The following is a 57458-nucleotide window of genomic DNA, read 5'->3' as shown; positions in this document are numbered from 1 at the left end:
TTGTTCTCGTCCAGCAGCGCGTAGCTCTTCTCCGACACAACCGGCTTGATCAGCAGGTCGCGCGGGTCGGTGAAGGTCTTGCTGGTAACGGTCGCCTCGGACATCAGGCGTCGCTCCCTTCGGTCTCATCGGCCTTGGGGCCAGACACGAAGGACTCGAAAGCGGCCTGGGTGAAGACCACGTCGTCAGAGACGATCACGTCGTACGTGTTCAGCTGGCCCGGCTCCAGGATGTGAACCTGGGGCAGGTTGCGGGCGGACAGCCACGCGGCCTCTTCGGCGCGGTCGACGACCAGGAGCAGGTTCTTGCGCTCCGAGATCTTGCCGAACAGCGTCTTGGCGGCCTTCGTGGAGGCGGCACCCTCGACCACGCCGGTGACGACGTGGATGCGGGAGTGACGCGCACGGTCCGAGAGGGCACCGCGGAGGGCGGCGGCCTTCATCTTCTTCGGGGTCCGCTGGGAGTAGTCACGCGGCTGAGGGCCGTGGACGACGCCACCGCCGACGAACTGCGGAGCGCGGGTGGAACCCTGGCGAGCGCGGCCGGTGCCCTTCTGGCGGTACGGCTTGCGGCCACCACCACGGACTTCGCCACGACGCTTGGTCTTGTGCGTGCCCTGACGGGCAGCAGCCAGCTGAGCGACAACGACCTGGTGGATCAGCGGAACGCTGGTCTTCGCGTCGAAGATCTCCGCGGGGAGCTCGACGGTACCGGCCTTGTCGCCTGCCGGCGAAAGGATGTCAATGGTGCTCATTACCTCAAGCCCCCTTGGCCGCGGTACGGACCAGGACGAGGCCGCCGTTCGGACCGGGGACCGCGCCCTTGATGAGGAGCAGACCCTTCTCCGCGTCAACCGCGTGGATGGTCAGGTTCTGGGTGGTGACGCGCTCGTTACCCATACGACCGGCCATGCGCATGCCCTTGAAGACACGCCCAGGGGTGGCGCAGCCACCGATCGAACCGGGGGAGCGGTGCTTGCGCTGGACGCCGTGACCGGCACCGAGGCCCTTGAAGTTGTGACGCTTCATGACACCGGCGAAGCCCTTGCCCTTGCTGTTGCCCGTGACGTCAACCTTGACGCCGGACTCGAACACCTCAGCAGTGATCTCCTGGCCGAGCGTGTACTCGCTGGCGTCGGAGGTGCGGAGCTCCACCAGGTGGCGGCGGGGGGTGACGTCGGCCTTGGCGAAGTGGCCCTTGAGGGGCTTGTTCACCTTGCGCGGGTCGATCTCGCCGAAGGCGATCTGGACCGACTCGTAGCCGTCGATGTCGTTCGTACGGACCTGGGTAACGACGCAGGGTCCGGCCTTGACCACGGTGACCGGGACGACACGGTTGTTCTCGTCCCAGACCTGGGTCATGCCGAGCTTCTCGCCCAGGACGCCCTTGATCTGCTTTGCCATCTTCTCGACGCCTCTCAGAGCTTGATCTCGATGTCAACGCCGGCCGGAAGGTCCAGGCGCATCAGCGAGTCAACGGTCTTGGGCGTCGGGTCGAGGATGTCGATCAGGCGCTTGTGCGTGCGCATCTCGAAGTGCTCGCGCGAGTCCTTGTACTTGTGCGGCGACTTGATGACGCAGTACACGTTCTTCTCAGTGGGCAGCGGCACCGGGCCTGCGACCGACGCACCAGTGCGGGTCACCGTCTCGACGATCTTCTTCGCCGAGGAGTCGATGACCTCGTGGTCGTAGGCCTTGAGCCGGATGCGGATCTTCTGTCCCGCCATGGCTACTCCGTAGTCCTGTCTGTATGTGGAACGCTCTGGCTCCCGATTGGCCGCGGGATGACTCCCGCAGTCTCTTCTCCGACCCACGCGGTCGGGCGTGTCGCACACCCTCTACAGAAAATTCCCATACGGAAATTCCCTCGTCCAAGGGGATGCGGTCCCTGACCGCGCATCGGGGGAAAGACACCCACCGAGTGCCTGGTAAGCACCTTGCTGACACTTCCCAGAAGATTCCCGTACGTCCGTCCCCATTGCTGCCCCGAAAGGCAGATTAAGGACGACGAGTACTGTGGGACTCGCTTCCGGTCCTCCCGGCGGGAGGCGCGCAGCATCGGCACTCAACCGAGCAACTTGAGTAGTCTGCCATACGAGACACGTACCTGGCCAATCGGGCGGAAGAGAATACCCCGCCGCGGGGACACGTCAAACTACGGCGCGCGTTTGCCCGACGGGGTCCCTGCCTGGTCAGGACCGGGAGAGCCGGCCGCACTCCTCCTGACCGGGGGTGTCGATGCCCCGGCTGCGGTCGTACGGATCCACCGGCACACCGGAAGGTTCAGGTCCGCTTTCCTCGGGGTCCGAGAAGAACGACGGGTGCAGGTAGCCGTCGTTCTTGTCGCAGGCGGTGTTGGCGACGTCCCGCAGGGTCTCCCGGAGCCACAACTTCCCCGGAGTCGAGTCCCACGCCTTCGCGTCGACGACGTGGAACGTGAGCTCCCGCCGCACGATGCTCCGGGCCACGTCCTCCGGGTTCCCCCGCACCTTCACGAAGGGGTGGACGAAGGAGTAGTCCAGCTTGATGGCGGCCTGTCCGCGCTCCGGCCCCGGCTCCAGCCACATGCGTCCGCGCACCTTGACCACGTCCCCCACCGGGCGCAGTTCGGCCGGGTCGTACCGGGTGAACAGCTCCAGCGGGTCCGCGTCCTCGGTCGGCCGCTCGTAGGCCGTACCCATCCGCCGGTGGAGCTCCTCGTCCTTGGGATCGAGGAGGGCCAGCGCGGCGACCGGACGCTCCCCCCGCAGCACCGCCGGGTCCAGGTTGGACGCCACCAGGAACTGCTTCGCCTTCGCGATCCCGTCCGCGACCCGCTCCTTGTCGACCCCGTTGACGGCCTCTGCCTGCGGAACCTCGATGCCGGCGGCGCCGTCCGCCCACTGGAGGGCCGGCGACCCCCGGAAGGGATCCTTCAGGGTGGGCCGGTCCGGGTACTGGCTCTCCGGAGCCGCGCTCGGGCGGACGGACTCCGCCGGCAGCGGACCGGCCTGCTCGGCCGCCCGGGAGTCGGCCTTGCCCGTGACCCGGTCGATCAGCAGCTCCGGCCGCAGCGCGATCAGCGCCAGTCCGGCCACGAGGACGATCGCCGCCGCGGCCTTCAACCGGCGCCTGCCCCTCCCCCGCCCTTCCATCTCCTGCCACGCCGGCCCGGTGCGCCAACCCGCGGGCTCGGCCGCGGCCGCCCGCCGCTTGCGCCCGAACCGACCGGCCGCCTTCCGGCGTTCCTCGTCCTCGCGCCGCAGCCGTTCGGTCACCATCCGCGCCCGCGCGGACGGCTCCTGGGGCGCGTCCGCGTTCCCCTGCCCCACCTGCTCGCCGAACCGCCGCCATTCCTCGTCGGATATGCCCGGTCGGTCGTCGTCCCGCTGTGCCATGCCTGTTCCCCACCCCGTGAAACGTTCCTGCTGCGCCCTTACGGCGCCCCCACACATCGGGAGCGTCTCATACGCCGCCGACAGCGCGTCCCCGGGCCCCTCTCAGGTCGCTCGGGGCACCCGGCACGCGAAAGGGCCCCTCCCCGCCGCCGGAGCGGTGGGAAGGGGCCCTTTCGTCAAACATGGTGTCCGCTCGCGCGGACGACCGGGTCAGAGCACGAAATTACTTCGTGATCTTGGTGACCTGGCCGGCGCCCACGGTACGACCACCCTCACGGATGGCGAACTTCAGGCCCTCTTCCATCGCGACGGGCTGGATGAGGTTGACCGTCATGTCGGTGTTGTCACCGGGCATGACCATCTCGGTGCCCTCGGGGAGGGTCACAACGCCCGTCACGTCCGTGGTACGGAAGTAGAACTGCGGGCGGTAGTTGTTGAAGAACGGGGTGTGACGGCCACCCTCGTCCTTCGACAGGATGTACGCGGCGGCCTCGAACTCGGTGTGCGGCGTGACCGAACCGGGCTTGATGATGACCTGGCCGCGCTCGACGTCCTCGCGCTTGATGCCACGGAGGAGCAGACCGACGTTCTCGCCCGCCTGGCCCTCGTCGAGCAGCTTGCGGAACATCTCGATGCCGGTGACCGTGGTGGTGGTCTTCTCCTGCTTGATGCCGATGATGTCAACGGTCTCGTTGACCTTCAGGACACCACGCTCGATGCGACCGGTGACGACGGTGCCACGACCGGTGATCGTGAAGACGTCCTCGACGGGCATGAGGAAGGGCTTCTCGGTGTCACGCGGCGGGGTCGGGATCGCCTCGTCGACGGCGTCCATCAGGCCGAGGAGCTTGTCGCCCCACTCCTTGTCGCCCTCGAGCGCCTTCAGCGCGGAGACCTGGACGACCGGAAGGTCGTCGCCCGGGAAGTCGTACTCGGAGAGCAGCTCGCGGACCTCGAGCTCGACGAGCTCCAGGATCTCCTCGTCGTCCACCATGTCGGCCTTGTTCAGGGCGACGACGATGTACGGAACGCCGACCTGGCGGGCCAGGAGCACGTGCTCCTTGGTCTGCGGCATCGGGCCGTCGGTGGCGGCGACCACGAGGATGGCACCGTCCATCTGCGCGGCACCGGTGATCATGTTCTTGATGTAGTCCGCGTGACCCGGGCAGTCGACGTGGGCGTAGTGACGCGCCTCGGTCTGGTACTCGACGTGCGCGATCGAGATGGTGATACCGCGCTGACGCTCCTCAGGAGCCTTGTCGATCTGATCGAAGGCCGAAGCCGCGTTCAGGTCCGGGTACTTGTCGTGCAGCACCTTGGTAATGGCGGCCGTGAGGGTCGTCTTACCGTGGTCAATGTGACCGATGGTGCCGATGTTGACGTGCGGCTTAGTCCGCTCGAACTTCGCCTTCGCCACGGGGGTCCTCCTGAGAGTGGTTCTGTACGCCTTGAATGGTCGGCGCCAGGTGATCTTTGCTGGATAGCCGGCTCCCCCGGGGCAGCGGGAGGGTTGCTCCTGTTGCCCCAGAGGCTCCGGTGACAAGCCTAAAGCGTGTACTCGGAAGAGTTACTCGCCCTTGGCCTTCGCGATGATCTCCTCAGCGACGTTCCGGGGAACCTCGGCGTAGGAGTCGAACTGCATCGAGTAGCTGGCGCGACCCGAGGTCTTGCTGCGGAGGTCTCCGACGTAGCCGAACATCTCCGAAAGCGGCACGAGGCCCTTCACGAGACGAGCGCCGTGACGCTCCTCCATGGCCTGGATCTGGCCACGGCGGGAGTTGATGTCACCGATCACGTCGCCCATGGACTCCTCGGGCGTGGTGACCTCAACGGACATCATCGGCTCGAGCAGGACGGGAGACGCCTTGCGAGCGGCCTCCTTGAATGCCTGCGAACCGGCGATCTTGAAGGCGAGCTCCGAGGAGTCCACCTCGTGGTAGCCACCGTCGAGAAGAATGACGCGAACGCCGGTCATCTCGTAGCCGGCCAGGATGCCGAACTGCATGGCTTCCTGCGCACCGGCGTCGACCGAGGGGATGTACTCCCTCGGGATGCGGCCACCGGTGACCTTGTTGACGAACTCGTACGCCGGACCGTCGGCCTCGAGGATGGGCTCGATCGCGATCTGCACCTTGGCGAACTGACCGGTACCACCGGTCTGCTTCTTGTGGGTGTAGTCGTGACGCTCGACGGTCTTGCGGATCGTCTCGCGGTAGGCCACCTGCGGCTTGCCGACGTTGGCCTCGACCTTGAACTCGCGCTTCATACGGTCGACCAGCACCTCGAGGTGCAGCTCGCCCATACCGCCGAGGATGGTCTGGCCGGTCTCCTCGTCCGAGTGAACGTGGAAGGAGGGGTCCTCCTCCGCGAGAGACTGGATGGCGACACCCAGCTTCTCCTGGTCACCCTTGGACTTGGGCTCGATGGCGACCTGGATGACCGGAGCCGGGAAGTCCATGGACTCCAGGATCACGGGGGCCTTGTCGTCACACAGCGTCTCACCGGTGGTGGTCTGCTTCAGACCCATGACGGCGACGATGTCACCGGCGCCCACCGCGACGATCTCCTCACGCTTGTTCGCGTGCATGCGGTAGATCTTGCCGATGCGCTCCTTCTTGCCCTTGACGGAGTTCAGCACCGCGGTGCCGGCCTCCAGGCGGCCCGAGTAAACCCGGACGAAGGTGAGCTTGCCGAGGTGCGGGTCGCGCATGATCTTGAACGCGAGCGCCGCGAGGGGCTCCTCGTCCGAGGGCTTGCGCTTCACGACGACCTCGGCGTCCCGGACGTCGTGGCCTTCGATGGCCTCGATGTCCAGGGGCGACGGGAGGTAGCGGATGACGGCGTCGAGCAGGGGCTGAACGCCCTTGTTCTTGAACGCCGTGCCACAGAACACCGCGGTGATCGTGGGCTCGCCCTTGCCCTTGCCGGAGCCGAGGATGATGCGACGGACGGCGGCGTGCAGCTGCTCGACGGAGGGCTCGTTGCCCTCCAGGAACAGCTCCATGATCTCGTCGTCGTTCTCGGCGACGGTCTCGACCAGCTTGCCGCGCCACTCTTCAGCAGCCTCGGTGTGCGTGGCCGGGATGTCGACGATGTCGTACATCTCGCCCTTGGTCGCCTCGGCGGACCAGACGAACGCCTTCATCGTGACGAGGTCGACGACACCCTGGAAGTCGGCCTCGGCACCGATGGGGAGCTGCATGACGATCGGAACCGCACCGAGGCGGTCCTTGATCATGTCGACGCAGCGGTGGAACTCGGCGCCGGTGCGGTCGAGCTTGTTGACGAAGCAGATGCGCGGGACGCCGTAGCGGTCCGCCTGACGCCAAACGGTCTCGGACTGCGGCTCAACACCGGCAACACCGTCGAACACGGTGACGGCACCGTCGAGGACGCGGAGCGAACGCTCCACCTCGACGGTGAAGTCGACGTGACCCGGGGTGTCGATGATGTTGATGGTGTGGTCGACGTCTTCGAGCGGCCAGTGACAGGTGGTGGCGGCAGACGTGATGGTGATACCACGCTCCTGCTCCTGCTCCATCCAGTCCATCGTGGCGGCGCCGTCGTGGACCTCACCGATCTTGTAAGACACACCGGTGTAGAACAGGATGCGCTCGGTGGTGGTCGTCTTGCCCGCGTCGATGTGGGCCATGATCCCGATGTTGCGGACCTTGGCCAGGTCAAGCGAAGTGGTAGCCATAAGGCTTCGGTCTTCTCTCGGTCTCGATGTGGGGTGGGACTACCAGCGGTAGTGCGCGAAGGCCTTGTTGGACTCGGCCATCTTGTGCGTGTCCTCACGCTTCTTGACGGCCGCACCGAGGCCGTTCGAGGCGTCGAGGAGCTCGTTCATGAGGCGCTCGGTCATGGTCTTCTCGCGACGGGCGCGGGAGTAACCCACGATCCAGCGCAGCGAGAGGGTGGACGCGCGACCGGGCTTGACCTCGATCGGCACCTGGTAGGTCGCGCCACCGACACGGCGGGACTTGACCTCGAGCGACGGCTTGACGTTCTCCAGCGCGCGCTTCAGCGTGATGACCGGGTCTGCGCCGGTCTTCTCGCGGAGGCCTTCCATGGCGCCGTAAACGATGCGCTCGGCGGTGGAGCGCTTGCCGTTCAGGAGGATCTTGTTGATGAGCGACGTCACCAGAGGAGATGCGTAGACCGGGTCGATGATGACCGGGCGCTTCGGGGCGGGGCCCTTACGAGGCATTCTTACTTCTCCTTCTTGGCGCCGTAGCGGCTGCGGGCCTGCTTGCGGTTCTTGACAGCCTGGGTGTCAAGCGCACCGCGGATGATCTTGTAACGAACACCCGGCAGGTCCTTCACACGGCCACCACGCACGAGCACGATCGAGTGCTCCTGCAGGTTGTGTCCCTCACCCGGAATGTAAGCGGTGACCTCGATGCCGGAGGTCAGACGCACACGCGCGACCTTACGGAGCGCCGAGTTCGGCTTCTTCGGGGTGGTCGTGAACACACGCGTGCAGACGCCGCGACGCTGGGGCGAAGCCTCAAGCGCGGGGGTCTTTGTCTTCTCGACCTTGTCCTGCCGGCCCTTACGGACCAGCTGCTGGATCGTAGGCACTACTTCTCCGGTTTCTGTGTGCCGTGTAGTGAAGCTAACCTGGAACTTTGCCGACCCACGCGGTCGGGTGTGTCGGATCCGGCGGACCTCCGCGCAAGCACGGAAACGCATGGATCGCGGTGGCCGATGCGGGCTCACGTGCGGTTGATGGACACGCACAGGAGCCCAGGCACACCCCAGGCACAAGGTCTGAGCGTACCTACCGCATCCACTCCGGTCAAAACATAAGCCGGGCCCCCGCTGCCGCCGAACCCCCACAGGTCAAGCGCCGCACGGGCGTACGCCCTCCGAGGCGGGCCGGCCGCGCGGAGTTCGAACCGGCGTGGTAGAGCGGGCCAACTACACTTCCAGCGAATCCCAGCGAGTCAGTCCAAAAAACGTACGAGCGCCAGGAGCAGGACATTGGGGACGGTCACCTCGGAGCCGAAGACGGCCGGAAGCCCGCCTCCCGACGACGGCCGGAGCCCCTCGCCACGCCGGCGCGGCCGCCCGACCGGCCTCCACGGTCCGCTCCTCGCGTTCCTGATCACCTCGGGCGCCTTCTGCGCGGCCTGGGTGGCCCGCGGCACCTTCCCCTTCGGCAACACCGGCCGGGCCCTCAACGACCAGGCCAACCAGTACGTCCCGTTCCACCGCGCGCTCTGGGACCTGGTCCACGGCCAGGCCGCCGGCGACGTCCTGTTCACCTGGCGCGGGGGCTTCGGCCAGCAGTTCCTGTCCGACTACTACACGTACCTCGGGAACCCGTTCTCCTGGCTGGCCGTACTCGTTCCGCGCGACCACGTGGACCTGGCCGTCTTCGCGATCACCCCGCTCACCATGGGCACCGCCGCCGCCCTGATGACCGTCTACCTCGGCAAGCTCCAACCGGGCCCGTGGTGGCAGCGGGGGGTGCTCGGGGCGACGTACGGGTTGTGCGGCTGGGCGCTGAGCGACGCCTCGTACATCCCGATGTGGCTGTGGGGCCTGGTGGCCCTGCCGCTGCTGGGGATCGCCGTCGAGTGGTGCCTGGAGGGACGCCGGTGGCCGGGGGTGGCGCTGTTCGTCGCCCTCGCCTGGTTCGGCAACTTCTACACCGCGATGATGGCCACGATGGCCGCCTGCGTACTGCTCGCCATCCGCCTGATCACCCTCGACATGACGGGCGCCCAACGGTTGCGGGCCCTGGCCCGGGCGGCGACCGCGGCGGCGACCGGCATCCTGCTGACGCTGCCCCTGCTGCTGCCGTCGTTCCTGTCCAGCGGGTCGGCGCAGCCCACGACGGCGGGCGCCTTCGACCCGGTGCGGATCGAGGTGTTCCTCGCCGGAATGCTGCCGGCCACGCACCTGTGGGGCGGCCGGCCCCGGCTCTACGTCGCCTCCCTGGGCCTGATCCTGGCCGCGACCTTCCTCTTCAACACGGCCATCGCGAAGCGGACCCGGCTGGTGTGGGCGGCCGCGACCCTGCTCGTGGTCGTCTCCTTCCAGTTCCCGCCGACGCAGTACCTGTGGCACGGGCTGGCCGTGCCCAACGGCAACCCGTACCGCGAGGCGTTCGTCTTCAGCGGCATGGTCGTGGTCCTGGCCTGGCTGGCGCTGGCCAACCGGCCCCGGCCGCTCCACCTGGCGCTCGCCGCCGCGCTGCTGGTCGTGGCCACCTTCGTCCTGCGCCGCACCGACGACTTCGGCGGCTGGACCTGGCCCGCCGTCCTCGGCGGCGGCGCGCTCTCGCTGCTGGCCCTGGTGCTGCTGGTACTGGGTGAGAAGCGCCGGTTCCTGGTCCCGGTGGCCGCCGCCCTGATGGTCGCCGTCGTCTTCGCCGAGTCCACGGCCGCCGCGGCGAACGCCGACGCCCGGCGCGCCCGCGAACGCTGGGCGAAGCCGGCCGCCACCTCCAGCCAGTCGATCACCAACCACTTCGACGCCGTCCGACGGGTGGACGGTTGGCCCGCCCACCGGACGGATTCGGGTGCGCCGCAGACCTCGTACAACGACGCCCTCGCCCTTCGGGCCGAGGGCCCGCAGTACTACAGCAGCTACCTCCCGGAGGCCACGTACCGGGCCCTGGAGCCGCTGGGCTACGGCTACAAGAACGACGGCCGGACGTTCTTCGGCGCCGACAACCCGGTGCTCGACGCGATCTTCTCGATCGGCGCCCGGGTCCGCCCCGGCGCCGCCCCCGACTCCTGGACGGGTACCACCTTCGCGGCGCCGCCCCTGGTCACGCTCCGCCCGACCCCGTACACCTCCCCCAACCCCGCGGACAGCGTCTGGGCCCACCAGGAGAACGTCCTGGGCGCCACGGTGTACCGCGTCCCCGACGTCCGCCGCGGCGGCACCGCCACCACTCAGACGTACGCCGCGCAGTGCGCCCCCGGCTCCGAGGCCTTCTGGTACTCCCCCGAGCTGTACGGGACCCTCGCGCACGGCTCCTCCCGCCGCCCCCTGGAGGACCGGATGAGCGGTGTCCTCCCCCTGGGTCCCGTCCCCGCCTCCGGCGCCGTCGAGGTCACCGTCGAAACCCGGACCGCGAACGCCACGGCCGGCCCCCACCCCGTCGGCTGCCTGGACCGGACCGCCCTGGACACCCGGATCCGCGACCTGACGGCCACCGGCGCCACCTCCGTCGAGGCGGGCGGCCACAGCATCGAGGCCACCCTCCCCCGCGGCGCCTCGGGCACCGCCGTCATCGCCATGACGAACGTCCCGGGCTGGCAGTGCTCGGCCCCGATCCGCCCCTTCCACGGCCTGGTGGCCCTGGACGTCGCGCCGGGCACCTCGAAGGTCTCCTGCACCTTCACCCCGAAGGGCCTCACCCCGGGCCTGGCAGCCGCCGCCCTGGCCCTCCTCACCCTCATCTCGGTCACCACCACCACGTACGTCCGCCGGCGGCACGAGAAGAACGCGTAGGCGCGACCCCCTCGGGTGAGCCCCCGGCCGTCGGGCCGGGGGCTCTTGCGTACCCGGGCAGGACGGGCACGGGAACGGGCACCACGGGACGGGCCCCGCCCGCGACGACCACGGACCCCGCCGGGCATCGCCGGACCCCCCGTACGTCGCCCCCGGGGAAACGCCGCAGGGCGGCCACCCTCTCGGGTGACCGCCCTGCGTTTACCGCTCTGTCGCGACTCAGCCGTTGTACGGGCCGTAGTCGTAGTCCTCCAGCGGGACCGCCTGGCCGGAGCCGGTGCCGAAGGGCGAGTAGTCGATGTCGTCGTAACCGACGGCCGAGTACATCGCTGCCTTGGCTTCCTCGGTCGGCTCCACCCGGATGTTGCGGTAGCGGGCAAGGCCCGTACCGGCCGGGATGAGCTTACCGATGATGACGTTCTCCTTGAGGCCGATGAGGCTGTCGGACTTGGCGTTGATCGCCGCATCCGTCAGGACTCGGGTCGTCTCCTGGAAGGAGGCGGCCGACAGCCAGGATTCCGTCGCCAGCGAGGCCTTGGTGATACCCATCAGCTGCGGACGACCGGAGGCGGGGTGACCGCCCTCGGTGACCACACGACGGTTCTCGGTCTCGAACTTCGAGCGCTCGACGAGCTCGCCCGGCAGGAGCTCCGCGTCGCCGGACTCGATGATCGTCACGCGGCGCAGCATCTGCCGGATGATGATCTCGATGTGCTTGTCGTGGATCGACACGCCCTGCGAGTTGTAGACCTTCTGGACTTCGCCGACCAGGTGGACCTGGACGGCACGCTGGCCGAGGATGCGCAGCACGTCGTGCGGGTTGGTCGCACCCATGGTGAGCTTCTGGCCCACCTCGACGTGGTCGCCCTCGTGCACGATGACCTTGGCGCGCTTGGAGATCGGGAACGCCGTCTCCTCGCTGCCGTCGTCGGGCGTGATGACGATCTTCTTCGTCTTCTCGGTCTCCTCGATCCGCACGCGGCCGGCGGCCTCGGAGATCGGGGCGACACCCTTCGGGGTACGGGCCTCGAAGAGCTCGACGACACGCGGCAGACCCTGCGTGATGTCGTCACCGGCCACACCACCGGTGTGGAAGGTACGCATCGTCAGCTGGGTACCGGGCTCACCGATGGACTGGGCGGCGATGATGCCGACCGCCTCACCGATGTCGACCAGCTTGCCGGTGGCCAGCGAGCGGCCGTAGCAGAAGGCACAGGTGCCGACCGCGGACTCGCAGGTCAGGACCGAGCGGGTCTTGACCTCCTCGACGCCGTTCGCGATGAGGGCGTCGATGAGCACGTCACCGAGGTCCACGTTCGCCGGCGCGATGACCTTGCCGTCGATGACGACGTCCTCGGCCAGCATGCGGGCGTACACGGAGGTCTCGACGTCGTCCGCCTTGCGGAGGACACCCGCCTCGTCCTTGACACCGATCTTGAGCTTGAGGCCGCGCTCGGTGCCGCAGTCCTCCTCGCGGATGATGACGTCCTGCGAGACGTCCACCAGACGACGGGTGAGGTAACCCGAGTCGGCGGTACGCAGGGCGGTGTCCGCCAGACCCTTACGGGCACCGTGCGTGGAGATGAAGTACTCCAGAACGGTGAGGCCCTCACGGAAGGACGCCTTGATCGGACGCGGGATGGTCTCGTTCTTCGCGTTCGACACCAGACCACGCATACCGGCGATCTGTCGCATCTGCATCATGTTTCCTCGGGCACCCGAGTCAACCATCATGAAGATGGGGTTCGTCTTGGGGAAGTTCGCGTTCATCGCCTCGGCGACCTCGTTGGTCGCCTGCGTCCAGATCTGGATGAGCTCCTGAGTGCGCTCCTCCTTGGTGATCAGACCGCGCTCGTACTGCTTCTGGACCTTCTCGTCCTTGGCCTCGTAGCCCGCGACGATTTCCTTCTTCGCCTCGGGAACGACGACGTCGGAGATGGCCACGGTGACGCCCGAACGGGTCGCCCAGTGGAAGCCGGCCGCCTTCAGGTTGTCGAGCGTCGCCGCCACGATGACCTTGGGGTAGCGCTCCGCCAGGTCGTTGACGATCTCGGAGAGCTGCTTCTTGCCCACCGAGTAGTCGACGAACGGGTAGTCCTCGGGCAGCAGCTCGTTGAAGAGCGCGCGACCCAGGGTCGTCTTCAGACGGAAGCTGTCGCCCGGCTGGAACTCCTGCTCGCCCTCCTCGGCGACCGGCGGCACCCAACCGCGCGGCGGGATGGTGCCCACCGGGAAGCGGATGTCGACGGCCGACTGGAGCGCCAGCTCGCCGTTGTCGAACGCCATGGTCGCCTCGGCGGAGGAGCCGAACGCGCGGCCCTCACCCTTGACGTCACGGAGCTCACCGTCGGTGGTCAGGAAGAACAGACCGAGGACCATGTCCTGGGTCGGCATCGTGACCGGACGGCCGTCGGCCGGCTTGAGGATGTTGTTCGAGGACAGCATCAGGATGCGGGCCTCGGCCTGCGCCTCCGCGGAGAGCGGCAGGTGCACGGCCATCTGGTCACCGTCGAAGTCCGCGTTGAACGCGGTGCAGACGAGCGGGTGGATCTGGATGGCCTTGCCTTCGACCAGCTGGGGCTCGAAGGCCTGGATGCCGAGGCGGTGCAGCGTGGGCGCACGGTTCAGGAGGACCGGGTGCTCGGCGATGACCTCTTCGAGGACGTCGTAGACGACCGTGCGGCCGCGCTCGACCATCCGCTTCGCCGACTTGATGTTCTGCGCGTGGTTCAGGTCGACCAGGCGCTTCATCACGAACGGCTTGAAGAGCTCCAGCGCCATGGCCTTGGGCAGACCACACTGGTGCAGCTTCAGCTGCGGACCGACGACGATCACGGAACGCGCGGAGTAGTCCACGCGCTTGCCGAGGAGGTTCTGACGGAATCGACCCTGCTTGCCCTTCAGCATGTCGCTGAGGGACTTCAGGGGACGGTTACCGGGACCGGTCACCGGACGACCACGACGACCGTTGTCGAAGAGGGCGTCGACGGCCTCCTGGAGCATGCGCTTCTCGTTGTTCACGATGATCTCGGGGGCACCGAGGTCGAGAAGGCGCTTCAGGCGGTTGTTGCGGTTGATCACGCGGCGGTACAGGTCGTTCAGGTCGGAGGTCGCGAAGCGGCCACCGTCCAGCTGCACCATCGGACGCAGGTCCGGCGGGATCACCGGCACGCAGTCCAGAACCATGCCCTTGGGGCTGTTGCTGGTCTGCAGGAACGCGGAGACGACCTTGAGGCGCTTGAGCGCACGGGTCTTCTTCTGGCCCTTGCCGGTACGGATGATCTCGCGGAGGCGCTCGGCCTCCTCCTCCAGGTCGAAGGACTCCAGGCGCTTCTGCAGCGCCGCGGCACCCATCGAACCGTCGAAGTACGTACCGAAGCGGTCGCGCAGCTCGCGGTAGAGCAGCTCGTCGCCCTCCAGGTCCTGGACCTTGAGGTTCTTGAAGCGGTTCCACACCTCGTCGAGGCGGTCGATCTCGCGCTGGGCGCGGTCACGGAGCTGCTTCATCTCGCGCTCGGCGCCTTCGCGCACCTTGCGGCGCACGTCGGCCTTGGCGCCCTCGGCCTCAAGCTCGGCCAGGTCGGTCTCGAGCTTCTTGGCGCGGCCTTCGAGGTCCGAGTCGCGACGGTTCTCGATCTGCTGGCGCTCGACGGAGACGTGGGCCTCCAGCGACGGGAGGTCGCGGGTGCGGCGCTCGTCGTCCACGAACGTGATCATGTACGCAGCGAAGTAGATGACCTTTTCGAGGTCCTTCGGCGCGAGGTCCAGCAGGTATCCGAGGCGCGACGGGACGCCCTTGAAGTACCAGATGTGGGTGACGGGAGCGGCAAGCTCGATGTGGCCCATCCGCTCACGACGCACCTTGGCGCGCGTGACCTCGACGCCACAGCGCTCACAGATGATGCCCTTGAAGCGGACACGCTTGTACTTGCCGCAGTAGCACTCCCAGTCCCGGGTAGGACCGAAGATCTTCTCGCAGAAGAGTCCGTCCTTCTCGGGCTTGAGCGTGCGGTAGTTGATGGTCTCCGGCTTCTTGACCTCGCCGTGGGACCAGGTTCGGATGTCGTCCGCGGTGGCAAGGCCGATCCGCAGCTCGTCGAAGAAGTTGACGTCGAGCACTGTGCGTCAATCCCTCTTTCGGGGTCGAGTCTCAATCATGGTCTGAACGGTCCCGGGGATGACGGGGGGCTCTTGAGCGAGCCCCCCGTCAGGCCCGTCAGACCTCTTCGACGCTGCTCGGCTCACGCCGGGACAGGTCGATACCGAGCTCCTCCGCCGCGCGGAAGACGTCCTCGTCGGTGTCGCGCATCTCGATGGACATGCCGTCCGAGGACAGCACCTCCACGTTGAGGCAGAGCGACTGCATTTCCTTGATGAGCACCTTGAAGGACTCGGGAATGCCCGGCTCGGGGATGTTCTCGCCCTTGACGATGGCCTCGTAGACCTTCACGCGGCCGGTGACGTCATCGGACTTGATGGTCAGCAGCTCCTGGAGGGCGTAAGCGGCGCCATAAGCCTCGAGCGCCCACACCTCCATCTCACCGAAGCGCTGGCCACCGAACTGCGCCTTACCACCCAGCGGCTGCTGCGTGATCATCGAGTACGGACCGGTCGACCGCGCGTGGAGCTTGTCGTCGACCAGGTGGTGGAGCTTGAGGATGTACATGTACCCGATGGAGATCGGGTCCGGGAACGGCTCACCGGAGCGGCCGTCGAACAGACGCGCCTTGCCGGACGGCAGGACCAGGCGGTCACCGTCGCGGTTCGGGATGGTGTGCTCGAACAGGCCTGTGAGCTCGTCCTCGCGGGCACCGTCGAACACCGGGGTGGCGACGTTGGTGCCGGGCTCGACGCGGTCGGCGCCGATGACCTTGAGGCGCTCGGCCCACTCCTCACCGAGACCGGAGACGTCCCAACCGCGGCTGGCGAGCCAGCCGAGGTGGATCTCCAGGACCTGGCCCGGGTTCATTCGGGACGGGACACCCAGCGGGTTCAGGATGATGTCGACCGGCGTGCCGTCCTCAAGGAAGGGCATGTCCTCGATCGGAAGGATCTTGGAGATGACACCCTTGTTGCCGTGACGGCCGGCGAGCTTGTCACCATCGGTGATCTTGCGCTTCTGGGCGACGTAGACGCGGACCAGCTGGTTCACGCCCGGAGGAAGCTCGTCGCCCTCCTCGCGGTCGAAGACGCGGACACCGATGACCTTGCCGATCTCACCGTGAGGGACCTTGAGCGAGGTGTCACGCACCTCGCGGGCCTTCTCACCGAAGATCGCGCGGAGCAGGCGCTCCTCGGGGGTCAGCTCGGTCTCGCCCTTGGGCGTGACCTTGCCGACCAGGATGTCGCCGGCGACGACGTCCGCACCGATGCGGATGATGCCGCGCTCGTCGAGGTCGGCGAGGACCTCCTCGGAGACGTTCGGGATGTCCCGGGTGATCTCCTCGGGGCCCAGCTTGGTGTCACGGGCGTCGACCTCGTGCTCCTCGATGTGGATCGAGGAGAGGACGTCGTCCTGCACGAGGCGCTGCGACAGGATGATCGCGTCCTCGTAGTTGTGACCTTCCCAGGGCATGAACGCCACGAGCAGGTTCTTGCCGAGGGCCATTTCGCCCTCTTCGGTCGCGGGACCGTCGGCGAGGACCTGGGACTCGATGATCCGGTCACCCTCGTTGACGATGACCTTCTGGTTGACCGAGGTGCCCTGGTTCGAGCGGGAGAACTTGGCGACGCGGTACGTGGTGTACGTGCCGTCGTCGTTGGCGACGGTGATGTAGTCGGCCGAGACCTCCTGGACGACACCGTCCTTCTCCGCACGGATCGAGTCACCGGCGTCGACCGCACAGCGGTACTCCATGCCGGTGCCGACGAGCGGCGCTTCCGCCTTGATGAGCGGAACGGCCTGGCGCATCATGTTCGCGCCCATGAGGGCGCGGTTGGCGTCGTCGTGCTCCAGGAAGGGGATCATCGCGGTCGCGACGGACACCATCTGGCGCGGGGAGACGTCCATGTAGTCGACGTCGTCGCCGGCGATGTAGTCGATCTCGCCGCCACGACGACGAACCAGCACGCGGTTCTCGGTGAAGCGCATCTCGTCGTTCAGGCCGGCGTTGGCCTGGGCGATGACGAAGCGGTCTTCCTCGTCGGCCGTCAGGTAGTCGACGTCGTCGGTGACGACACCCTCGATGACCTTGCGGTACGGGGTCTCGACGAAACCGAACGCGTTGACGCGGCCGTAGGACGCGAGCGAGCCGATCAGACCGATGTTCGGGCCTTCGGGGGTCTCGATCGGGCACATGCGGCCGTAGTGCGACGGGTGGACGTCTCGGACCTCGAAGCCGGCCCGCTCACGGGACAGACCACCGGGGCCCAGCGCCGACAGACGGCGCTTGTGGGTCAGGCCCGACAGCGGGTTGTTCTGGTCCATGAACTGCGACAGCTGGCTGGTGCCGAAGAACTCCTTGATGGAGGCGACGACCGGCCGGATGTTGATCAGGGTCTGCGGCGTGATCGCCTCGACGTCCTGGGTCGTCATCCGCTCGCGGACGACGCGCTCCATACGAGCCAGACCCGTGCGGACCTGGTTCTGGATGAGCTCGCCGACGTTGCGCAGACGACGGTTGCCGAAGTGGTCGATGTCGTCGGTCTCGACGACGATCGAACGGCCGGACTCACCGGTCGTCTCGGTCTCACCCGCGTGCAGCTTGACCAGGTACTTGATCGTCGCGATCACGTCGTCGGTGGTGAGCACACCGGCGTCGAGCGGCTCGTCGGCGCCGAGCTTCTTGTTCACCTTGTAGCGGCCGACCTTCGCGAGGTCGTAGCGCTTCGGGTTGAAGTAGAGGTTCTCGAGCAGCGTCTGAGCGGCCTCGCGGGTCGGCGGTTCGCCCGGGCGCAGCTTGCGGTAGATGTCGAGCAGCGCGTCGTCCTGGCCCTGGGTGTGGTCCTTCTCCAGGGTGGCGCGCATGGACTCGTACTCGCCGAACTCCTCAAGGATCTGCTCGGTGGTCCAGCCGAGAGCCTTCAGGAGGACGGTGACGGACTGCTTGCGCTTGCGGTCGATGCGGACACCGACCATGTCGCGCTTGTCGACCTCCATCTCCAGCCAGGCACCCCGGGAAGGGATGATCTTGGCGGAGAAGATGTCCTTGTCGGACGTCTTGTCGATGGAGGAGTCGAAGTAGACACCGGGGGAACGGACGAGCTGCGACACGACGACACGCTCGGTGCCGTTGATGACGAAGGTGCCCTTGTTGGTCATGAGCGGGAAGTCGCCCATGAAGACCGTCTGAGACTTGATCTCTCCGGTCTCGTTGTTCGTGAACTCGGCAGTGACGAACAGCGGAGCCGCGTACGTGAAGTCGCGCTCCTTGCACTCGTCGACAGAGTTCTTCGCCGGCTCGAAACGGTGGTCGCGGAAGGTCAGCGACATCGACCCGGAGAAGTCCTCGATCGGCGAGATCTCCTCGAAGATCTCTTCCAGACCGGACTTGGTGGGGACGTCCTGTCCACTCTCAAGCGCCGACTCGACGCGAGACTTCCAGGCGGCGTTGCCGAGCAGCCAGTCAAAGCTCTCGGTCTGCAGCGCCAGGAGGTTCGGAACCTCAAGAGGCTCCTTGATCTTTGCAAAGGAGATGCGCAGCGGGGCGGTGCTGGCACCGTTGTTCGTATTGGTCGAGGCGTTGCGCGAGGCGGCCAAGAGGGGGTCCTTCCGAGGGCTCGGACTCACTACGCGCGTACCGGTCCCAGCCGACACGGAAGACGGACGTTCTCGATCCGGCAGAAAAGACCAGGTCGGAGACGATCAATCAGTGTGCTCAAGCGTGGGCATGCCCCTGGCGACGGGCAGGGGGCAGCTAACAGGCAGCGCAAAGGGTCAGTGTAGCCACTCGGCTCACTGATGTCCAGACCAGGTTTCCGGAAACCGGCAACAGGCCTTCCCCATGTCGTTTGAACTACCCCTGCCAACGCTCGGCATCGCACACAGAGCGCGTATCAGTACTGCCCTCTTCGTAACCGATCCATGCCTGGTATCTCGAATCCCACCGGGCGGAGTCGGCGACGGGACTGAGAATTGCGCGCCGCCGGCCGTTCGTCAAGGCCCCGTGCTCCGAGCGGATCATCTTCGGACCCTGCTCCGGGGCAACGATGATCACCCTACTCCCCAACGAGACCAGGGCAAGTCAGGCACTGCGGGTACGCCAAAGGGCGACCACCCTTACGGGTGATCGCCCTTGGAAGAGGCCTCAGAGAGCCTCAGAGGTGTTACTTGACCTCGACGCCGGCGCCGGCAGCCTTGAGGGCCTCGGCGGCCTTGTCAGCGGCCTCCTTGGCGACCTTCTCGAGGACGGGCTTCGGGGCGCCGTCAACCAGGTCCTTGGCTTCCTTCAGACCCAGGGAGGTCAGCTCGCGCACGACCTTGATGACCTGGATCTTCTTGTCGCCGGCACCGGTGAGGATGACGTCGAACTCGTCCTGCTCCTCGGCGGCCTCAACGGCGGCCGGGGCGCCCGGACCGGCAACGGCGACGGCCGCGGCGGCGGTGACGTCGAACTTCTCCTCGAACGCCTTAACGAACTCGGAGAGCTCGATGAGGGTGAGCTCCTCGAACTGGGCGAGGAGTTCGTCCTGGGTGAGCTTCGCCATGATGGGCGATCCTTCCACTAAATCGGCAGGTGCCGGATGTATATAGAGGCGGGCGTAACGGCCCGCTACGACCCACGCACTAGGCGGCGTGGATCAGTGCGCGAGCCGAATTACTCGGCACCGCCCTGCTCGGCGAGCTTGACGCGAAGCGCTTCCGCGGTGCGGACGAACTTCGACGGCAGCGCCTGGAAGAGCGAGGCAGCCTGGGACTGCTTGCCCTTGAACGCGCCGGCCAGCTTGCTGAGCAGAACCTCGCGGGACTCGAGGTCCGCAAGCTTCTTGATCTCATCGGCGGTGAGCGCCTTACCATCAAGGACACCCGCCTTGATGATGAGGTTGGGGTTTTCCTTGGCGAAGTCACGCAGGCTCTTCGCCGACTCCACCGGGTCACCGGTGATGAAGGCGACCGCGGTCGGACCAGCGAAGTGCTCGTCCAGCGCGGTGATCCCGGCCTGGTTGGCCGCAATCTTGGTCAGCGTGTTCTTCACCACGGCGTACTGGGCGTTCTCACCGAGCGAACGACGCAGCGTCTTGAGCTGCGCGACGGTGAGACCCCGGTACTCGGTCAGCACGGCGGCGTTCGAGCTCTGGAACTGGTCCGTGAGCTCGGCTACCGCGGCAGCCTTGTCGGGCCTTGCCATAGAGCGTCGGCCTCCTTCCGGGTGATGAGGACCGCTCAGAAGGGGCTGAACAAAACGAAACGCCCCGGCGCATGCGCACGGGGCGTAAGCTCGACCGAATCGCTCCGGGAGCTTCTCCACGAACACCTGCGCAGGACGTCCGCACTCAGCGGATCCTTCGGTCGCCACACTCTTTCGAGCAGGGCAACGACCAGCGGTCTTTGGCTTCTGGTGAAGCGTACGTGAAGCGGTCCAGTCGAGGCAAATCGCCTCAGGAACGCTCGAGGCCGCCCAGTCCGGCCTCCCTCAGCGTCCGGTCCGCCTCCCCCAACGACTTGTCCGCGCCCTTCAGCATGTCCTCGTACGTCGTCACCTGGTCCGCGGGCGGCGCCACGACCGGTGCGACCGTGCCGTAGTCGGAGAACCTGGCGCTGACCTTCGTCGTCCCGCCCTCGGACTCGGTCCGCGTGCTCTCGACGCGGACCGGGTGGCCCTGCGCGTCGATCCACACGTCAAGTTCCTGGCTGGTGACGTCCTTCGTCGCCTCGTGGAGGTAGGTGCGGTTCGCCTCCTCCATCACCTTGCTCGACTCGTCGGCCTTGAGCAGGTCGGCATTGGTGAGGGAGGCCTTGTAGTGCCGCGTCCCGGCCCCGTCGGTCGGCTCCTCGCCCACGAACGTGAGCTTCTGCTGGCCCAGGAGGATCCCGAGGTATTCGGCCGGGTCGTCGTTGATGCGGCTGCGGCCCTTGCCCCCCTTGGCGAGGTCCAGCTTCATCCAGGTCTTGCCCGCGACGGGCTTTCCCGGTCGGGAGTAGACGACGTCACCGATCATCACCGTGGAGCCGACGCCCGAGCCGACCACCGTCATCTCGGTGGCGGCCGGGTACCAGCCCTTGGTCCCGACCATCCGCTGGGTCCTGCCTCCGTCGACGACGGTGACGTCCGCCTTCGCGAACTTGGCCGCCACCGTCTTCAAGTACGCGGCCTTCACCGCCTCGGCGGGGTTCGCGGCCGAGGCGGCCGGGGTGGCCGCGCCCTGCGACGCGCCCTTGTCGCCGCCCGCTCCGGTCTTCTGGCCGCCGCAGGCGGTCAGCCCGGCAACGAGCAGCGCGGCGGCGGCCGTTACCGTTCCGGCCCTGGTCAGGGTCCGGACAGCCTTGTTCATTCGTTCTCCCCCGTCATCGGAACCGGTACCGCAGTGCCGTCGAGGGCACTCAGGCGGTGCCGCCCGTGTCGCCCTTCATCATTTCCGCGAGGTCCATGACCTGGTCGGCCGGCGGCGCCGTGATCTCGACGGGCTTGTTCACGTCGTGGAACTTGACCGTGACGTCCATCGGGCCCTCGGTGCCCTGGCCGCGGGTGCGGAACTGCTTGGTCTGGTCGGACCCGTCGATCCAGATGTCCATCGTCAGTTCCTTGATGCCCTGGGCCTCCAGCATCTTCAGGTTCTTCTCCTGGCGGTCCTTGGCCTCGGGCGTGGTGGCCGCGTTCGGGTCCTTCAGCTGGTCCAGCCCGATCGTGCCCGTCAGGTGGGTGGTCTTCTGGCCGTCGATGGTCTCCTCGCCGACGGTCTTCAGGTCCTTGGACAGGCTCAGGTCGTTCGCCTTGTCGCCCGGGTTCTCGCCCTGCCGGCTGCCACCGAGGGCGTCCAGCTTCTTCGCCTGCTCCGGAGCCATCGTCTTCAGGTCGAACTTCATCCACTTGCCCTCGCTGCCCAGGTAGAGGGCGCCGTCGAGGAGGCGGATGCCGACGTCCTGCCCGGGCGTCTCGGGCGAGGCCATCGTCATGGACATCGCGACTTCGGGCTTGAGGCGCATGGCGGCCTCGCCGGAGATCGTGTTGCCCGCGGCGGTGCCGGACATGGTGTACCGCAGCGACGTGATCTCCGCGGACTTCTTCTTCGTCTTCTCCAGGAACGCGGCCGGCGCCATCGCGGGCGTCGTCGGGGCCGGCTTGGAGGCCGCCGGGGCGGCCGCGCCGTCCTTCTTCTCGCCCTTCCCGTCCTCGCACGCCGTGGCCCCGCCCACGAGCAGTACGGCGGTCAGCGCGGCGCCGATGGTCTTCTTGCGGTATGCAGACATGAAGGTCCCCACCCCTTGTGTGATCGTCATTTGGCTTCGACTTTACGTTCCCGTCACGTACGAACGCGCGGCCATTACGGGCTCCGGCCCCCTCCGTGACGCGAAACACGGAAAACGGGCCCCCCACCGCCCGCGAAGGGTGGTGGGGGGCCCGCTCAGCCGTGCAGTGAGCCGGTCAGGCTCGGTCCGATCAAACGGCAGCCGGGTCTTCCTCGACGAGGAGGTTCCGGGTGCGGTTCGAGTCCAGGGCGATGCCGGGACCCATCGTGGTGCTCAGGGCGGCCTTCTTGATGTAGCGGCCCTTCGCGGCGGACGGCTTCAGACGGATGATCTCGTCCAGGGCCGCCGCGTAGTTCTCGACCAGCTGCTCATCGGAGAAGGAGACCTTGCCGATGATGAAGTGCAGGTTCGAGTGCTTGTCGACGCGGAACTCGATCTTGCCACCCTTGATCTCGGTGACAGCCTTGGCGACGTCCATCGTGACGGTGCCGGTCTTCGGGTTCGGCATGAGGCCACGGGGACCGAGCACGCGGCCGAGGCGGCCGACCTTGCCCATGAGGTCCGGCGTGGCGACGACGGCGTCGAACTCGTTCAGGCGGTTGCCCTTGGCGATCTCGTTGATCAGCTCGTCGTCGCCGACAATGTCGGCGCCGGCGGCTTCCGCGGCCGCTGCACGGTCACCGGTCGCGAAGACCAGGACCCGGGCGGTCTTGCCGGTGCCGTGCGGGAGGTTCACGGTGCCACGGACCATCTGGTCGGCCTTGCGCGGGTCGACACCCAGGCGGAAGGCGACCTCGACGGTGCTGTCGAACTTGGTCGCGGAGGTCTCCTTGGCGAGACGGACGGCCTCGAGCGGGGCGTAGAACTTGTCCCGGTCGATCTTGGCGTCCGCAGCGCGGAGAGTCTTGCTGCGCTTCACTTCTGCTCCTGTGTAGTGACTTCAGGCGTGGAGTCGTGGTGCGGACCAGCGCTTGGTCCTACCACTGTCGTGCTGGGTGGCTGAATCAGCCTTCGACCGTGATGCCCATCGAACGCGCGGTGCCGGCGATGATCTTCTCGGCGGCGTCGATGTCGTTCGCGTTGAGGTCAGGCATCTTGATCGTGGCGATCTCGCGGACCTGGTCACGGGTGAGCTTCGCGACCTTGGTCTTGTGCGGCTCGCCGGAGCCCTTCTCCACGCCCGCGCTCTTCAGGATGAGACGCGCGGCCGGCGGAGTCTTGGTGATGAAGGTGAAGGAACGGTCGTCGTAGACCGTGATCTCCACCGGCACGACCATGCCACGCTGCGACTCGGTCGCGGCGTTGTAGGCCTTGCAGAACTCCATGATGTTGACGCCGTGCTGACCGAGCGCGGGGCCGACCGGCGGAGCCGGGTTGGCCGCACCGGCCTTGATCTGGAGCTTGATAAGCCCCGTGATCTTCTTCTTCTTGGGAGGCATTGCTCTCTCCGGGTCCTAGTGAGAGTTTTCAGCCGCCAACCGGTCATCCGGATGGAGGCATACCGCACCACGATAACGGGTACAGGTGCGGGGCTAAAAACCGAGCAGGTCAGACCCCCCTTCACGGGGCGATCTGACCTGCTTCGGAAGCGTCGTTCAGAAGGTCCGGATCAGCGGATCCGGGTCAGTTCTTCTGGATCTGGTCGAAGCTCAGCTCGACCGGGGTCTCGCGGCCGAAGATCTCGACGAGACCCTTGACCTTCTTCGAGTCCGGGTTGATCTCGTTGATCGTCGCCTGCAGCGTCGCGAACGGGCCGTCGGTGACGGTGACCGAGTCGCCGACCTCGAAGTCCAGGACCTCGATGGTGCGCTTCACGGCGGGAGCCGGCAGGCCCGCGGCCTCGGCGGCGGCCTTGTCGGCCTTCTCCTTCGCCTCCGGCGCGAGCATCTTGACGATCTCGTCCAGGGTCAGCGGGTACGGGTCGTAGGCGTTGCCCACGAAGCCGGTGACACCGGGGGTGTTGCGGACGACGCCCCAGGACTCGTTCGTCAGATCCATGCGGACGAGAACGTAACCGGGCAGCTTGTTCTGCCGGACGTTCTTGCGCTCGCCGTTCTTGATCTGGACGATCTCTTCCTCGGGCACTTCGGCCTGGTAGATGAACTCCTCGACGTTCAGCGAGACGGCACGCTGTTCGAGGTTCGCCTTCACGCGCTTCTCGTAGCCCGCGTAGGTGTGGATCACGTACCACTCACCGGGCAGCAGACGAAGCTCGTCGCGCAGGGCCTGGGTGGGGTCGACGGGCTCGGCGGGCTCGACCTCGGCGGCCTCCTCGGCCTCCTCGTCGTCGCTCTCGTCCGCGGCTTCGACGTCGCCCTCGGCGGTCTCGTCGTCGGATTCGTCAGCGTCGTCGGCCTCTTCGACCTCGGCGTCGTCCTCAGCCTCGACGTCGACAGCACCCTCGCCCTCGGCGGACTCGACGTGCAGCGCGGCCTCTTCGGCTGCGATGCCCGCGTCGGCGTCGGCGAGCTCGGCCTCGTCGGGGTCCACAGCGTCGGCAGCCTCGACGATGTCGAGCTGGTCCTCAACGGACTCGACGGACTCGACGGACTCGTCGCTCACGTTCAGGTTCGGGTCAGACACGGTGGCTGCTTCTTCCTGGATACAAAAGGTGGTGGAACATGCGAAAACGGGCGGCACCCATCAAGGCGCCGCCCTCCGCGGGGATCAGCCGAAGACGAACTTGATGGCTTCCTGGAACCCATAGTCAATCACGGTCACCAGACCGATCATGATGACGACGAAGACAATCACCACGGAGGTGTACGTCGTGAGTTGGTTACGGGTGGGCCAAACGACCTTGCGGAGTTCCGCGACGATCTGACGGTAGAAGAGCGCGAGCCGGCCGAGAGGGCCCTTCTTGCCGCGCTTACCGCCCTTGCGGGACTTCTTCTCGCGAGTGTCGTCCTCGGCGTCAGGCATGTCGATGGAGCCCAGGGCGTCCGTCACGTCTCTCACCTGAATCCGGGTCGTGGCCGTAGCCGCGCCCGGTTGCGCCGCACGGCGTTGCATCGAAGTACGTACCTGCGCACACATCCGAGAAGGAGTGTGGAGCAGGGCCGGAGGGACTCGAACCCCCAACCGCTGGTTTTGGAGACCAGTGCTCTACCAATTGAGCTACGACCCTTTGCGTTCCCCAACCTACCGCATCCGAGCGAGTGCACGGAGTGCTCACGTTCCGGGCGGTTGATGAGGACCAACGACAGGTGAGTGTACGTGGTCCGGGCCCTGACGTCGAACAGAAGGGATCCGAACCTGCTCCGTCCGGTACCTGAAACGGTGTGCGGGCCTTCTGGGCCGTCTGGGACGATTGGCCGCATGACCTCTGCAACGCCTTCCTCCGAGCGCCGGGTGTCCGCCCGTATCGGCGCCATTTCCGAGTCCGCCACCCTCGCCGTCGACGCCAAGGCCAAGGCCCTCAAGGCCGCCGGGCGCCCGGTGATCGGCTTCGGCGCGGGCGAGCCCGACTTCCCGACCCCCGACTACATCGTCGAGGCGGCGGTCGAGGCCTGCCGCAACCCGAAGTACCACCGCTACACGCCGGCCGGTGGTCTCCCCGAGCTGAAGGCCGCCATCGCCGCGAAGACGCTGCGCGACTCCGGCTACGAGGTGGACGCGTCCCAGGTACTGGTGACCAACGGCGGCAAGCAGGCGATCTACGAGGCGTTCGCGGCCATCCTCGACCCGGGCGACGAGGTCATCGTCCCGGCCCCGTACTGGACCACCTACCCGGAGTCGATCCGCCTCGCGGGCGGCGTGCCGGTCGAGGTCGTCGCCGACGAGACCACCGGATACCGGGTCTCCGTCGAGCAGCTGGAGGCCGCGCGCACCGAGCGCACGAAGGTCGTCCTCTTCGTCTCCCCGTCCAACCCGACGGGCGCCGTCTACACCGAGGCCGACGCCGAGGCCATCGGTCGCTGGGCCGCCGACAAGGGCCTGTGGGTCCTGACGGACGAGATCTACGAGCACCTGGTCTACGGCGACGCCAAGTTCGTCTCGCTCCCGGCGATCGTCCCCGAGCTCGCCGACAAGTGCATCATCGTCAACGGCGTCGCCAAGACGTACGCGATGACCGGCTGGCGGGTGGGATGGATCATCGGCCCGAAGGACGTCGTCAAGGCCGCGACGAACCTCCAGTCGCACGCCACCTCCAACGTCTCCAACGTGGCCCAGGTCGCGGCGCTCGCCGCCGTCTCCGGGAACCTGGACGCCGTCCACGAGATGCGCACCGCCTTCGACCGTCGCCGCCAGACCATCGTGCGGATGCTGAACGAGATCGACGGCGTGTTCTGCCCGACGCCCGAGGGCGCGTTCTACGCGTACCCGTCGGTCAAGGAGTTGCTGGGCAAGGAGATCCGCGGCAAGCGCCCGCAGACCTCCGCCGAGCTCGCCTCGCTGATCCTGGACGAGGCCGAGGTCGCGGTCGTCCCGGGCGAGGCCTTCGGCACCCCCGGCTACCTGCGCCTCTCGTACGCCCTGGGCGACCAGGACCTGGTCGAGGGCGTGTCCCGGCTGCAGAAGCTGCTCGGCGAGGCCAAGGCCTGATCGTCGGGACGTACCGAGCGGCGCCACCCCCGCGGGGTGGCGCCGCGCCGTCGTTTGCGCGCCCGGCCGTCGGCGGGTCCGCGGCGGCCCGGCCCCCGGCGGCCCCTCCCGGCCCCCCCCCGCTCATATTTACGTTCGGGCAAGGTCCCGTTCAGGGAAAGCGGCTGCCGATCGGGTGACAAGTACGGCAGGATCACCAGATGGAGCACGTACGCGATCTCACGCTTCTGCCGAAAGCCCACCTCCACCTGCACTTCACCGGGTCGATGCGCCCCTCGACGCTGCTGGAGCTGGCCGACAAGTACGGCGTCCGCCTGCCCGAGGCCCTGACCAGCGGCGAACCGCCCAAACTCCGGGCCACCGACGAACGCGGCTGGTTCCGCTTCCAGCGGCTCTACGACACCGCCCGGTCCTGCCTGCGCGAGCCCGACGACATCCGACGGCTGGTCCGCGAGGCCGCCGAGGAGGACGTCCAGGACGGCAGCGGCTGGCTGGAGATCCAGGTCGACCCCACCTCCTACGCCCCCCTGCTGGGCGGCATGATCCCGGCCGTCGAGATCATCCTCGACGCCGTCGACGCCGCCTCCCGGGAGACCGGCCTCGGCATGCGCGTGGTCATCGCCGCCAACCGCATGAAGCACCCCCTCGACGCCCGCACCCTCGCCCGCCTCGCCGTCCGCTACGCAGACCGCGGCATCGTCGGGTTCGGGCTCTCCAACGACGAACGCCGCGGCATGGCCCGGGACTTCGACCGGGCCTTCGCCATCGCCCGTGAGGGCGGCCTGCTCGCGGCCCCGCACGGCGGCGAGCTGAGCGGGCCCTCCTCCGTCCGGGACTGCCTCGACGACCTGCACGCCGCCCGCATCGGGCACGGCGTACGGGCCGCCGAGGACCCCCGGCTGCTCAAGCGGCTGGCCGACCGGCAGATCACCTGCGAGGTCTGCCCCGCGTCCAACGTCGCCCTCGGCGTGTACCAGCGGCCGGAGGACGTGCCGCTGCGCACCCTCTTCGAGGCCGGCGTGCCGATGGCGCTGGGCGCGGACGACCCGCTGCTGTTCGGTTCGCGGCTCGCGGCCCAGTACGAGATCGCCCGCCGCCACCACGGCTTCACGGACGCGGAGCTGGCCGAACTGGCCCGGCAGTCGGTGCGCGGTTCGGCCGCGCCGGACGACGTCCAGGCCAAGCTGCTGGACGGGATCGACCACTGGCTCAGCGGGTGAGCCGCAGGTCCCCCTCGTAGCAGTCGGCCCGCACCCGGTGGCCGCCGGGGAACCCGATCTCCAGGTGGGTGCGGCCCTGCTCGGGCAGCGCGAACTCGGCGACCGAGGCGATCGTCCGCCCGACGTGGGGCAGGAACGGGTGGTCACCGAGGTCCTCACCGACCTCGATGCGGCCCCACTCCCCCAGGTCGTAGGGCTCGTGCGGGGTCGCGGACTCGACGATGAGGCACTGGTCGGACCCGGTGGTGATCCGCGTGGAGTCGCCGACGCTGTCGATCAGCCACACGTCGAGCGGCGCCTCGGAGCGTTCGCCCTCACAGAGGTGCCAGGACGCGACGACCCGGCTGATCTCGCGGCCCACCAGACGCGTGGGGTCCGTGCCGGCCCCGTGCTGGGGGCAGTTCATGTCGGCGGTTCGCGTCAGATCCGGACGCCGACCGTCACGGGCTCGTTGACGAGCGTGACGCCGAAGGCCTCGTGGACGCCCGCGACGACCTCGCGGGCCAGCGCGAGGAGGTCCTCGGTGGTGGCCTCGCCGCGGTTGGTCAGGGCCAGGGTGTGCTTGGTGGAGATCCTGGCGGGGCCGGTGCCGTAGCCCTTGGTGAAGCCGGCCTTGTCGATCAGCCAGGCCGCGCTGGTCTTCGTACGCCCTTCGCCGGCCGGGTAGGCGGGCGGGGCGGTGTCGGGGCCGAGCCGGTCCTGGGCGCGGGTGAGGAAGGCCGCGTACGCCTCGTCGGTCAGGATCGGGTTGTGGAAGAAGGAGCCGGCCGACCAGGTGTCGTGGTCGGCGGGGTCCAGGACCATGCCCTTGCCCGCGCGCAGGCGCAGCACCGTCTCGCGGGCGGTGGCGGCCGGGACCCGGTCGCCGGCGCCGACGCCGAGGGCGCGGGCCGTTTCCGGGTACTTGATCGGGGCGGAGAGGCCGCCCGCGTCCTCCAGGGCGAAGCGCACGCGCAGGACGACGTAGCGGTCGGGCTGGTCCTTGAAGGTGCTGTTGCGGTAGCGGAAGTCGCACTCGGCGGCGGTCAGGGTGACCGTTTCGCCGCTGGTGCGGTCGTAGGCCACGACCTCCGTGATGGTGTCGCAGACCTCCTGGCCGTACGCACCGACGTTCTGGATCGGGGTCGCGCCGGCCGATCCGGGGATCCCGGCGAGGCACTCGATGCCCGCGAGGCCGGCGTCGACGGTGCGGGCGACGGCGTCGCTCCAGTTCTCGCCCGCGGCGAGCTCCAGGCTCGTGCCGTCGAGGACGAACCCGGTCGTCGCGATGCGCAGGGCGGTGCCGTCGAAGCCCTGGTCACCGATGACCAGGTTGCTGCCGCCGCCGATGACCAGCAGCGGAGTGCCACTGGCGTCCGCGGTGCGGACGGCGGCGACGACCTCGGCGTCGGTGGTCGCGGTGACCAGCCGGGCCGCGGGGCCGCCGAGGCGGAAGGTGGTCAGCGGGGCGAGGGGGGCGTCGTGGAGTTCCTGCACGAGCACAAGAGTACGGTCCGTCCCCCTCGCATCCCGGCGGGGCACTCAGTGGGCCGACTTCCGCTCGGCCAGACGGCGCTCGGCCTCGTCCCAACCGATGGGGAGTTCCGAGGCCCGCACGCTCCAGAAGGTGAACTCCGCCTCCTTCGTGAAGGCGGCCGCGGCGCGGGAGCTGGAGCGGTGCGGCTCGCTGCCCGCGAAGCGGTGGAGGGCCTCCTGGTCCTCCCAGGCGGACAGGGTGAGGAAGGTCCGGCGCAGGACCCGCGCCCGGAGGGCGACGCCGTGCGCGCCGGGTGCCTTGCGGATCTGCGCGATGATCCCGGGCGCCTTGAGGAAGAACCTGAAGGCGCCGAGGAGGGTGATGGTCTCGAAGCGGGAGGCCATGACGTGGACCTCGGCGTCGGGGGCGGGGCGGACCGGCGTGGACCAGGGGATGTCGGGCATGACGGGTGCTCCTTCGCGATGCGTCGTCGTACGGAACTTCGCGTGCGGGCGGTGCTGCGCTCCTCCCGGCCGCGCCCGGCGTCGGGCCCGGCCGGCGAGCGGTGCCGGTGGGGTGGGAGCCCGGTGTGCCGGGAGCTCAGCCGGCGACGGGCACCTTCCGGACCTCTGCGGCCGGCTCGGCACCGGTGCGGGACGGGCCGCCCCTGCGCGGGACGAGCAGCGCGAACCCGGCGGCGACGGCGACGGCGACGGCCCCGATCCACAGCGCGGGGACGGTCCCGTCGGTGAAGGCCTGCGGGGTCTCGTAGCCGCCCTGGGCGGAGAAGACGGAGGCGAGGACGGCCACACCGAGGGCGCCGCCGACCTCGCGGAGGGCGTTGTTGGTCCCGGAGGCCTTGCCCTGGTCGGCGGGGCGCACCGTGGACATGAGCACGTTGGCGGCCGGGGCGAAGTAGAGGGCCATGCCGATCCCGCTGAGGATCAGCGCCGGGAGCTGCGCGGCGTAGGAGACGTCCGCGCTCAGGATCACCGCGAACCAGCCGAGCCCGACGGCCTGGAACACCAGCCCGGCGGCGACGACGGGCCGGCCGCCGATCCGGTCGGAGAGGATCCCGGCGAGCGGGGCGACGATCATCGGCATACCGGTCCAGGGGAGCATGCGCAGTCCGGCTTCGGTGGGCGAGTAGCCGACGACCCCTTGGAGGAACTGGCTGAGCAGGAAGATCGAGCCGAACATGCCGAGGAACATGAGCAGGCCGGCGAAGTTGATCCCGAGGAACCCGCGGTCCCGGAAGAGCCGCATGGGAAGCACGGGGTTGGCGGCGCGCAGGCCGTGGCGGACGAAGGCGGCGATGAGCGCGGCGCCCGCGACGAGAGCGGTGAGGACGGGGCCGCTGGTCCAGCCGTGGGCGTTGGCGTTGACCAGTCCGTAGACGATCCCGAAGAGGCCGGCGCTGATCAGCAGGGTGCCGGGTACGTCGAGCCGGGCGTCCGGTGCGGTGGACTCGGCGAGGCGCAGGCGGGCGAGGGGGATCAGGGCGAGGCCGATCGGGACGTTCAGCCAGAAGATCCACTGCCAGGAGATGTGCTCGGTGAGGGTGCCGCCGATGAGGGGGCCACTGGCCACGGCGAGACCGGTCACGGCCCCGTAGATCCCGAGGGCCATGCCCCTGCGGGCGGCCGGGACGGCGACGGTGAGCAGCGTGAGGGTGAGCGGCATCATGATCGCCGCTCCGACGCCCTGGACGGCGCGGGCCGCGATGAGCGCGTCGATGCCGGGCGAGAGCGCGGCCGCGGCGGAGGAGGCCGTGAATATCCCGAGCCCGATCATGAAGAGCCGCCGCCGCCCGAACCGGTCCCCGAGGGCGGAGCCGAACATGAGCAGGACGGCGAAGGTCAGCGTGTAGGCGTTCACCGTCCACTCCAGGTCCTCCAGCTTCCCGCCGAGGTCGGAGCGGATCGCGGGGAGGGCGGTGGTGACGACGAGGTTGTCGAGGGCCGCCATGAAGCTGGCGGCGCCGGTGAGAACGAGCGCCCAAACGGCGGCCGCTCCGAGGGCGGGTGGCTTGGGGCCGGGTGACCGGGTGTCGGGTGACCGGGTGTCGGGCGACTGGCTGTCGGGTTGTGCGCTCACGGTTTTTCCCCCTGGTTAGCGGTGATATGTAGGTAGTGACTGATTACTAACTTTTGCGGGCAGACCGCACCGGTTGGCGGAGCGGGTGGGGCGAGTGGGGCTCGGAAGGGTGGGGCTCAGGCCTGCGGGGGCTCGTGGGTGTCGGCCGGGTCGGTGGGACCGGAGGGGCCGGAGGGACCGGAGAGCCGGCACCCCTCCCATACGCGGTGCCCGGGCGGGAACCCGAGGGCCGCGAGGGTGTTGATCAGCATTCCGTAGGCCATGAAGGAACCCGCCTGCTCGCTGTCCCCACCGAGGGGCAGGCGGACGGTGTCCCAGAGGTCCATCCATCCGGCCCGAACCAACTCGCCGAACTCCCGCTCCCCGGCGGCTTCGGCGGCCGCCACGGTCACGTACACCTGGAGTTGCATCTGCAGCTTGTCGGGCTGCTCGGCGATCAGCGCCAGGTAGGCCGCGCCCATGGCTTCCAGGGCCTCCGCACCGGTGAGCCCCTTGGCGGCCTCCTCGAAGACCAGCCTGATCTCCTCCATGCACCGGGTGGTGGCGGCGAGGAACATGGCCTGCTTGTTGGGGAAGAGCCGGAACAAGTACGGCTGCGAGACACCGACGCGCTTGGCGATCGCCTCGGTGGACGTCCCGTAGTAGCCGCCACGCGCGAACTCACACATGGCCGCCCGCACGACGCTCTCGCGTCGCTCTTCCGCACTCATCCTTGCCATGGTTCTAAGTTAGTGCTCAATCACTAACTGGGTCAAGGGGGGTGGGGTCGGGGGTGGGGCGGGGCGGGGGCTGCGGGTGGGGCGGGGTTGTTCTGTTGGTGGGGTCGGGGGCCGGCGGGGTGTCCTTGGTCCGTGTCAGGGCTGGTTTGGTGGTTTCCCGCCGGTCTCATCGTCTCCCCGTGGCGGGCCGGTCCCTCAAGGGCGCTCACTTCGTTCGCGTCGCTTCGCGATGGCCTTCGGCCACCCTTGACCGACCGACCCGCCACGGAAAGCCGAAGACCGACGGGAACCCCCCAAAAGAACGGTCACAGGGAACAAGGGGAGGGACGGGTCCCTCAGTGACGAGACGAGGGACCAGGGGTCGGCCCACCGGGCATACGGGCACGCCGGAGGGCCTGCGGCCGAGCCACGAGCGCGGCCACGGGCCCCTACCCGCCCGTCAGGACGAGGGAATCGACCTCAGGGCACGTCAGACGGCTCACACGCACCGGGTTCGTGGGTTCTTCGCCCGGTTCGGCGGCCGACGGCCGCCCGTGGCCGGACATAAGCCCGCAAGAGCTCGGTTCGCGGCCGGGGTCGTCTCGGCGTCCGACGACCGGACGTGGTCAGGAACAGATTCAAAGCCCCAAGAGCCTCTGCATGCGGGCGGGTGGGCGTGCACGCCCACCCGCAGGCCCGCACAACCGCAGGTCCCTCAGACGCACGCGGACACTCGGGCTCCCCAGGCCCGTGGCTAACCGCGAGCCAGTGCGTGCGCAAGCCTGGGGATACGCGGGTACGCCGGCGCGCGGGTGCGTGGAAATGTGGACCCATGGACGCGCGGGGTCGGCGGCGGGGGCCCGGCGGATCTCCTTGCGTCCGTGAGGGCCCCTCGGGCCGTGGGGGGCTTGTCTCAGGCCACACACGGACCGCAGTCGCAGGCCTTGGTCCGCCACGGACGGTATGGGCGGCTTATGCCCGGCCACGGACGGCCGTCGGCCGCCGAACCGAGCGAAGGACGTGACGATCCGGCGTGTCTTCGCCCCTACCTGCGCCTCAGGCCGACTTCTTCGCCCTGACGGGCAGGTAGAGCCCGTGGCCGCGCCCCTGGCCCGGCCGCAGGCCATCCGACCTCCCGCATGCCCTGTCGGGCAGCGCCCGGCCCCTCGCCTCGTCACTGAGAGACCCGTCCCTGCTCATCTCTGACCCGTGACCGTTCTTTTGGGGGGTTCCCGTCGGTCTTCGGCTTTCCGTGGCGGGTCGGTCGGTCAAGGGTGGCCGAAGGCCATCGCGAAGCGACGCGAACGAAGTGAGCGCCCTTGAGGGACCGGCTCGCCACGGGGAGACGATGAGACCGGCGGGAAACCACCAAACCAGCTCCGATCCGGATCAAGGACATCCCGCCCACCCCTCGACCCCGCCCACGCATATCCCGACCCGGACCAAGGACACCCCGCCGGCCCCACCCCACCGGGCTCAGGCCAGTTGGACCACCGCGCGGGACATGCCGAGGACCTTCTGGCCCGCGCTCATCGCCGTCAGGTCGACCCGTACGCGGTTGTCGTCCAGCTTTACGGCCACCTTCGCGGTGACCTCGATCAGTGCGCCCTCGTCGTCGTTCGGGACGACGACCGGCTTGGTGAAGCGGACTCCGTACTCGATGACCGCGCCCGGGTCGCCCGTCCAGTCGGTCACCACACGGATCGCCTCGGCCATGGTGAACATGCCGTGGGCGATCACGTCCGGGAGTCCGACCTCCTTGGCGAACTTCTCGTTCCAGTGGATCGGGTTGAAGTCTCCGGAGGCCCCGGCGTAGCGGACGAGCGTCGCGCGCGAGACGGGGAAGGACGCCGCCGGCAGTTCGGTGCCGACCTCAACGTCGGCGTACTGGATCTGGGCAGTCATCTCAGGCCTCCTCGGGGGCGCGGGACACGAGCTTGGTCCACGCCGTCACCACGTGCTCGCCGGAGGCGTCGTGGACCTCGCCGCGGATGTCGATGATGTCGTTGCCGGCCATCGACTTCACGGCCTCGATCGTCGAGGTCACGGAGAGCCGGTCGCCCGCGCGCACGGGACGGACGTAGGAGAACTTCTGGTCGCCGTGCACGACGCGGCTGTAGTCGAGACCCAGCTGGGGGTCCTCGACGACCTGTCCCGCCGCCGCGAATGTGATGGCAAACACAAAGGTCGGGGGTGCGATCACGTCGGAGTGACCGAACGCCTTGGCCGCTTCCGGGTCGGTGTAGACGGGATTCTCGTCACCCACCGCGATCGCGAATTCGCGGATCTTCTCCCGGCCGACCTCGTACGGATCGGTGGGCGGGTAGGTCCGCCCGACGAAGGTCTGGTCGAGGGCCATGGCTCACTACCTCCTGTGAAGGGACACGAAAGTCACGAAGGAACGGACAAAAGAGGGACGGGTGCCGCGGACGGGCTGCGGCACGCGTCGGCAGGCCCCCGCACCGGATCGTGATCAGTGCGGAAACGACACAAGGCCGCCCCCCAATGACGGGGACGACCTCATGACGGTGCCTATATTCGAGACTTCGCCAGGATCAGCGGGTCTCGCGGTGCGCGGTGTGCGAGTTGCAACGCGGGCAGTGCTTCTTCATCTCCATGCGATCCGGGTTGTTACGCCGGTTCTTCTTGGTGATGTAGTTCCGCTCCTTGCACTCCACGCAGGCCAGCGTGATCTTCGGGCGGACGTCGGTGGCAGCCACGTGAGTGCTCCTTGACGGACTATGGGACGGATGAACGCATAAAAGAGTAGCCGATCGGGAGACCGACCCCGCAATCGGCTACTAGTTGTAGCGGCGACCGGACTTGAACCGGTGACACAGCGATTATGAGCCGCTTGCTCTACCGACTGAGCTACGCCGCTTTGATGAGATCCGCCCCCACCCGAGGGTGGGGAACCTCTCTCACCAGAGCCCCAATGCGGAATCGAACCGCAGACCTTCTCCTTACCATGGAGACGCTCTACCGACTGAGCTATTGGGGCGAGCGATGAAGACATTACACGGTTGCCCGCCGATCGCCCAAATCCTTTGCGGCGACTGGGCTCGGGGCGAGGTCGGTCGGGATTTTCGATCACCGCGCGGGCGGACATCCGATGATTTTCGGGGCGATTGTGCGGGAGGTCACATCACGGCGCCCGGCACTCGCCGCCACGGACGCATCACGCTCCCCCCGCGCCGACCGCGCTCCCCCGGCGACCACGCCCTCACCTGCTCCGCCCCGGCGCCCCGGCCCGCGCCGGGGTGGTCGGGGGCGCCGGGGCGTGCGGGGGCACCACACCGGTACGACTATTGCGCTCTTCCGCGAAGCGGGCAGTCGGGCGCCCTAGGCTCTGACCACGCTGCGTGATCTTGGGCCGCGGGCTGTGGCCACGGCGCAGGAACCGCCCGAGCCCCCGCAGGAGCGCGATGTCCGACAGCCAGCCGCAGCAGCCCTCCCACTCCTCGCGGAACCCGGCGGAAGGCCCCTCCCGCGCTCCCGCCGGCGGGAGCGCCCCCGAGGCCGGCGGTCTGCTCCTCGCCGGGGCGCGGCTCACCGACGGTCGCACCGTCGACGTCCGGCTCGGCGGCGGCCGCATCCAGGCGGTCGGGACCGCGGGCAGTCTGACCGCCCCGACCCTGTCCCGGGTCGACCTGCGCGGCTATCTGCTGCTCCCCGCCCCCGCCGAGCCGCACGCGCACGGGGACACCGCCCTGACCGCCGACGGGGAGGGGCCCGTCTCGTACGCCCCGGACGAGGTGCAGCGCCGGGCCACCGAGGCGGCCCTGCTCCAGCTCGGTCACGGTGCGACCGCCGTCCGCTCCCACGTGCGGATCGGCGACGTGCACGGGCTCGGCCCCATGGAGGCCGTCCTCCAGGCGCGGCGGTCCTTGCGGGGGCTGGCCGATCTGACGGCCGTGGCCGTGCCGCGGCTGCTGACGGGTGCCGCCGGGGCGGACGGGTTGGCCATGCTGCGGGACGCCGTCAAGATGGGCGCCGCCGTGATCGGGGGTTGCCCGGATCTGGATCCCGATCCGACGGGCTTCGTCGAAGCGGTCCTGGAACTGGCCGCCGAGCACGGCTGCCCCGTGGACCTGCACACGGACGGTGACGACCCGGGGCGCCTCGCCCGGCTGGCGGCGATGGCGGGCGGGCTGCGCCCCGGGGTGAGCATCGGCCCCTGCGGGGGTCTGTCGCGGCTCCCGCTGGACGCGGCCTCGCGCGCGGCCGACCAGCTCGCGGCGGCGGGGGTGCGGGTGACCTGCCTGCCCCAGGGCGACTGTGCGGCCCTGGAGCGGCGCGGCCTGCGGACCGCCCCCGTACGTCTGCTGCGGGCGGCCGGGGTGCGCGTGACGGCCGGGAGCGGGGCGCTGCGGGACGCCGGGAACCCGGTCGGGCGCGGGGATCCGCTCGAAGCGGCGTACCTGCTGGCCTCCCAGGGCGGGCTGCGTGCGGCGGAGGCGTACGAGACCGTCAGCAGCGCCGCCCGGGAGGCGATGGGGCTGCCCGAGGTGCGGGTGGAGGCCGGGTTCCCGGCGGAGCTGCTCGCCGTGCGCGGGGACCGGATCGCCGGGGTGCTGTCGTTGGCGTACAGCCGGATCGTGATCCACCGGGGGCGTGTCGTAGCCCGTACGAGTGCCGTACGGGAGTACTGCGACTCGGCGGTCGCGGTGGCCCTGGACCTGCCCAGGCAGGGTCGTACGGAGTCGGGTCCCTGAGGCGTCGGACGGGCGTTCGCGGGCGCCCGCGCCCGGCTCGACGTACGGTCGGGGCATGCGCATCGTCATCGCGGGTGGACACGGTCGGATCGCGCTGCGGCTGGAGCGCCTGCTCGCCGCGCGCGGGTACGAGGTCGCGGGCATCATCCGCGATCCGGCGCAGGGCGACGACCTCAGGCGGGCCGGTGCCGAACCGGTGCTGTGCGATCTGGAGTCGGCGTCCGTCGAGCACGTCGCGGGCATCCTGCAGGGCGCGGACGTCGCGGTGTTCGCCGCCGGCGCCGGTCCTGGCAGTGGGGCGGAGCGCAAGGAGACCGTGGACCGGGGCGCGGCGACGCTGTTCGCCGACGCGGCCGAACGGGCGCGCGTGCGGCGCTTCCTGATGGTCTCTTCGATGGGTGCGGACCCTCGGCACGGGGGTGACGAGGTCTTCGACGTCTACCTGCGGGCGAAGGGCGAGGCAGACGAGTACGTGCGTACCCGGCTGGGCCTGGAGTGGACGGTCCTGCGGCCGGGCTCGCTGACCGACGAGGCGGGGACGGGCGAGGTCCACCTGGAGGCGGACACGGGTCGTGGTTCCGTCCCGCGCGACGACGTGGCGGCGGTGCTCGCCGAGCTGGTGGAGACGCCGGCGACGGCGGGCCTGACCCTGGAGTTGGTCGCGGGTTCCACCCCGGTGTCGGTGGCCGTCAAGAACATGGCGGGCACCTGAGCGGGGGCGGGCGCCCGGCCCGCCACTGAGCCGGCGTCAGAAGTCGGCGTCCAGCTTGTCGTCGGAGCGGCCGACGGAGTCCTGCTGGAACTGCTTCTCGTAGGCCTGTCGGATCCGTTCGACGCGGACGGTGCGCTCCTCGGCCTCCTTCTCGGGGTAGAGCAGGATGACTTCGTAGGAGGTCTCGCGGACGGTCGTGCCGTCCGGGTCGCGCCACTGGCCGCGGCCGTCCTGGAGGGTGAGTCCCTCGGGGAAGGCCGGGGTGATGTCGTGGTCGACGAATCGGAGGAACTCCGCCTCGCCCACGGGCTCCCGGCCGTCGGGGCGCTGCGTGCCGAAGTACAGCCGGGTCTCCCGGTACGGCTCTCCGACCGGGGTGTGCAGTGCGGCTCCGACCAGGGCGGGGATGCCGGCGCCGAGCAGGGCGAGCAGGACGCCGCCCCCGACCTTTCCGCGTGTGTCCGTTGTCCATGTCACGGCCGGTGAACGACCGGCCGCCCCCATCGGTGCGCCGGAGGCGCCCGATAGGGTCACCCGGATGTCGACCGCAGGGGGTGGTCGCGTGAGGTACCGGGGTTGGGCATGGGCGACGGCGACTGGAACGTCGGTGCGGCCGAGGGCGGTCGGTTGGCGGCCCGGTGGTGGAAGTGGGCGCTGTCCGCTCCGGACGACCGGAGTCCGGTGAGCGATACGACGGGGGCGTACGCCGACTGGCGGCAGCCGGAGGACCTCTGGTTCCTGGCGGGGACGTACGGGGGCAGGGTGGTGCGGCGCTGCACCGTTCCGGCGGACCGTCGGCTGTTCTTCCCGGTCCTGAACACGCAGCGTCCGGTGATTCCGCTGGTCACCAAGCCGTGGCGGATGGAGGTGACCCGGGCGTCGGCGGCGGTGAACAGCTTCCCGCTGGAGGTGCGCGAGTTCACGTCGGGGACGTTCCGGTTCATGGGGATACCGCGGGTCACGTGGGGTCTGTGGTGCGCGCTCGAACCGCTTCCGGCGGGTCAGTTCGTGCTGGAGATCGAGGCCTCGGAGACGAGCGGTTTCTGGGTGGACACGACCTACCACTTGACGGTGGCCGGGACTGCCTGAGTGCACCGCGGACGCCGGGGGGGCGTCCCGCGGGCGCTCGCCCGCGCCTCCGGTGCGGGACGTACGAAAGAACCCCCGTTCATCTGCGTTTCCGCAGATGAACGGGGGTTCTACTCGCGTGGCGGCGCCAGGGTTCGAACCTGGGTAGGCTGAGCCGGCAGATTTACAGTCTGCTCCCTTTGGCCACTCGGGCACACCGCCATGATCATTGCCGTCTTTCCGCCTTGCGGCGGCGCTCCGTGGCAACGACGTAAACAATACCCGATCTGCGGGGGTGGTCCGCCACCGGATTGATCAGCCCCCCACGTGGGCGCGGTGGCTAGGCTTTGCGGAGCGGGCCGGGGATGTCCGGCCGCGCCCTTCGGGGCACATCACAGCCGACTTCAAGGAGCCACAGCACATGGCCGACTCCAGTTTCGACATCGTCTCGAAGGTCGAGCGGCAGGAGGTCGACAACGCCCTCAACCAGTCCGCGAAGGAGCTCTCGCAGCGCTACGACTTCAAGGGCACGGGCGCGTCGATCGCCTGGTCCGGCGAGAAGATCCTGATGGAGGCGAACTCCGAGGAGCGCGTCAAGGCCGTCCTCGACGTGTTCGAGACCAAGCTGGTCAAGCGCGGGATCTCGCTGAAGGCGTTGGACGCCGGCGAGCCGCAGCTGTCCGGCAAGGAATACAAGATCTTCGCGACGATCGAGGAAGGCATCTCCCAGGAGAACGCCAAGAAGGTCGCGAAGATCATCCGTGACGAGGGCCCCAAGGGCGTCAAGGCCCAGGTCCAGGGCGAGGAGCTGCGCGTCAGCTCCAAGAGCCGTGACGACCTCCAGGCCATCCAGGCGCTGCTCAAGGGCAAGGACCTGGACTTCGCGATCCAGTTCGTGAACTACCGCTGATCGGCGGGTCCGGTGGTTCCGGGCCCGTTCGCGCAGCACTGAACGAACCCCGAGGGCACGACGGGGGTGTTTCGCCGGGGAGGTTGCGGCGGGCGCCCGTGTCGTGCCCTTCGCCGTCGGCGCTCGGGGGGGGGTGTGCGGGACGTGAGCGGCGCGTGCGCCGGTCGCGCCCTTCCGCGCTGTGCGTGGGTGGCCGTCGCTTCGGGGTGCCGGGGATCGTCACCGGGTGGCTCCGGGGGGCTCGCTCCAGGTGAGCGGGCCTGTGGACGGGCTCACCGTGCTCGTCCGCGAGGCGGTGCGGGCGTACGGACTGCCGCCCGGGCCCGGGGTGCCGGGCCGCTGCCGCTGGGCATGGGGGTGTTGCGGCTCGGGCGGTGGTGCCGGGCGGTCTCGATCGCCGTGGTGTGCGGGATGCCGGGCGGGATCGGGCTCGTGTTGATCGCCGGGCAGCTCTACGCCCCTGGGCGGGGGAACGGCGACGGGGCACACCCCGGCCGGGTTGGGCGGGTTGTCGGCGCTCGCGGCGCGCGCCGGCCGATCGGTGGGAAACGCCGGCTTGCCCGAGGCTGCCCAGGCTCCTCGACGCGGTGGACGCGTTGGACGCGTTGGACGCGTTGGCGAACGGGGAGTGCGTGTGGCTCGACCCGAGCGGCTGCGGCACATGGACCACGTCGGGCTGACCGCCCTGGAGGGGTGGGAGCGCGGGCGGGCGCCGTTCCCCGGACGGGAAGGCGGCGTCCAGGTCGGTCCACCTGCCGACCCCGGGTCTCCCCCGGGCGCCGTGCTCCTATGCGATCGCGAATGGTTCCGCGTGGGCTCTCGATGCAGTTTTCAAAGGGCGGGCCGTCGCCGCGGTCGGGTCGTTCGGCTGTGCGGTGCCGCCCCGTGGGCCGCCCGGGCGTGAGCGGTGGCGGGACGTGGGCGCGGGGTCGCGGGCACGAGTCGTCGGCGCGGAGCGCGAGCGGTGGCGGTGGCGGGTCGCGGGCACGGGTCGTCGGCGCGGAGCGCGAGCGGTGGCGGGTCGCGGGCACGGGTCGTCGGCGCGGGACGTAAGCGGTGGCGGGTCGCGGGCACGGGTCGTCGGCGCGGGACGTAAGCGGTGGCGGGGCCGCAGGCACGGGTCGTGGGGCGTGAGGGGTGGCGGCCGCCGGCGCGGGTGTTGGGCGCGCCTGCGCGCGGTGTGCGGGGGCGGCTCGGCCGGGCTGCGGATCCGTGCGGCGGCAAGGCTCCGGGGGCGCTCGGGAAGGCGGCGTACCGGGGTGCGGGGCGTCCGGCGGGCCCCGGGCGGGGCGAGGCCGCCCTGCATGGGGCGGCGGGCCGCGTCCGGCGGCGGCGAGTCGGAGCGCTCCGGCCCGCGGAAGCGGGAGGCGGAAGCAGGGAGTGCGGCTCCGGCCCGCGGAAGCGAGGGCCGCGGCGGCCCGCGGAAGCGGGAGGCGCGGAAGCAGCCGGCGGCAGCGGGAGGCGCGGAAGCGGGAGGCGGAAGCAGGGAGTGCGGCTCCGGCCCGCGGAAGCGGGGAGCGCGGCCGCCCGCGGAAGCGGGGAGCGTGGCGGCAGGAGGGGGAAGTGGGTGGGGGTGGGTAAGGGGTCGGCGTGGGCTGTTCCCCCGGGGGCGGGCCGCGCGGGCAGGCGTTCGTGTTGCCTGCACGCGCGGCCGCATGCCCAGCGGGTGACTTGCTCCAGCAACTGCTCGGGTTCGTTCATGCGTTCATGGTGACGCATGTCCCCGACGGCCGTCGGGGCCTGTGGACAACCCCGGACGGACGAGGTCAGCGGGAAGCGAAGGGGGCGTCCGTCGGGACGATCTCGCGGCCGAGCGGCAGCAGGGAGAGCGGCACCATCTTGAAGTTGGCGATGCCGAACGGGATGCCGATGATCGTGATGCACAGCGCGATGCCGGTGGCGATGTGACCGAGGGCCAGCCACCAGCCGGCCAGGATCAGCCACAGGACGTTGCCCACGCAGGAGCCCGCGCCGGAGTCACGGCGTTCGACCGTGGTGTAGCCGAACGGCCAGAGGGCGTACACGGCGATGCGGAACGCCGCTATGCCGAAGGGAATGCCGATGATCGTGATGCAGAGGATCACGCCGGCCAGGCAGTAGCCCAGGAACAGCCAGATCCCGCTGAGCACGAGCCAAATGATGTTGAGGATGGTCTTCACTGACTGCGGCCTGCCATCTGTTCGAGCCGGGCGATGCGCTCGGCCATCGGAGGGTGTGTCGAGAACATCTTGGACAGTCCTTCGCCCGGCCGGAAGGGGTTGGCGATCATCATGTGACTCGCCGTCTCGATGCGCGGTTCGGCGGGCAGCGGGAGCTGCTTGGTGCCCGCGTCGAGCTTGCGCAGGGCGCTGGCCAGGGCGAGTGGGTCGCCGGTGAGTTGGGCTCCGGAGGCGTCCGCCTCGTATTCGCGCGAGCGGCTGATGGCGAGCTGGATCACGGACGCGGCCAACGGGCCGAGGATCATGATCAGCAGCATGCCGAGGAGCCCGGGGCCCTCGTCGTCGTTGGACCGGCCGATCGGGATCAGCCAGGCGAAGTTCACCAGGAACATGATCACGGAGGCCAGTGCGCCGGCGACCGAGGAGATCAGGATGTCCCGGTTGTAGACGTGGCTCAGCTCGTGGCCGATCACCCCGCGCAGTTCGCGTTCGTCGAGGATGCGCAGGATGCCCTCGGTGCAGCAGACCGCGGCGTTGCGCGGGTTGCGGCCGGTCGCGAAGGCGTTGGGTGCTTCGGTCGGTGAGATGTAGAGCCGTGGCATGGGTTGGCGCGCGGACGTGGAGAGTTCGCGCACCATGCGGTACAGCTCGGGGGCCTCGAACTCGCTGACGGGCCGGGCGCGCATCGCGCGTAGAGCCAGCTTGTCGCTGTTCCAGTACGCGTAGGCGTTCGTCCCGAGGGCGACGACGACGGCCACGATCAGGCCGGTCCGCCCGAAGAGGCTTCCGATGACGATGATGAGTGCGGACAGCCCGCCGAGGAGTACGGCGGTCTTGAGCCCGTTGTGCCGGCGGTGCACGGTACGCCCTCCAAATGGTGCGGCAGGGGGGACCCCGTCCAAGGTCTGAGGGTCTACGGTCCAGTGGACCCTCCCTTCCTGGTCAACGCCAGGTGGGGCCGTACGGTTCCCGGGGCGCGGCGGGGCCGCCGCCCCCGCGGGAGCGGCCGGGGGGCGTCGGCGGGCGTTGGGCCGTGCGGGTGAACGTGCTCCGACCTGCGGGGTCCTGCCGCGGCCCGGTGGCGCGTCCTACTGCGGGAAGAGGCTGCCCGAGGCGAACCGCAGGACGAGCTGGGGGGCTCCGGAGAGGATGACGGCGGTGGCCGCGGTGAGCACGATCGCGGCGGTGACCGGCCAGGGGACCTTCGGGGCGGCGGGCCGTCCGGCGGGGGCGTCCTCGGGGGTGCGGAAGAGCAGCGCCGTCCAGCGCAGGTAGTAGTACAGGGCGACGACGACGTTGGCGGCCATGACCACGGCGAGCCAGCCGAGCCCGGCGTCGACGGCGGACCGGAAGACGGTGACCTTCGCGAAGAGGCCGATGATGCCCGGCGGCAGCCCCGCGAGACACAGCAGGAAGAAGGCCAGCGCGAGGGCGGCGAGCGGGCGCTCGGCGTAGAGGCCGCGGTAGTCCGAGATCCGGTGGAGGGGCTTGGTGCGGGCGACGAGCGCGGCGACGGCGAAGGCTCCGAGGTTCACGGCCCCGTACATGAGGGCGTAGGCGACGGTGGAGCCGATCTGGTCGCGTTCGGAGTACGCGGCCGCGGCGATCGGGACCAGCAGGTAGCCGGCCTGGCCCACGGAGGACCAGGCGAGGAGCCGTACGGCGCTGTTGGCGCGGTCCGCGGACTGGCGCAGGGCGGCGGCGTTGCCGAGGGTCATGGTCAGCGCGGCGAGGACGGCCAGGGCAGGGCCCCAGATGTCGGAGTACGCGGGGAAGGCGATGACCGTGACGAGGATCAGGCCGGTGAAGCCGACGGCCTTGCCGATGACGGAGAGGTAGCCGGCGATGGGCAGCGGGGCGCCGACGTAGGTGTCGGGGACCCAGAAGTGGAAGGGGACCGCCGCGGTCTTGAAGGCGAAGCCGACGAGGGTCAGCGCGACACCGGCCATGGCGAGGGTGTCGAACTGCGCGGGGACGTCTTCGAGGCGGTCCGCGACCCGGTCGAGGTGCAGGGACCCGGTGGCGGCGTAGACGAAGGCGACGCCGAGGAGGGACACGGCCGTGGCGGTGACCGAGGACAGGAAGAACTTGAGGGCGGCCTCGGAGGACAGCCGGTCGCCGCGGCGCATGCCGACCAGGGCGAAGGCGGGCAGCGAGGCGACTTCGAGGGCGACGATCAGGGTGGCGAGGTCGCGGGAGGCGGGCAGCAGGGCCGCACCGGCGGCGGAGGAGAGCAGCAGGAACCAGTACTCGCCGGCGGGCATGCGGGTCTCGCGGACGGCGGTGACCGACATGAGGGCGGTGACGAGGGCGCCGGCGAGGACCAGGAACTGCACGACGAGCGCGAAGTGATCGGCGGTGTAGGAGCAGGCGGTCGGGTCGCCGGTGAGGCAGAAGGTGGTGCGGTCTCCGGCGCGCAGGGGCAGCAGGGAGGCGGTCGCGGCGGCGAGGCCGGCGACGGAGATCCAGCCGAGGAGCGGCTTGCGCCCTTCGGGCAGGAACAGGTCGGCGACGAGTACGAGCAGGGCGACGGCGGCGGGGATCACGACGGGGGTGATCGCGAGCCAGTCGACGGACTGGACGAGGCTGGGGGTTGCGGCGGCGAGGACCGTCGGGGCCGTCATGAGTTGCCTCCTGCGAGGAGCTTCTGGACGGCCGGGTCGGTGAGGCCGAGGAGGACCGCGGGCCACAGGCCCGCGAGGACGGTGAGGGCGACGAGCGGGGTCCAGGCGGCGAACTCGTAGCGCTGGACGTCCGCGACGGTGATCCCGGGTTCGGCCTTCGGGTCGCCCATGCAGACGCGCCGTACGACGATCAGCAGGTAGGCGGCGGTGAGCAGGGTGCCGAACGCGCCGACGGCCGTGTAGGTGAGGAAGGCGGGTCGGGACAGGCCCTCGGCGGGGTCGAACGCCCCGAACAGGGCCAGCATCTCGCCCCAGAAGCCGGCGAGGCCGGGCAGGCCGAGGGAGGCGACGGCGGCGAAGGCGAGGAGCGCGCCGAGGCGGGGTGCGCGGCCGTACAGGGCGGCGCCGGTCGCGCCGGCGAGGGTGTCGAGGTCGGCGGTGCCGTAGCGGTCCTTGAGGGCGCCGACCAGGAAGAAGAGGAGGCCGGTGATGAGGCCGTGGGCGATGTTCGCGAAGAGGGCGCCGTTGACCCCGGTCGGGGTCATGGAGGCGATCCCGAGGAGGACGAAGCCCATGTGGCCGACGGAGGAGTAGGCGATGAGGCGCTTGAGGTCGCCCTTGTTCCCCTTGCGGGCCAGCGCGAGGCAGGCGAGGGATCCGTAGACGATGCCGATGACGGCGAAGGCGCCGAGGTACGGGGCGAAGGTGTGCATGCCGTCGGGGGTGACGGGGAGCAGGATGCGGACGAACCCGTAGGTGCCCATCTTCAGCATGACGCCCGCGAGGAGGACGGAGCCGACGGTGGGGGCGGCGGTGTGGGCGTCGGGGAGCCAGCTGTGGAGCGGCCACATGGGGGTTTTGACGGCGAGTCCGATGCCGATGGCGAGGACGGCCAGGAGCTGGGTGGTGTGGGTCAGTTCGCGGCCGTTGTCGGAGGCGAGTGCCACCATGTCGAAGGTGCCCGCGTTCAGTCCGATCAGCAGCAGACCGAGCAGCATGACGACGGATCCGAGGAGGGTGTACAGGATGAACTTCCAGGCGGCGGCCTGCCGCTGAGCGCCGCCCCAGCGGGCGATGAGGAAGTACATCGGGATGAGGACCATCTCGAAGGCGAGGAAGAACAGCAGCAGGTCGAGGACGGCGAACGTCGCGAGCGTCCCCGATTCGAGGACGAGGAGCAGTGCGACGAAGGCCTTCGGGGAGGGGCCGTCGGGGAGCTTGTAGTAGCTGTACACCGCGCAGAGGAAGAACAGCAGCGCGGTCATCAGGAGGAGGGGGAGCGAGATGCCGTCGATGCCGAGGTGGATCCGGATGTTCAGCGCCTGGATCCAGCTGATGTCCGTCGTCGCCTGGAAGCGGGACGGGGCGTCGTGGTCGAAGCCCGCGGTGAGGGCGACGGCCGCGGCGAGGATGACGCCGGTGACGGTCACGCCGTGGCGCAGGACGGCCTGTTCGGGGCTCCTGCCCTTGAGTCCGGGCGGGGCCGGCAGGAGGGCGGCGACGGCCCCGAGGAGCGGTGCGGCCACGATGAACGCCAGGAGGAACTGCATCACGGACGGGCTGATATCAATCACGGCTGACTCACGGCTCACGATCCGGCGTTGACGTTGGCGAGGACGGCGGTGGCGATCGCCAGGACCACGGCGCCGGCGAGCAGGGCGCTCAGGTAGCTCTGCACGTTGCCGGTCTGGGCGCGGCGTACGAGGCTGCCGAGCAGCCGGGTGCCGGTGCCGGCGCCGCGGACGTACGTGTCGACGACTTCCCGGTCGAGGAAGCGGACCAGGCTCGCGGCGCCGCGGACGGGGCGGACGAACAGGCGGTCGTAGACGGCGTCGAGGTGGAAGCCGTCGGCGGCGTGCCGGTGCAGGGGGCCGAGGAGGGCGCGTCCGGGGTCGGGGGCGGGTCCCGCCGGGACGGCGGGGTGCTCGTGGGTGACCTCCGCGACCTCGGGGGTCTCGGCGGCGGACTCGGCGGCGGCGGTGGCCGCGGACAGGGTGGCGGTGACGGCGGGGGTGTCCGTCGCGGCCGCCGCGGCGGCGGGGCCGACGGGGGCGGGTGTCGTCGCGAGGCGGGCCGTGGCGCGCTGCCAGAGGCCGTAGGTGAGGAGCACGCCGATGAGGGCGGCGCCCGTGCCGAGGACGGAGGTGGTGACGGTCGGGGTGAGTCGTACGCCGTCGAACCAGTCGCCGAGGGGGCCTGCCGCGAGGCCGAGGCCGACCGTGGGGACGGCCAGCAGCCACAGCACGCCGGTCATGGCGACGGGCTCCTTGCCGTGGTCGGGGGCGGCGGCGCCGCGGCCGCGGAACGCCATCAGCCACAGCCGGGTGGCGTAGGCGGCGGTGAGCAGTGCGGTCAGGACTCCGGCGACCAGGACGAGCCAGCCGGCGGAGGAGGGCGCGGTCCCGGTGTGCCCGAGGGCGGTCTGCTCGGCGGCGACGAGGACGGCTTCCTTGGAGAAGAAGCCGGCGAAGGGCGGGATCGCGGCGAGCGCGAGCAGGGCGAGCGTCATCGTCCAGAAGGCGTCGGGGATGCGCTTGGCGAGGCCGTCCATGCGGGACATCGCGGCGAGGGAGTTGGTGCCGGCGGCGTGGATGATCACGCCGGCTCCGAGGAAGAGGAGCGCCTTGAAGGCGCCGTGGGACAGGAGGTGGAAGACGGCGGCGCCGCGGTCGCCGACGGCGAGGGCTCCGGTCATGTAGCCGAGCTGGCCGACGGTCGAGTAGGCGAGGACGCGCTTGATGTCGTCCTGGGCCAGGGCGGCGAGGGCCGATCCGATCATCGTGACGGCCGCCATGACGGCCATCACCACCAGTGCGGCGCGGGACGCCGTGAAGACGGGCAGGAGGCGGGCGATGAAGTAGACGCCGGCGGCGACCATCGTCGCGGCGTGGATCAGCGCGGAGACGGGGGTGGGGCCGGCCATGGCGTCGGGCAGCCAGGTGTGCAGCGGGAACTGCGCGGACTTGCCGGCGACTCCGGCGAGGAGGAGCAGCGCGATCAGGGTCGGGTGGTCGAGGCCGCCCGCGGCGACGGTGTCCAGGATCTTGGTGATCCGGAAGGAGCCGGCGTCGGTGGCGAGGGCGAACAGGCCGATCAGGAAGGGGACGTCGCCGAGCTTGGTGACGAGGAAGGCCTTGAGGGAGGCGGAGCGAGCGGCTTCGGTCTCCCAGTAGTGGCCGACGAGGAAGTACGAGCAGATGCCCATGACCTCCCAGCCGACCAGCAGCACCATCAGGTCGCCGGAGTAGACGACGAGCAGCATGGCGGAGGTGAACAGGGAGACGAGCGCGGCGTAGGACGGGTAGCGGGGGTCCTCGCGGAGGTACGCCGTCGAGTAGAGCTGCACGCAGGTGGCGACGACGCCGACGAGCACGGCGACGAGGACGGCGAAGCCGTCGATGTGCAGGGACAGCTCGATCGGCACGGAGCCGGTCGGGGTGAGTTCGGTGGCGGTGTCGATGGTGGGGCCACCGCCCTGGCGGACGGCGACGAGCACGGCCAGTACGGCGGCGGCCAGCGTCGGCAGTACGGCGAGCGGCCGTACGAACCCGGGGGCCGCGCGGCCGAGGAGGAGGCCCGCGACCGCGCCCAGGAACGGCAGGAGGGGGACGAGGACCGCGAGGGTCGTGGTGCTCACGCGGAGACCTCCGGCCGGGCAGTGGTGTCGTCGGTCCGGGCGGGCTCGTGACCTTCCGCGGTGTCACGGAGCCGGTCGACGTCCGAGGTGCCGCGGTTGCGGTACACCATGAGCACGATCGCGAGGCCGATGCCGATCTCGGCCGCGGCGATGGCGATCGTGAAGAGGGTGAGGGCCTGGCCGGCGTGCAGGGCGTCGCGCAGCCAGACGTCGAAGGCCACCAGGTTGAGGTTGACGGCGTTGAGCATGAGCTCGACGGACATCAGGACCAGGATGGCGTTGCGGCGGGCGAGGACTCCGTAGAGGCCGACGGCGAAGAGGAGCGAGGCCAGGACGGCGGGGTAGACGAGGTGCATCAGCGCTTCCCCTTCCGGTCGCCGGTGTCGGTGTCGGTATCGGCATCGGCATCGGCATCGGCCGGAACGGCGGCTGCGGCTGCGGCTGCGGCCGCGTCCGCGGCGTCCTCGGCGGGGGTGTTCCTGCGGGAGAGCACGATGGCACCGATCAGGGCTGCGAGGAGGAGCACGGAGAGCGCCTCGAAGGGCAGCACCCAGTGCTGGAAGAGGATCTCGCCGGTCACCTCGGTGGAGCCCTGGGCGGGTCCGTCGAGGTCGATCCAGGTGGTGCGGAAGGCGTCGACGACCACCCACACGAGTGCGGCGCCCGCGGTGACGGCGACGCCGAGCGCGACCGGGCGGTTGCCGGAGTCGGCGTCCGGGGAGCGGCCGATGGGGGCCTTGGTGAGCATCAGCCCGAAGAGCAGGAGGACGACCACGGAGCCGAGGTAGATCAGGACCTGGACCCAGGCGATGAACTCGGCGGTCAGCAGCAGGTACTCGACGGCGACGCCGCCGAGCGCGACGACCAGCCAGAGGGCGGCGTGCACGAGTTGCTTGGTGGTGACCGTGATGACGGCCGCGCCGAGGGTGGCGAGGCCAACGAGGAGGAAGGCGATCTCGACGCCGGTCGGCGAGAGGAAGCCGGGGCCGGTCGCGGTGGCGGCCAGGGTGGCGGCGGGGCTCACGCGTCTCCCTCCGGGGTGGTCGGGGGTTCGGGGGCGGCCACGGCGGCGGCCGCCGCTGCCGCTGCCGCGGCTTCGGACTTCTCCACGGCCTTGCGGGCGGCGGCGATCTCCTTGGGCTCCTCGGCGGCCGGGTCGAGCGCGGGCGGCGCCGGCACCGTCCACATCCACTCGCGGAGCTTGTCCCGCTCGTGGACGAGGTCCTGGATGTCGGTCTCCGCGTACTCGAACTCCGGCGACCAGAAGAGGGCGTCGAAGGGGCACACCTCGATGCAGATGCCGCAGTACATGCACAGCGAGAAGTCGATGGCGAACCGGTCGAGGACGTTGCGGCTGCGCTCGCGTCCGCCGGGGACGGCGGCCGGGACCGTCTCCTTGTGGGAGTCGATGTAGATGCACCAGTCGGGGCACTCGCGGGCGCACAGCATGCAGACCGTGCAGTTCTCCTCGAACAGGCCGATGACCCCGCGGCTGCGGGGCGGGAGCTCGGGCTGGACCTCGGGGTACTGGGCGGTGTGCGCGCGCTTGGTCATCGTGCGCAGGGTGACGGCCAGGCCCTTGGCGAGGCCGGATCCGGGAACCGGGGACATTACTGGATCGCCACCTTCACGATGCCGGTGAGCGCGATCTGGGCGAGCGCGAGGGGGATGAGTACGGTCCAGGCGAGCTTCTGGAGCTGGTCCTCGCGCAGGCGGGGGTAGCTCACGCGGAGCCAGATCACGACGAAGGCGAGGACGGCGACCTTGAGGAGGGTCCAGACCCAGCCGAGGTCGTCGCCGCCGAAGGGACCGTGCCAGCCGCCGAGGAAGAGGACGGTGGTGAGGGCGCAGAGCACGACGATGCCCGCGTACTCGGCGAGCAGGAACAGCGCGAAGCGCAGGCCGGTGTACTCGGTGTACGCGCCGAAGATGATCTCGGAGTCGGCGACGGGCATGTCGAAGGGCGGCCGTTGGAGTTCGGCGAGGCCGGCGACGAAGAAGACGAGCGCGCCCGTGATCTGCCAGGGCAGCCACCACCACTCGAAGGCATCGACGATGCCGGGCAGGGACACGGTCCCGGCGGCCATCGCGACGGAGGCGGCGGCGAGCAGCATGGGCAACTCGTACGCGAGCAGCTGCGCCGCGGTGCGGAGGCCTCCGAGGAGGGAGAACTTGTTGGCGGAGGCCCAACCGGCCATGAGGGAACCGAGGACTCCGACGCCCATGACGGCGAGCGCGAAGAAGACACCGGCGTCGATGACCTGCCCGACGGCGCCCTCGCCCGGCCCCACCGGGATGGCGAGGAGGACGAGGAGGTACGGGAGCAGCGCGACGGCGGGGGCGAGCTGGAAGATCCGTCGGTCGGCGTTGGCCGGGACGATGTCCTCCTTCTGCGCAAACTTCACGCCGTCGGCGACGAGCTGCGCCCAGCCGTGGAAGCCGCCGGCGTACATGGGGCCGAGGCGGCCCTGCATGTGCGCCATCACCTTGTGCTCGGCCTGCCCGACGACGAGCGGGAGCACGAGGAAGACGGCGAAGACGACGATCAGTCGCAGGGCGACGTCGAGGACGTCGTTCACGCGTCGCCTCCGGTGGTGTCGTGGTCGGGATGACCGTTGCCCTGGCCGGGCTTCGGTTCGGGAGCGGGGTCCTTGCCGGGTGCGGGGTCCTTGCCGGGTGCGGGGTCCTTGCCGGGTGCGGGGTCCTTGCCGGGTGCGGGGTCCTTGCCGGGTGCGGCGTCGGGGTCCGGCGCGGGGTCGGGGTCCGACTTCGGCTCGGGGGCCGCCCCGGGCTTGGTGCCCGGCGCGGGGTCGGGCTCGGGCGCGTCCCTCGGCCCGGGCTCGTCGGGGGTGGGCCCGGAGCCGGTGGCGGGTGCCGCGGCGTCCTCGAAGGCGGGCTTCGGGTTGTGCCAGGGCGCGTCCGCGCTGCGCGGGGCGGGGCGGCGTGCCGGCTCCGCGCCGGGCGGGGCGGCCTGGCCGGTCGACCCGTCCGCGGCGGAACGGTTCCGACGCGGCGGGCGGGTCGGGGTCCCGGTGTCCGGGGCCCCGGTGTCCGGGGCGGACGCGCCCTCGGGCGCGGGGCCGGCCGGGGCTTCGGGGTCCGGCGACGCGGCAGCCGCCGCGGCCGCCTGGCTCGCCGAACCGTCCGCCACCGAACGCGCACGACGCACCGGACGAGCCGGAGCGCCCGACTCCGGCGACGCGGCAGCCGCCGCAGCGGCCTGGCTCGCCGAACCGTCCGCCACCGAACGCGCACGACGCACCGGACGAGCCGGGGCATCCGACTCCGGCGACACGCCAGCCTCCGCGGCCGCCTGACTCGCCGAACCGTCCGCCACCGAACGCGCACGACGCACCGGACGAGCCGGGGCATCCGACTCCGGGGGCAGTGGGGTTTCGGGGGCGGCGCCCTCCGCGCCCGGGCGGGGGCGGCGGGTCGGGGCGCCCTCGCGCGGGGTGCGTGCCGGTGCGCCGGCGCGGGGGGTGCGGGCGGGGCGGGTGGGGGCCGGGGGGAGTTGGCCCTTGAGGGGACCCCAGTCGTTCGGGTCGGGTACGCCGGGCGGGAGCATCTGGCGGCGCTTGGGGGCGTCGGGGTCGTGGCCCTCGCCGGGCTCCTTGGCGCCGGGCCAGGCCTTGGCGACGCGCGCCGCGAGGACGAAGTCCTTGCGCAACGGGTGTCCCTCGAAGTTCTCGGGGAGCAGCAGCGGCACCAGGTGGGGGTGGTCGGTGAAGGTCACCCCGAACATCTCGAAGGTCTCCCGCTCGTGCCATTCGGCGCCGGCGTAGACGGCGACGGCGGAGGGCAGGGAGGGGGCGCCGTGCGGGACGGTGGTGCGCAGCAGGAGGCGGCGTACGCGGTGGTTCTCCAGGGAGACGAGGTGCGCGCAGATCCGGAAGCCGGTGCCGGGTTCGTCGACGGCGCTCAGCCAGTCGAAGTAGGTGCAGCCCAGCTTGTCGCGGGCGATTTCGAGCGAGGGGACCCAGGAGCCGACGGGGACGTCCACCGTGAGGACCTCGTACGCGAACGAGGCGACCGCCTCGGCGCCGAAGACGGCCGGGGCGGCGTCGGGCAGGGAGTCGTAGAGGTTCACGCGCCGGCTCCGGGGGTGGCGGGCGGGGGTGCGACCAGGCCGCTGGTGAGCTGGGTGACCGAGGGACCCGCGGCATAGCGTTCCGCGAGGGACTCTCTGGCGATCTTCTCCTGGAGCTTCAGGATGCCCTGGAGGAGGGCTTCGGGGCGCGGCGGGCAGCCGGGGACGTACACGTCGACGGGGATGATCTGGTCGACGCCCTTGGTCACGGAGTACGAGTCCCAGTACGGGCCGCCGCAGTTGGAGCAGGCGCCGAAGGAGATGACGTACTTCGGCTCCGGCATCTGCTCGTAGAGCCGCTTGACGGCCGGGGCCATCTTGTCCGTCACCGTGCCCGAGACGATCATCAGGTCGGCCTGGCGGGGGCCGGGCGCGAAGGGGATCACGCCCAGACGGATGAAGTCGTGCCGGGCCATGGACGCGGCGATGAACTCGATGGCGCAGCAGGCGAGGCCGAAGTTGAAGACCCAGAGGCTGTAGCGGCGTCCCCAGTTGAGGACCACCTTCATCGGTTCCGGGGCGAGGCGGGAGAGGACTCCCAGGCGCTTGGGTTCCGGGAGCAGCTGGGGCTCGGCGGGGCTCGCGGCCGGTGCCGGGGCCGGTGTCACGTCCATTCGAGGACGCCCTTCTTGTACGCGTAGAGCAGGCCGACGGCCAGGAACCCGAGGAAGACGAACATCTCGACGAGGGTCGTGGCGCCGTAGCCGGCGGCGGCGAACACCGTCGCCCAGGGGAACAGGAAGATGGAGTCGACGGCGAAGATGACGTAGAGGAACGCGTAGACGTAGTAGCGGACCTGGGTGTGTGCCCAGCCCTCGCCGACGGGGTCCACGCCGCACTCGTAGGTCAGCAGCTTCTCGGGCGTCGGGACGACGGGCCGCAGCAGGCGGCCGGCTCCGAAGGCCACGGCGACGAACAGCACGCCGAGGACGGCGAGGAGTCCGACGACCGAATAGCTCCGGAAATAGTCCGCGGCGAGCACGGTCACGGTCGATACCGTTGGGTCGGGCACGTCCGTTCCTCGCTTCTCGGCCACTGTCGACGGTGTTGTTGATCTGGTACGGACGGGAGTCTAGGGCCTGGGCCCCGCGGGGTGGGGTTATCCCCCGTTCACTGGCGCCTGGCTACCCCATGGCACCGGCGCCCGCGAATTGGCAGGCTGTGGCCCATGACAGTGAACGATCAAGCCTCCCCTCCTCCGGTGCGCCCGGCCTTCGACGTGGTGACGTGGAAGGAGATCGCGTACCTGCTGAGCAACCTTCCGGTGGCGCTGATCGGCTTCGTTTACACGGTTGTCATGATTTCGACGGCGGGTGGTCTGTCGGTGACCGCGATCGGTCTGCCGCTGCTCGCATGCGTGCTCTACGGGTCACGGCAGCTCGGGAAGCTCGATCGCGCGCGGGCGCGGGGGCTGCTGGGCGTACGGGTGGACGAGCCGACCCCGCTTCCCGGTCCGAAGCGGTCGGGCGGGTTCTTCCCCTGGTTGTGGGCGGCCGTCAAGGACCCGGTGGCCTGGCGGACCGTGCTGTACGAGCTGGTCAGGCTGCCGTGGGGGGTGCTGACCTTCACCGTCGCGCTGACCGGTCTGTTCGTGCTGTGGCCGGTGCTGCCGTACGTGGTGCGGGGCTTGGCGAACGTGGACCGCGCGATGGTGCGGGGGCTGCTGTCGCCCTCGGACGAGTTGGAGCGGCGCATCGCGGCGCTGGAGTCGGGCCGGGGGGTGGTCGTGGACACGGCCGCGGCGGACCTGCGGCGCATCGAACGGGACCTGCACGACGGGGCGCAGGCGCGGTTGGTGGCGCTGGCGATGGGACTGGGTCTGGCGAAGGAGAAGCTGCTGGAGGACCCGGAAGGGGCCGCGGCGATGGTCGACGAGGCGCACGGCGAGGTGAAGTTGGCCTTGCAGGAGCTGCGCGACCTGGCCCGGGGCATCCATCCGGCGGTGCTGACGGACCGTGGGTTGGACGCGGCGCTGTCGTCGGTGGCGTCCCGGTGCGTGGTTCCGGTGAAGGTGTCGGTGGACCTGCCGGGGCGGCCGGCGGAGGCGATCGAGGGGATCGCGTACTTCGTGGTCTCGGAGTTGCTCCAGAACGTCAGCAAGCACGCGCGGGCGCGGGGGGCGAGCGTCGAGGTGTGGCGGTCGCAGCAGCGGCTGCTGATCCGGGTGTCGGACGACGGGCAGGGCGGGGCACGGCTGTCCGGCGGCACCGGCATGGCCGGTCTCGCGGAGCGGCTGGGGGCGGTGGACGGGGTCTTCGTCCTGGACTCCCCCGAGGGCGGGGGCACGGTCGTGACGGCGGAGCTGCCGTGGCGCGACCGCGCGTAGGCGCTGCCGCGCACCGAACCCCGGACCCCCTTCCGCGCACCGAACCCCGGACCCCCTTCCGCGCACCGAACCCGGAACCCCGCCCGCACGCCGGTCGGGGGTTCCCGCCGTCCTGGGCCGGGCGAGGCCGCGACCGCGCCGTGGAACCGGTCGGGGTGCGCGTCCGGGTACTGGACATCGGGCGGGGGCCGCACCGGGCAGCGGGGTGGGGATAACCCCCCGGCACGGACGCCCACCTGCCGCATGGTCGGGACCGGGCCCGCGGCGGCAGGGTGGAGGCATACCGGGACACCGGGCATGACGTGAAGGGCGGGTCGGGACATGGGCAACGGCGAGGACACCGGTCGGGTGGCCGTCGAGGTACTGCGGGCGCCCCTGGCGGCGCGGACCTGGCGGGAGTTCGGGTACCTGCTGATCGGCCTGCCGCTGAGCACCCTGTACTTCTCGCTGGCCATCGCCGGCGTGAGCCTCGGGGCCGGACTGCTCGTGACCTTCGTCGGCGTGCCGGTCCTGGCGGGCGTGCTGGCGATGTGCCGGGGGTTCGGGCAGGTGGAGCGGGCCCGGGTGCGGGGCCTGCTGCGGGTGCCGCTCGCCGACCCGGCTCCGGTCCGGGCGGCCAGGAGCGGGCTGCTGCCGACCGTGGGGGCGCTGCTGAAGAGCGGCAGCGCCTGGCGGCACCTGCTGTACTCGGTGATCCACTTCCCGTGGGCGCTGTTCGCGTTCGTCCTGTCGCTGACCTTGTGGTCGGCCGGCTGGGGGTACCTGCTGTACCCGCTGTGGTTCTGGGTGATCCCCACCTTCACCGACCAGCCGGGCCTCCAGCTGTTCCAGAACGGGGACTACTCCTTCTACCTCGACTCGCCGCTCGCCATCGTGGTCACCAGCCTGATCGGGCTCGTCGTCACCCTTGCCACGCCCTGGGTCATCCGTGCGCTGACCACCGTCGACCGGGTCCTCGTCGTCGGGCTGCTGGGCCCGTCCCGCCTGGACAGCCGGGTCACGGAGCTGGAGGCCGACCGCGGGGTGGTCGTGGACACGGCGGCAGCGGACCTGCGGCGCATCGAACGCGATCTGCACGACGGGGCGCAGGCCCGGCTGGTCGCGCTGGCCATGGACCTGGGTCTGGCCAAGGAGAAGCTGACCGAGGACCCGCAGGCCGCCGCCCGCATGGTCGACGAGGCGCACGGCGAGGTGAAGGTCGCCCTCCAGGAGCTGCGCGACCTCGCCCGCGGCATCCACCCCGCCGTCCTCACCGACCGCGGACTGGACGCGGCCCTGTCGTCGGTGGCCTCGCGGTGCGCGGTCCCCGTCCGGGTGGCGGTGGACCTGCCGGCCCGCCCGGCGGCCGCGATCGAGGGGATCGCGTACTTCACCGTCTCCGAGCTGCTGCAGAACGTCAGCAAGCACGCACGGGCCGGGTCCGCCTCCGTCGACGTGTGGAAATCGGGGGAGCGCCTGTTGATCCAGGTCTCGGACGACGGACGGGGCGGGGCGGGCGTCGGTGCCGGGAGCGGGCTGGCGGGGCTGACCGAGCGGCTGGACGCCGTGGACGGCGTACTGGTCGTCGATTCCGCCGCCGGACACGGGACGACGGTGACGGCGGAACTGCCCTGGCGGCCCTGACCCCGACGGCTCCGCCCCCGCGCCGCCCGACCGCGCGTCCCCACCACCGCATCACCGCACCACCGCACCACCGCATCACCCGTTCAGGGCCCCGGCGCGCCGCGCCGCCGGGGCCCTTCGCGTTCGCGGAAACTCCCTCCGTATGCGGACGTGTTGGCCGGACCGGGCCGTTCCGGGCCACCGGGCTGGGATGCTTGGCCATGCCGGGCACGCCCGGTGACGGATGTGGGTGTGCGGACGACGAATGACGATGCGGGAGCTGCTGAAACGTGGACGACAGGGTGCGGGTGGTCATCGCCGAGGATTCAGTGCTGCTCCGTGAGGGCCTGACCCGGCTGCTGACCGACCGGGGGCATGACGTCGTGGCAGGCGTCGGGGACGCGGAAGCCCTGATCAAGACGGTGGCGGAGCTGGCGGCGGAGGACGCGCTGCCGGACGTGGTGGTGGCCGACGTGCGGATGCCGCCGACGCACACCGACGAGGGGGTGCGGGCGGCCGTGCGGCTTCGCCGCGAGTACCCGGGGATCGGGGTGCTCGTGCTGTCGCAGTACGTGGAGGAGCAGTACGCCACCGAACTGCTGGCCGGTTCCACCACCGGTGTGGGCTACCTGCTGAAGGACCGGGTGGCCGAGGTGCGGGAGTTCCTGGACGCGGTGGTGCGGGTGGCGCGGGGCGGTACGGCGCTGGACCCCGAGGTCGTCGCCCAGCTGCTGGGCCGCAGCCGCAAGCAGGACGTACTGGCGGGGCTGACCCCCCGCGAGCGCGAGGTGCTGGGGCTGATGGCGGAAGGACGGACCAATTCCGCCGTTGCGAAACAGCTGGTGGTGAGCGACGGGGCGGTGGAGAAGCACGTCAGCAATATCTTCATGAAGCTCGGCCTGTCCCCGAGTGACGGGGATCACCGGCGCGTTCTGGCGGTGCTCACCTATCTGAAATCTTGATCGACTGACACTCTGTCAGGTACGAACGCCCGAGGATGAACGGCGGCGGTATCGGCGGGTCGCGCAGGTCTGCCCCCGATGCCGCCCCCGGGGGGTTAGGAATATCCGTGTAGAGCACGACGTCCGCTGGACACACGGTCCAGCGAGATGTTCCACGATGTGGGAAACCCAGGGTTGGACATCCCCACGGACGTAGGGTTGGCCTTGGGAACGAACGCCCAGCCTCGAAGGAGGTCCAGTTCAGTGACCAGCCAGGTCAGTAGCCCGGCCGAGCAGGCCGACGGGGCCGGAGGAGCCATCGCGGGGCAGCGCACAGCGCCCCGTACGGATGGATCCGGCAAGGAAATCCGCCGTGTCGATCGTGTGATCATCCGTTTCGCGGGTGATTCGGGTGACGGTATGCAGCTGACGGGTGACCGTTTCACTTCGGAGACGGCGTCT

The 57458-nt window shown here is 69.9% G+C and carries 50 protein-coding genes, 4 tRNA genes and 1 pseudogene (1 of these 55 running past the window's edge); 11 read left to right on the top strand and 44 right to left on the bottom strand.

Annotation, left to right across the window (positions count from 1 at the left end; genetic code table 11):
* The 9 genes from rplW to rpsL all read right to left on the bottom strand — a co-directional run.
* Positions 1-104, bottom strand: the 5' end (the start) of a protein-coding gene (rplW, locus tag ACFVS6_RS17105) for a 50S ribosomal protein L23 (protein ID WP_030154694.1). 220 nt of this gene lie to the left of the window's left edge; the window shows 104 of its 324 coding nt (coding positions 1-104); it begins with the start codon at positions 102-104; the stop codon falls past the left edge of the window.
* A complete protein-coding gene (gene rplD, locus ACFVS6_RS17100; protein ID WP_030388861.1) occupies positions 104-754 on the bottom strand; it encodes a 50S ribosomal protein L4 in 651 nt (216 codons plus the stop codon). Before rplD ends, rplW begins: the two co-directional genes overlap by 1 nt.
* 4 nt (positions 755-758) lie before the next feature.
* Positions 759-1403: a 50S ribosomal protein L3 gene (gene rplC / locus ACFVS6_RS17095; protein ID WP_281204232.1), complete on the bottom strand. Its 645-nt coding sequence runs from the start codon at positions 1401-1403 to the stop codon at positions 759-761.
* Between the two features lie 14 nt (positions 1404-1417).
* Positions 1418-1726 (bottom strand): 30S ribosomal protein S10, encoded by a 309-nt coding sequence (gene rpsJ / locus ACFVS6_RS17090; protein ID WP_003948644.1) that lies wholly within the window; start codon positions 1724-1726, stop codon positions 1418-1420.
* A 465-nt stretch (positions 1727-2191) separates the two neighbouring features.
* The gene (locus ACFVS6_RS17085) at positions 2192-3376 is read right to left on the bottom strand and encodes a hypothetical protein (RefSeq protein ID WP_389704573.1); all 1185 of its coding nucleotides are present in this window, start codon (positions 3374-3376) and stop codon (positions 2192-2194) included.
* 223 nt (positions 3377-3599) lie between these two features.
* The gene (tuf, locus tag ACFVS6_RS17080; protein ID WP_281204230.1) at positions 3600-4793 is read right to left on the bottom strand and encodes an elongation factor Tu; all 1194 of its coding nucleotides are present in this window, start codon (positions 4791-4793) and stop codon (positions 3600-3602) included.
* A 150-nt stretch (positions 4794-4943) separates the two neighbouring features.
* Positions 4944-7076 carry an elongation factor G gene (gene fusA / locus ACFVS6_RS17075; RefSeq protein WP_389704571.1) on the bottom strand — a complete coding sequence of 711 codons (2133 nt, stop codon included), beginning with the start codon at positions 7074-7076 and terminating at the stop codon, positions 4944-4946.
* Between the two features lie 39 nt (positions 7077-7115).
* Positions 7116-7586 (bottom strand): 30S ribosomal protein S7, encoded by a 471-nt coding sequence (gene rpsG / locus ACFVS6_RS17070; protein ID WP_266626462.1) that lies wholly within the window; start codon positions 7584-7586, stop codon positions 7116-7118.
* A 2-nt stretch (positions 7587-7588) separates the two neighbouring features.
* Positions 7589-7960: a 30S ribosomal protein S12 gene (rpsL, locus tag ACFVS6_RS17065; protein ID WP_007265893.1), complete on the bottom strand. Its 372-nt coding sequence runs from the start codon at positions 7958-7960 to the stop codon at positions 7589-7591.
* 402 nt (positions 7961-8362) lie between these two features.
* Here rpsL and ACFVS6_RS17060 point away from each other — a divergent pair, with 402 nt between their 5' ends.
* On the top strand, positions 8363-10849 hold the full coding sequence (locus ACFVS6_RS17060) for a YfhO family protein (protein WP_389704569.1): 2487 nt from the start codon (positions 8363-8365) through the stop codon (positions 10847-10849).
* Positions 10850-11068: 219 nt separating this feature from the next.
* On the opposite strand, the gene ACFVS6_RS17055 is transcribed toward ACFVS6_RS17060, so the two are convergent.
* The 11 genes from ACFVS6_RS17055 to ACFVS6_RS17005 form a co-directional block, all read right to left on the bottom strand.
* Positions 11069-14968 (bottom strand): DNA-directed RNA polymerase subunit beta', encoded by a 3900-nt coding sequence (locus tag ACFVS6_RS17055; protein ID WP_389704567.1) that lies wholly within the window; start codon positions 14966-14968, stop codon positions 11069-11071.
* 97 nt (positions 14969-15065) lie between these two features.
* Positions 15066-18548: a DNA-directed RNA polymerase subunit beta gene (rpoB, locus tag ACFVS6_RS17050; RefSeq protein ID WP_281204226.1), complete on the bottom strand. Its 3483-nt coding sequence runs from the start codon at positions 18546-18548 to the stop codon at positions 15066-15068.
* Positions 18549-19114: 566 nt separating this feature from the next.
* Positions 19115-19495 (bottom strand): 50S ribosomal protein L7/L12, encoded by a 381-nt coding sequence (gene rplL, locus ACFVS6_RS17045; protein WP_281204225.1) that lies wholly within the window; start codon positions 19493-19495, stop codon positions 19115-19117.
* Between the two features lie 110 nt (positions 19496-19605).
* Complete coding sequence (gene rplJ / locus ACFVS6_RS17040) at positions 19606-20136, bottom strand: 50S ribosomal protein L10 (RefSeq protein ID WP_215144029.1); 531 nt, start codon at positions 20134-20136, stop codon at positions 19606-19608.
* A 250-nt stretch (positions 20137-20386) separates the two neighbouring features.
* On the bottom strand, positions 20387-21280 hold the full coding sequence (locus ACFVS6_RS17035) for a hypothetical protein (protein WP_389704564.1): 894 nt from the start codon (positions 21278-21280) through the stop codon (positions 20387-20389).
* 49 nt (positions 21281-21329) lie between these two features.
* On the bottom strand, positions 21330-22196 hold the full coding sequence (locus ACFVS6_RS17030) for an LppX_LprAFG lipoprotein (protein WP_389704562.1): 867 nt from the start codon (positions 22194-22196) through the stop codon (positions 21330-21332).
* A gap of 190 nt (positions 22197-22386) precedes the next feature.
* Positions 22387-23115, bottom strand: a complete 729-nt coding sequence (gene rplA, locus ACFVS6_RS17025; RefSeq protein ID WP_281204222.1) for a 50S ribosomal protein L1 — start codon at positions 23113-23115, stop codon at positions 22387-22389.
* Positions 23116-23200: 85 nt separating this feature from the next.
* Positions 23201-23635: a 50S ribosomal protein L11 gene (gene rplK, locus ACFVS6_RS17020; RefSeq protein ID WP_351821568.1), complete on the bottom strand. Its 435-nt coding sequence runs from the start codon at positions 23633-23635 to the stop codon at positions 23201-23203.
* Positions 23636-23819: 184 nt separating this feature from the next.
* Complete coding sequence (nusG, locus tag ACFVS6_RS17015; protein ID WP_389704559.1) at positions 23820-24779, bottom strand: transcription termination/antitermination protein NusG; 960 nt, start codon at positions 24777-24779, stop codon at positions 23820-23822.
* Positions 24780-24863: 84 nt separating this feature from the next.
* On the bottom strand, positions 24864-25145 hold the full coding sequence (secE, locus tag ACFVS6_RS17010; RefSeq protein ID WP_281204219.1) for a preprotein translocase subunit SecE: 282 nt from the start codon (positions 25143-25145) through the stop codon (positions 24864-24866).
* Positions 25146-25250: 105 nt separating this feature from the next.
* Positions 25251-25323, bottom strand: a tRNA-Trp gene (locus ACFVS6_RS17005).
* A gap of 191 nt (positions 25324-25514) precedes the next feature.
* Here ACFVS6_RS17005 and ACFVS6_RS17000 point away from each other — a divergent pair.
* Positions 25515-26741 (top strand): pyridoxal phosphate-dependent aminotransferase, encoded by a 1227-nt coding sequence (locus tag ACFVS6_RS17000; RefSeq protein ID WP_389704557.1) that lies wholly within the window; start codon positions 25515-25517, stop codon positions 26739-26741.
* Between the two features lie 200 nt (positions 26742-26941).
* Positions 26942-27961, top strand: a complete 1020-nt coding sequence (locus ACFVS6_RS16995; protein ID WP_389704556.1) for an adenosine deaminase — start codon at positions 26942-26944, stop codon at positions 27959-27961.
* On the opposite strand, the gene ACFVS6_RS16990 is transcribed toward ACFVS6_RS16995, so the two are convergent.
* The 10 genes from ACFVS6_RS16990 to ACFVS6_RS16945 form a co-directional block, all read right to left on the bottom strand.
* Positions 27951-28367 carry a hypothetical protein gene (locus tag ACFVS6_RS16990; protein WP_389704554.1) on the bottom strand — a complete coding sequence of 139 codons (417 nt, stop codon included), beginning with the start codon at positions 28365-28367 and terminating at the stop codon, positions 27951-27953. The genes ACFVS6_RS16995 and ACFVS6_RS16990 overlap by 11 nt on opposite strands.
* A 14-nt stretch (positions 28368-28381) precedes the next feature.
* Entirely contained in the window at positions 28382-29437 is a 1056-nt protein-coding gene (locus ACFVS6_RS16985; RefSeq protein ID WP_389704552.1) for a UDP-N-acetylmuramate dehydrogenase, read from the bottom strand.
* A 45-nt stretch (positions 29438-29482) separates the two neighbouring features.
* Positions 29483-29881, bottom strand: a complete 399-nt coding sequence (locus ACFVS6_RS16980) for a DUF3291 domain-containing protein (protein WP_389704551.1) — start codon at positions 29879-29881, stop codon at positions 29483-29485.
* 136 nt (positions 29882-30017) lie between these two features.
* On the bottom strand, positions 30018-31514 hold the full coding sequence (locus ACFVS6_RS16975) for a DHA2 family efflux MFS transporter permease subunit (RefSeq protein ID WP_389704549.1): 1497 nt from the start codon (positions 31512-31514) through the stop codon (positions 30018-30020).
* A 116-nt stretch (positions 31515-31630) separates the two neighbouring features.
* Positions 31631-32233 carry a TetR/AcrR family transcriptional regulator gene (locus tag ACFVS6_RS16970; protein ID WP_389704547.1) on the bottom strand — a complete coding sequence of 201 codons (603 nt, stop codon included), beginning with the start codon at positions 32231-32233 and terminating at the stop codon, positions 31631-31633.
* 1455 nt (positions 32234-33688) lie between these two features.
* Positions 33689-34117 carry a MaoC family dehydratase gene (locus tag ACFVS6_RS16965; protein ID WP_389704545.1) on the bottom strand — a complete coding sequence of 143 codons (429 nt, stop codon included), beginning with the start codon at positions 34115-34117 and terminating at the stop codon, positions 33689-33691.
* Between the two features lies 1 nt (position 34118).
* Positions 34119-34571, bottom strand: a complete 453-nt coding sequence (locus tag ACFVS6_RS16960) for a MaoC family dehydratase N-terminal domain-containing protein (RefSeq protein WP_389704543.1) — start codon at positions 34569-34571, stop codon at positions 34119-34121.
* A 196-nt stretch (positions 34572-34767) separates the two neighbouring features.
* Positions 34768-34932, bottom strand: a complete 165-nt coding sequence (gene rpmG, locus ACFVS6_RS16955) for a 50S ribosomal protein L33 (RefSeq protein WP_007265873.1) — start codon at positions 34930-34932, stop codon at positions 34768-34770.
* 88 nt (positions 34933-35020) lie between these two features.
* Positions 35021-35093: transfer RNA gene (locus ACFVS6_RS16950), tRNA-Met, on the bottom strand.
* 47 nt (positions 35094-35140) lie between these two features.
* Positions 35141-35213, bottom strand: a tRNA-Thr gene (locus ACFVS6_RS16945).
* 424 nt (positions 35214-35637) lie between these two features.
* Here ACFVS6_RS16945 and ACFVS6_RS16940 point away from each other — a divergent pair.
* Positions 35638-36927, top strand: coding sequence for an amidohydrolase family protein (locus ACFVS6_RS16940; RefSeq protein ID WP_389704542.1), 1290 nt, complete (start codon positions 35638-35640; stop codon positions 36925-36927).
* 55 nt (positions 36928-36982) lie between these two features.
* Positions 36983-37639 carry an SDR family oxidoreductase gene (locus tag ACFVS6_RS16935; protein ID WP_389704541.1) on the top strand — a complete coding sequence of 219 codons (657 nt, stop codon included), beginning with the start codon at positions 36983-36985 and terminating at the stop codon, positions 37637-37639.
* 36 nt (positions 37640-37675) lie between these two features.
* Here ACFVS6_RS16935 and ACFVS6_RS16930 read toward each other — a convergent pair whose 3' ends face one another.
* Positions 37676-38116 carry a DUF3574 domain-containing protein gene (locus ACFVS6_RS16930; RefSeq protein ID WP_389704540.1) on the bottom strand — a complete coding sequence of 147 codons (441 nt, stop codon included), beginning with the start codon at positions 38114-38116 and terminating at the stop codon, positions 37676-37678.
* A gap of 105 nt (positions 38117-38221) precedes the next feature.
* Between ACFVS6_RS16930 and ACFVS6_RS16925 the strand changes: the two genes are divergently transcribed.
* Entirely contained in the window at positions 38222-38728 is a 507-nt protein-coding gene (locus ACFVS6_RS16925) for a hypothetical protein (RefSeq protein ID WP_389704539.1), read from the top strand.
* A 119-nt stretch (positions 38729-38847) separates the two neighbouring features.
* Here ACFVS6_RS16925 and ACFVS6_RS16920 read toward each other — a convergent pair.
* Positions 38848-38929 (bottom strand) — tRNA-Tyr (locus tag ACFVS6_RS16920).
* 199 nt (positions 38930-39128) lie between these two features.
* Here ACFVS6_RS16920 and ACFVS6_RS16915 point away from each other — a divergent pair.
* Positions 39129-39617, top strand: coding sequence for a YajQ family cyclic di-GMP-binding protein (locus ACFVS6_RS16915; RefSeq protein ID WP_281204205.1), 489 nt, complete (start codon positions 39129-39131; stop codon positions 39615-39617).
* Positions 39618-41383: 1766 nt separating this feature from the next.
* Here the strand turns inward: ACFVS6_RS16915 and ACFVS6_RS16910 are convergent.
* The 12 genes from ACFVS6_RS16910 to ACFVS6_RS16855 all read right to left on the bottom strand — a co-directional run bounded on the left by ACFVS6_RS16910 (position 41384) and on the right by ACFVS6_RS16855 (position 53139).
* Positions 41384-41776, bottom strand: a complete 393-nt coding sequence (locus tag ACFVS6_RS16910) for a YccF domain-containing protein (protein WP_281204203.1) — start codon at positions 41774-41776, stop codon at positions 41384-41386.
* Positions 41773-42636 carry a zinc metalloprotease HtpX gene (gene htpX, locus ACFVS6_RS16905; protein ID WP_389704536.1) on the bottom strand — a complete coding sequence of 288 codons (864 nt, stop codon included), beginning with the start codon at positions 42634-42636 and terminating at the stop codon, positions 41773-41775. Before htpX ends, ACFVS6_RS16910 begins: the two co-directional genes overlap by 4 nt.
* Before the next feature lie 228 nt (positions 42637-42864).
* Positions 42865-44400, bottom strand: coding sequence for an NADH-quinone oxidoreductase subunit N (locus ACFVS6_RS16900; RefSeq protein WP_389704535.1), 1536 nt, complete (start codon positions 44398-44400; stop codon positions 42865-42867).
* A complete protein-coding gene (locus ACFVS6_RS16895) occupies positions 44397-45950 on the bottom strand; it encodes a NuoM family protein (protein ID WP_389704707.1) in 1554 nt (517 codons plus the stop codon). The genes ACFVS6_RS16900 and ACFVS6_RS16895 overlap by 4 nt, the downstream gene beginning before the upstream one ends.
* A 38-nt stretch (positions 45951-45988) precedes the next feature.
* Positions 45989-48037, bottom strand: a complete 2049-nt coding sequence (locus ACFVS6_RS16890; protein WP_389704533.1) for an NADH-quinone oxidoreductase subunit L — start codon at positions 48035-48037, stop codon at positions 45989-45991.
* Positions 48034-48393: an NADH-quinone oxidoreductase subunit NuoK gene (gene nuoK, locus ACFVS6_RS16885; protein WP_389704531.1), complete on the bottom strand. Its 360-nt coding sequence runs from the start codon at positions 48391-48393 to the stop codon at positions 48034-48036. The genes ACFVS6_RS16890 and nuoK overlap by 4 nt, the downstream gene beginning before the upstream one ends.
* Positions 48393-49061 carry an NADH-quinone oxidoreductase subunit J gene (locus ACFVS6_RS16880; protein WP_389704529.1) on the bottom strand — a complete coding sequence of 223 codons (669 nt, stop codon included), beginning with the start codon at positions 49059-49061 and terminating at the stop codon, positions 48393-48395. The genes nuoK and ACFVS6_RS16880 overlap by 1 nt, the downstream gene beginning before the upstream one ends.
* Positions 49058-49648 carry a NuoI/complex I 23 kDa subunit family protein gene (locus ACFVS6_RS16875; RefSeq protein WP_389704527.1) on the bottom strand — a complete coding sequence of 197 codons (591 nt, stop codon included), beginning with the start codon at positions 49646-49648 and terminating at the stop codon, positions 49058-49060. The genes ACFVS6_RS16880 and ACFVS6_RS16875 overlap by 4 nt, the downstream gene beginning before the upstream one ends.
* A complete protein-coding gene (locus ACFVS6_RS16870) occupies positions 49648-50616 on the bottom strand; it encodes an NADH-quinone oxidoreductase subunit H (protein WP_389704525.1) in 969 nt (322 codons plus the stop codon). Before ACFVS6_RS16870 ends, ACFVS6_RS16875 begins: the two co-directional genes overlap by 1 nt.
* Positions 50613-52127: an NADH-quinone oxidoreductase subunit C gene (locus ACFVS6_RS16865; RefSeq protein WP_389704523.1), complete on the bottom strand. Its 1515-nt coding sequence runs from the start codon at positions 52125-52127 to the stop codon at positions 50613-50615. The genes ACFVS6_RS16870 and ACFVS6_RS16865 overlap by 4 nt, the downstream gene beginning before the upstream one ends.
* Entirely contained in the window at positions 52124-52741 is a 618-nt protein-coding gene (locus ACFVS6_RS16860) for an NADH-quinone oxidoreductase subunit B (protein ID WP_389704521.1), read from the bottom strand. Before ACFVS6_RS16860 ends, ACFVS6_RS16865 begins: the two co-directional genes overlap by 4 nt.
* The gene (locus ACFVS6_RS16855) at positions 52732-53139 is read right to left on the bottom strand and encodes an NADH-quinone oxidoreductase subunit A (RefSeq protein ID WP_030298105.1); all 408 of its coding nucleotides are present in this window, start codon (positions 53137-53139) and stop codon (positions 52732-52734) included. The genes ACFVS6_RS16860 and ACFVS6_RS16855 overlap by 10 nt, the downstream gene beginning before the upstream one ends.
* 156 nt (positions 53140-53295) lie before the next feature.
* Here ACFVS6_RS16855 and ACFVS6_RS16850 point away from each other — a divergent pair, with 156 nt between their 5' ends.
* The 4 genes and pseudogenes from ACFVS6_RS16850 to ACFVS6_RS16835 all read left to right on the top strand — a co-directional run.
* A complete protein-coding gene (locus tag ACFVS6_RS16850) occupies positions 53296-54453 on the top strand; it encodes a sensor histidine kinase (RefSeq protein WP_389704520.1) in 1158 nt (385 codons plus the stop codon).
* Between the two features lie 321 nt (positions 54454-54774).
* Positions 54775-56076 carry a sensor histidine kinase gene (locus ACFVS6_RS16845; protein WP_389704519.1) on the top strand — a complete coding sequence of 434 codons (1302 nt, stop codon included), beginning with the start codon at positions 54775-54777 and terminating at the stop codon, positions 56074-56076.
* Between the two features lie 281 nt (positions 56077-56357).
* The gene (locus ACFVS6_RS16840) at positions 56358-57017 is read left to right on the top strand and encodes a LuxR C-terminal-related transcriptional regulator (RefSeq protein ID WP_281210401.1); all 660 of its coding nucleotides are present in this window, start codon (positions 56358-56360) and stop codon (positions 57015-57017) included.
* Positions 57018-57260: 243 nt separating this feature from the next.
* Positions 57261-57458, top strand: a pseudogene (locus tag ACFVS6_RS16835) (2-oxoglutarate ferredoxin oxidoreductase subunit alpha); the annotation flags it as partial.

The organism is Streptomyces sp. NPDC057939, from assembly GCF_042887545.1.
In the GTDB taxonomy this organism is placed as follows: Bacteria; Actinomycetota; Actinomycetes; order Streptomycetales; family Streptomycetaceae; genus Streptomyces.
Note: the sequence above shows the minus strand (reverse complement) of the source record. Positions and strands in the feature narration are given on the sequence as shown.

Excerpts from the sequence above, each read along its gene's own strand:
- rplD (WP_030388861.1), bottom strand. The coding sequence starts at position 754 with ATGAGCACCATTGACATCCTTTCGCCGGCAGGCGACAAGGCCGGTACC.
- rplC (WP_281204232.1), bottom strand. The coding sequence starts at position 1,403 with ATGGCAAAGCAGATCAAGGGCGTCCTGGGCGAGAAGCTCGGCATGACC.
- rpsJ (WP_003948644.1), bottom strand. The coding sequence starts at position 1,726 with ATGGCGGGACAGAAGATCCGCATCCGGCTCAAGGCCTACGACCACGAG.
- ACFVS6_RS17085 (WP_389704573.1), bottom strand. The coding sequence starts at position 3,376 with ATGGCACAGCGGGACGACGACCGACCGGGCATATCCGACGAGGAATGG.
- fusA (WP_389704571.1), bottom strand. The coding sequence starts at position 7,076 with ATGGCTACCACTTCGCTTGACCTGGCCAAGGTCCGCAACATCGGGATC.
- rpsG (WP_266626462.1), bottom strand. The coding sequence starts at position 7,586 with ATGCCTCGTAAGGGCCCCGCCCCGAAGCGCCCGGTCATCATCGACCCG.
- rplL (WP_281204225.1), bottom strand. The coding sequence starts at position 19,495 with ATGGCGAAGCTCACCCAGGACGAACTCCTCGCCCAGTTCGAGGAGCTC.
- rplJ (WP_215144029.1), bottom strand. The coding sequence starts at position 20,136 with ATGGCAAGGCCCGACAAGGCTGCCGCGGTAGCCGAGCTCACGGACCAG.
- ACFVS6_RS17035 (WP_389704564.1), bottom strand. The coding sequence starts at position 21,280 with ATGAACAAGGCTGTCCGGACCCTGACCAGGGCCGGAACGGTAACGGCC.
- ACFVS6_RS17030 (WP_389704562.1), bottom strand. The coding sequence starts at position 22,196 with ATGTCTGCATACCGCAAGAAGACCATCGGCGCCGCGCTGACCGCCGTA.
- rplK (WP_351821568.1), bottom strand. The coding sequence starts at position 23,635 with ATGCCTCCCAAGAAGAAGAAGATCACGGGGCTTATCAAGCTCCAGATC.
- ACFVS6_RS17000 (WP_389704557.1), top strand. The coding sequence starts at position 25,515 with ATGACCTCTGCAACGCCTTCCTCCGAGCGCCGGGTGTCCGCCCGTATC.
- ACFVS6_RS16995 (WP_389704556.1), top strand. The coding sequence starts at position 26,942 with ATGGAGCACGTACGCGATCTCACGCTTCTGCCGAAAGCCCACCTCCAC.
- ACFVS6_RS16990 (WP_389704554.1), bottom strand. The coding sequence starts at position 28,367 with ATGAACTGCCCCCAGCACGGGGCCGGCACGGACCCCACGCGTCTGGTG.
- ACFVS6_RS16980 (WP_389704551.1), bottom strand. The coding sequence starts at position 29,881 with ATGCCCGACATCCCCTGGTCCACGCCGGTCCGCCCCGCCCCCGACGCC.
- ACFVS6_RS16970 (WP_389704547.1), bottom strand. The coding sequence starts at position 32,233 with ATGGCAAGGATGAGTGCGGAAGAGCGACGCGAGAGCGTCGTGCGGGCG.
- ACFVS6_RS16965 (WP_389704545.1), bottom strand. The coding sequence starts at position 34,117 with ATGACTGCCCAGATCCAGTACGCCGACGTTGAGGTCGGCACCGAACTG.
- ACFVS6_RS16960 (WP_389704543.1), bottom strand. The coding sequence starts at position 34,571 with ATGGCCCTCGACCAGACCTTCGTCGGGCGGACCTACCCGCCCACCGAT.
- ACFVS6_RS16940 (WP_389704542.1), top strand. The coding sequence starts at position 35,638 with ATGTCCGACAGCCAGCCGCAGCAGCCCTCCCACTCCTCGCGGAACCCG.
- ACFVS6_RS16935 (WP_389704541.1), top strand. The coding sequence starts at position 36,983 with ATGCGCATCGTCATCGCGGGTGGACACGGTCGGATCGCGCTGCGGCTG.
- ACFVS6_RS16925 (WP_389704539.1), top strand. The coding sequence starts at position 38,222 with ATGGGCGACGGCGACTGGAACGTCGGTGCGGCCGAGGGCGGTCGGTTG.
- ACFVS6_RS16915 (WP_281204205.1), top strand. The coding sequence starts at position 39,129 with ATGGCCGACTCCAGTTTCGACATCGTCTCGAAGGTCGAGCGGCAGGAG.
- ACFVS6_RS16900 (WP_389704535.1), bottom strand. The coding sequence starts at position 44,400 with ATGACGGCCCCGACGGTCCTCGCCGCCGCAACCCCCAGCCTCGTCCAG.
- ACFVS6_RS16895 (WP_389704707.1), bottom strand. The coding sequence starts at position 45,950 with ATGCAGTTCCTCCTGGCGTTCATCGTGGCCGCACCGCTCCTCGGGGCC.
- nuoK (WP_389704531.1), bottom strand. The coding sequence starts at position 48,393 with ATGCACCTCGTCTACCCCGCCGTCCTGGCCTCGCTCCTCTTCGCCGTC.
- ACFVS6_RS16875 (WP_389704527.1), bottom strand. The coding sequence starts at position 49,648 with ATGTCCCCGGTTCCCGGATCCGGCCTCGCCAAGGGCCTGGCCGTCACC.
- ACFVS6_RS16860 (WP_389704521.1), bottom strand. The coding sequence starts at position 52,741 with ATGGACGTGACACCGGCCCCGGCACCGGCCGCGAGCCCCGCCGAGCCC.
- ACFVS6_RS16850 (WP_389704520.1), top strand. The coding sequence starts at position 53,296 with ATGACAGTGAACGATCAAGCCTCCCCTCCTCCGGTGCGCCCGGCCTTC.
- ACFVS6_RS16845 (WP_389704519.1), top strand. The coding sequence starts at position 54,775 with ATGGGCAACGGCGAGGACACCGGTCGGGTGGCCGTCGAGGTACTGCGG.